Raw genomic sequence first — 57,671 nt, 5'->3', positions numbered from 1 at the left:
ATGATTTAGAGTTGTATTTAGTAAAAAGTGATTTAAACGATATTCAAGATAAACTACTAAATCAAACCGTCGACCTAGCAATTACCTTTGACTCAGAAATCACCGATAAAGACCAATTATCCACGATTAATCTCGCTAAAGGAAATTACGATGTTGTAGTCGGAACCAACCATCCCTGGTATCAAAGAAAGGCCATTAATCCTGAAGAATTGCTCAATGAAAGAGTCATTTACGTCGCCAATCGCCCAAATACTAATTCCTATTTAAAAATGCGCGATCATGCTAAACAAGATAATGTTCCACTTAATATCGTAGCAACTGTTTCTGACATAGATACTGCTTTTTTATTAGTCCAACTGAACAAAGGGATTACTTTCATGCCCGATTATAAAAAAATCTCAAGTGAGTTCAATAATCTTCATCGCATTCAAATAAAAAATACCAAACATACTTATAAAATTTGTTTGGCTTGGCGAAAAAACAATACTAATCCCGATTTACAAAAAGTTATTAGTCTATTTAGAAGATAGAAGCATTCACTTATACCATACTTCAATTCCATGTTGGATATTGTTAATTTATTCACATAAAATGAACTTAACAATTAATCAAAGGTGGTATTGAACTATGGACAAATATATTTTTACTGGTGTAGATGGCAATTTCGGTGGTATAGCTGCAGAAACAGCCATTAAATTGCTCGACAAGTCTCAATTAATTTTCACCGCTCCTACAGAAAAAGGAATCGCAAAATATCGTGATCAAGGCTATGAAACTCGCGTCACTGACTTCAATGACCCTGATGGTTTAGCCAAAGCTTTTCAAGGAGCTAAAAAAGTACTGCTTATTTCCATGCCTTTCGTGGGTGAAAAACGTCGTCAAGCTCACAAAAATGTTGTCGATGCCTGCGTTGCTAGTGGCGTTCAACAAATCGTTTATACTTCTTTAGTTAATTCAACCGACCCAACTAATCCAAGTATCGAAAAATTAGACCATGCTTGGACAGAATCTTACGTTGAAAATACCGAATTGGATTATATTTTCCTACGTAATTCTCAATACGCTGAAGCAATGATTACTAACTACTATACAATGGCAAAAACTGGTGTCCTAGCTAATAACCAAGGTGATGGTAAGATGCTTACATTTCTCGTCAAGACTGTGCTATCGCTGCCGCTTACGCTATGGCCTCAAATTTGGAACACTCAATTTTAAACATCAATGGACCAGAATTAATGACAATTTCTGACTTAGTAAATATCGGAAACAAGGTTACTGGTAACGATGTTAAATACCAAGAAATCACTGATGAACAAGATTATGAAGTCTTCGATAAAATGGGTGTTCCTCGTACTACCGATGGTAAATTCAAAAAAGACAGTTCTGCTCCCTTCTCATCAGATGGTATGGTAACTTTTGGTAAAGCCATTCGTGAAGGTAAAATGGGTACTTTCTCTAAAGACTTCTTCAAGCTAACTGGTCAACAACCACGTACTGTTCTAAACATGTTTGAAAACTCTGATGAATATCAAATCGGTGCACGTCATTCAGTTGATGCATAAAATTTTGTGAGGTAGAAAAATGAATGAATTACAAACAGATATAGTAGTCGTCGGGGCTGGGGCCTCAGGAATTGGAGCTAGTCTTGCCGCATCAGAAAATGGTGGAAAAGTTATTTTACTAGAGAAAGGTGATAAATTCGGTGGTGCCGGCATGTTTGGTGCTCAAGGTTTATTCGCTGCTGGCAGTAAATTGCAAAAGCAAAACGGAATCGACTACTCCCCTAGTGATGCATATAAGGAAATGCTTAATTATACTCATTACCGTTCTAATACCCGTTTGACAAAAGCCATCATCAACAAATCAGCTGATACAATCGACTGGCTAGCAAAAAATGGTCTACAAACAGAATTAGTGAATAATACTCAAGAAGTTCATCAAGAACACCCCCGTGTTTATCATCAATACATTGATAAATTTGACGGTTTCCAAAAACTAATGAATAACTTCACTAATAACGGTGGACAATTACTAACCAAAACTGTTGTTGAATCAATTAATTATTCAGCCGATAATTCAATCAAATTAATCATCAATCAAGATGGCGACAGTAAACAAATAACTTGTTCTAAAGTGATTTTCTCCGATGGTGGTTACGTTGGAAACCAAGAAATGGTCGATAAATATTTAACTATCAACAGTAAAGACCTTTACAGTATGGGCGAACGCAAAGCTACCGGTGATGGTATTAAGATGCTGACGGAATTGGGTGCCGACAACAGTGGCCTAGGTGTTTTTGAAAATCACGCTGCATCAGTCGTTTCTAAAACTGACCCTAAGTGGCACAACAATACTATCTTCTCCTTAACCAATTTACCTTTCTTGTGGTTGAATCGTCGTGGCGAAAGATTCGTCAATGAAGATATTGTCTACGATTTCGCCTTGTGGGGCAATACTACTTACACTAACGGCGGATACTATTATTTCGTACTCGATCAACCAACAATCGACTATTTGAAGAATAACCAATTAAATTGGACTGATTCTTTTGAAAGAACTTTCAAAACCCTTTCACACGATCCGATGACTCATGCCATTGGTCCTTTTGAAAATATTGATTCTGACCTACAAGAAGCTATTGACCAAGGTGCTGCCGTCTGTGGCGAAAGCATTGAAGATCTAGCTGAGAAATTGAATCTTGACCCTACTATTCTTGAAAAGAATTTTGAACAATACAATCATGTCGTATCTGAAAAAACCGATAGTGATTTTGGTAAGGATTCCGAATTTTTGAAATTTAATATTTCGAAAGCTCCATTCTATGCCATAAAAGCTCAATCAACTACTTTAGGTACTATTGGCGGAATATCTGTCGATGATAAACTACACGCTTTAAAGACTGACGGACAAGTTTTGCCTAATTTATTCGTTACTGGAAATAATGCTAGTGGTATGTATGATACTTCTTATCCAACCCTTGAAGGTATCAGTTGTGCCTTTGCTTGGAACTCTGGTCGAATTGCTGGTGAAACAGCCGTTAATGAACTAAAAAAATAAAAATATTCTCTAAGTATCAAAAAAGAGGTTAGTTGCAATCGCAATTAACCTCTTTTATTATGCTTTAAAATCGCCATGGATAACGACTTTCATACCGTATGGTACATTCTCATAGACCCACTTACAATCGGGAACAGACAAGTGAATACAACCGTGTGATGATGGTTCTCTACCCAAAGTCTTGGCAATCGACTCGACATAGTTTCCTTGTTCATCAGTTGGTGTTGTATGGAATAAATACTCGCCGTGATTTAAGAAGGAAACCCAATAATAAGCACCTAATTTCAATGGTTGAGTATAAAAGAATTCCCCACGTTCACCTTGAATGTGATAAGTACCCTTTGGTGTGGCATCCTTTTTACCGGTTGAGGCATACATTTCGTAAAGAACTGTCTTGCCTTCCTTGATGTACATTCTTTGTGTCGCAATATCAACATCGATAAAAGCATCTGGATGTTCTGATAAATTAGGATAGTCCTTCTTTTCTGAAGCTGTATTATAATCAAAATCCTTCAATGGCACCATGTCTTTGTCATCTTTGACGTTTTTAGGTGAAGGAACTTCCTTTTTGGGAGCTTTCTTTACCTTAGCTGAATCTTTAGCTTCAACTTTGACATCTTTAGTCTGACTAGCAACAGCTTGATAGCCCCCGTATCCTAGTGCTGCAATGAAAAGTACGATAATAGCAATTCCTGATATTTTTTTATAATCCATATTTTATCCCCAAACTCGTAATAACATAGTAATCATTATACATGGTATATAAAAGAGTTCAAGGACGTACTAAATTTCACTCAAAAGAAAAAAACATCTACCAGAATATGACTTTAAAATCACATTTTAATAGATGTTTTCGTTAAATTAAGCTTTCTCTTCAATTTGATAATATTTCTCCGGTACGCGTTGCAACAATTGTGACAATTCTCCAATCGAAGTAATCGTCAATCTATGCATAGCACGAGAAGCAATCGTATAAACTAACTGTTGCTCATCTTCATCGAATTTGTCCTTTGAAGCATCCCACATAATGACTGCATCAAATTCCAAACCTTTAGCCAAGAATGATGGCAAGACGATTGTTCCGGTTGCTAAACGTTGGTTTTCAGAACGAATCAAAGTAGATTTAACACCTTGCTCACTTAGCATCTTGTGCAACTGATCGGCATCCGCTAGCGTTTTGGCAATGATAGCTGTTGTATATTTGTGCTCATCATTAGCCTTGATTTGCTTGATAACTTGTTGAACCGATTCTGCTTCCGATTGAGCTTGCAAAAGGTTTGGTAAATCACCATTTCGATTGAACGGTTCAATTTTTTGTCCATTCGTCAACATTGCCTTCGTAAAGTCCGTAATTTGTTTTGTGGAACGATATGAATGAACTAGTTGTACTACTCGAGTCTCATCGGCATCAAATAAACTTTGGGCTTCAGAAAGTAGTGTTTGACTGTTCTTCTTAGTAAAGATTGATTGATTCAAGTCCCCTAGCATTGTGTAACGAGCTCTTGGGAATTTGTATTTCATATAAGCTAGTTGGAATGGAGTGTAATCTTGAATTTCATCAATAAAGACAAACTTCATTTCCAATTCACCGTGCTTACCAGTTACTAAATCATACAAATACAAGTATGGACTGAGGTTATTCATTGAGATCTGTTTATTATTAAAGTTTTGAATAAAGTCTGTGACGTACTTCTTCCACTGTTCATCAGTAATACCATGTTTTTGTAAATCGATAATCTTTGGTACGGCTTTTAAGAAATTCAAATAGTTGGTAGCGACATTCAAGAAGCGCAATTGCTTAATATACTTGTAAACGCCTTGCATCATAGCAGTTACGATCTTGCGAGCTAGGAATTTTCTTTCTTCATCGCCATTTTTGAATTCTTGATCTGCAGTTACATATAGAGCTTGCAGTTGTTCTTTGCTCAAATTTTCGATTCGTTCAGAAACCCACTTCGAGCGCATTTCTGAACCAATTTTACGACGTAGCATTTTAACTAGTCGATCAACTGTCGCATCCAAACGATTTCCCAAGTTGTATTGAGGACCGTAGCTGTAATAAATCTCTTGAATCTTCTCTTTAGGAATGAAGACTTTGTCTTGGAATTTAATATCCTTGAAGGCCATCCCGCTTTGTCCTAATAACTTGCTGTAGTTAGTCATAATCTTGAAAAATTCAAGGTCAGAGACAAATTTACCAACATTCTTGCTCTGTGTATCAACGACAGTTTCAAACTGTTCTGAGAGTGTTTCTACACTTAAATTAGGCAAACGACGAGCTAAGAATTGCTTATAAGTCATTTGAACCATGTTTTGTTCACCCATTTCAGGCAAAACATCTTTGATATAGTCATTAAATAGTGAGTTTGGTGAGAACATAACCACTTGACTAGAAGTTAAAGTTCCACGATATCTATATAGTAAGAATGCGATTCTTTGCAAGATAGCTGAAGTTTTACCAGATCCGGCAGCTCCTTGAACGAACAATAATTTAGACTTAGTATCACGAATGATCTTGTTTTGTTCAGTCTGAATAGTCTTGACGATACCCTTCATGTGAGTCGAAGATTTACCATCCAAAACTTCTAGTAGCATTTGATCCCCAATAGTTTCTTGAGTGTCAAAGTAAGCTTTGATTTTGCCATCTTCAACTAAGAATTGACGTTTTAAGAATAAATCAACCGACTGTTCGCCATCTGGTGTTTGGTAAGTAACTTCGCCCAATTTTCCGTCGTAATAGATTGAAGAAATTGGTGCTCGCCAGTCATAAACTAAGAAATGGTCTTTTTCATCAGTAAAAGAACTCAAACCGATATAAACTGATTCTTTCTTAGGTTCGCCTTTTTCTTGGAAATCTAGTCGTGCGAAGAAAGGTGTCTTTTCCAGTTTCTTTAAAATATCCAAACGTTGACGTGATTGTTGCCAACTGTTATTTCTTTCATCAAGCATTTGTTGTTGTTGATGAATCGAAAGGGCCGCATCCATCGAAATTGAGTCGCCACTGACACCTAAATGAATGTCATCAAAAGCATCATTAATAACTTTTAGATCTTCTTCAGCAACGGTAATGTGTTCTTGAAGTTTAGTTTCAGACTTCTTGATTTTATCAACCACATCATCGAGATGTGCTTGTTCAATTTGTTTTTCATCTAATTCACTAACTTTAGATTTATCTGTCATCATAACAACCTCTTAAATTAAAGTTATATAATGTTACCATTATTGACTAGCGATTTCAAAGAAGAGCTGCTATGACAACAAAAATACCACAATGAATATTCCATCACTGTGGTATTAATTATTACTATTATTTATTTTTTATCAGCATAACTATAGTAATAAAAACCGGCAACAAAAATTAATCCACCGATGATATTACCTAGATATACAGGAATAAAGTTTTGAAGGAACAATCCCCAAGTACTGCCACCCTCAAAAATCGCTGCGGGAATGATAAAGCAATTAGCAATACTATGTTGGAACCCTACTGCCACAAAGATCATGATAGGAAACCAAATTCCCAAAATCTTTCCAGCTGCATCTTTGGCTCCAAAGGACAGCCAAACAGCCAATCCGACTAACCAATTACAGCCAATGCCAGAAATCAAAGCCGACCAAAAACTAGCATCAGTCTTGGCACTCGCGATACTTATCACTGCTTGTTGGAAAGGTCGTGCATGCGTCAATCCCACCACGTGACCAAAGAAGTAGGCGACAAAAATTGCACCGATAAAATTAAACAACGTAATTACCAACAAATTTTTTAAATAATCTAACAAGTGAGCTTTTTTATCGAATAGCGACGTTCCAACTGCCATCATATTTCCAGTCGCCAATTCGCCACCAGCTAACAAAATCACAATCAAACCAATTGGAAAGACTGCCCCACCAACTAAGGCTTTGACACTGGCTAAATCCTTTGGGATCGAAGCCGTCACCCTCACGTAAGCGAGAAATCCTAATGAGATCATCGCCCCACCGATAAAACCTAAAATCATTTTAGCCAACAAAGTTTTTTTCAACTTGTTAGTTCCTGCATTGATACTCTTTTGTAAAATTTCTTCCGGAGTAAACATAATTAATCCCCATATTTAGATTTGGTGAATTAAAAATACAGCATACCACGAACAAGGTCAATGGATTTTTCGTAAATAGTTCGGATAACACGTATACATAAAAATAACGCAAATCGATTATGATTTACGCTATTTTTATTTAATTATTTTTCTTTTTCGATATTTGAATATTCCAAATGCGGCAATAACTACACCAACACCAGCCAAAACATATGGACCTGTGCTACCGCCAACTGCCGTGATAATTTGCATCCCTAATTGCGGCGTCTTCATACTAATATCTTGTCCTGCCATTGATGCAGCATCCAATTCTTCATAAGGAATTCGACATTCCATAACCGCATAGTCATACCCAGGACCAACGAATCGGTGAACGATTGCCGGCGAATTGACTAAATTCCTATCACCATTACTATTGTCCTGCAATAAGACTTTAGTATTTTGATTGGGCTTAATATCCCAAGCATTTTTGATATAAATCACATGTAAACGATTTCCAATTTTTAGTTGGTAGTCAACAGTTTGAAAGCCCAAGTTATCTTTATGACTCTTCGATGTACTGACGTAATAATAAATATATTTATCATCAGCCAATAAAGAGGCCTCTTTCACAGGACCAAAATCATAGTAAACATCATGTTTTGGCTTATCATCCCAATCCGAAAATTTACCATCGATCTTAATATTAAAATCATCCGTTGCGGCTGACACAACTGTTGGTTCTAACGACATCCCCACGCCAAATAAAATCATTAATGTGAAAATTATTTTACGCATATTTACCCCTTTTAGACATGTTTACTAAAATTAATCTATACCAATTACAAGGTACTATATAGGGCGAAAATAAGCAATACAATAAATATATTTATAACAAAAAAAGCCAGCTTTTCAGCTAGCTTCTTTAATCAATCGATCATCATCAACCGATCAGCGTCTAAGATTTTAAATTCATTATTACTAATTTTTTCGATCATACCCTGTTTAGTCAATGATGTGAGTTTACGACTAATCGTCTCAGGGGTCGTTCCTAGATAAGTTGCGATATCTTTTTTCTTGAGAGGCAATTTAAATACCTCTTGATCCAAGCCGGCGCTAGTTTCTAGTAAATAATTAGCTAAGCGGCTTTCAACACTGGCAGTCGTTACTTCAGTTGTTTGTTGTTCCAACTGAGCAATTCTCTTACCTAAAGCGTTGACCATATTAACAGCCATCTCGGGAGTCTTCGTCATCAATCTTTGGAAATCCCCTCGAGAAATTTGGCAAACGTCAGTTTTCATCAAGGCTTGAGCAAAACTATTGTGATCACTATTAGTAAACAACGCTGCCTCACCATCAAAATCACCTGTTTGCAAAATTCTTAGCATCTGTTCTTTGCCACTAGCAGCCATTTGGAAAACTTTTGCCTGACCATGAGCCACGATGATCAATGAATCAGCTTCATCTCCAGCAGAGAATAAATACTCACCAGTCTTATAGTGATGGTGTGTCACCAAAGTTGCTATCGTATTCTTATCATCTTTTGATAAATTGTCAAAAATCGAAACTAATTCAACACAATCCTCAGCTGTGTGGTCATGCGCTAGTTTTGCCATTAATTATCGCTCCTTAGTCAAAGTCCTCATCGTCTTCTTCTTCAAAGCCTTCCTTAGCTGACTTGCCAAGAAGTGCTTGATAGATTCTGATTTGGTGGTTATTGAAACCTAACAATTGAACCAATACTTGTTCCATGAAAGGACGGTCTTCTTTTTGAGCCAACTTGATAGCACGAGTTACGAACATGTTATCAGTTGTGAAGTCGTCAACAACGGTTTGAAGCATATCTTCAGCCTTCAAATACTTGTTCTTACCGTCTTCTTCGATCATAGCGTATTCTGAATATTCTTTCATAGTTGAAGGAGGTAACTCACCCTCGTCCAATAATTCATCGGCTATCTTATCATACCAAGCGTTGTTTTCGTCAATTGTTTGATTCAAAACAGCCTTGTAGTTTTCAGCGTTGGCACCTTTAACGAACCACTTTAGTTGGTGCAATTTGATGTTCAATAGGAAATGGTTAGAAACGATATGTCCTGTCATTGCTCCAGCCGTTGGTTTGTGGTGATCTACGTCGGCTTGTTTTTGTTCTGCCGCAAACTTTTCATCGATTGTTAATTCTGTCATTATGCAAGCTCCTTAGTTTTAACTTTTTTAACTTCGTATCCTAAATCTGTAATTACAGTTGATAGGTCATCCCCTGTAACTTTACTTTGATCAATATCGGCTCTAACTTTACCAGCATTGAAGAGGACCTTAACGTTTGAAACGCCATCTTGATTTTCAACTGCTTTTCTAATCTTTGTCATACATGATGGGCATGTCAATGCGCCTAATTGTAAAATAACTTTTGCCATAATTAAATTCCTCCATATTTACAAAATCTTTGCTAGTGAAGTTCTGAATTACTCACGAGCTGTAAATGTTTCAAATCTTGCAACACTTACAGCTCGCAAGTAACCCGAAGATCACTTGCTCAACTAACTTACAAATACCATTGTAATTAGTTAGCCGGACTAACAACTTGATTTGAATCAAGTTTTGAAGATTTATTTCCAATTAATCTCATTGCGTTGAAGATAACTACCAAAATACTAATTTCGTGAACGAACATTCCACTACCCATATGGATAATACCAACGATCAAACCTAACAATAGTAAGGCAACTGTTCCAACCGCGATGACGATGTTTTCTTTAGTATTAGCAACAGTCTTCTTGGATAAAGTATAGGCATGTGCTAATGCATCAAAACTTGATTTAACCAGGATAATGTCAGATGTTTCAATAGCAACATCAGTACCAGTACCCATTCCAATACCTATATCTGCAGTAGCAAGTGAAGGTGAATCATTGATACCATCACCAACGAAAGCTACGATACTACCTTGTTCTTGGAACTTCTTAACAAATTCAACTTTATCTTCTGGTAATAATTCAGCGTGAACTTCATCGATTGGAAGTCTTTCGGCAACACGTTGTGCAGCAACTTTGTTATCACCTGTCAACATAACTACTCGTCTCAAACCAGCATCCTTAAGAGCTTGAAGTCCTTCTCTAGCATCTGGTCTCAATTGGTCATTAACACCAACGACTAAACGTAATTCTTGATCGATTGCCATCAAAACAACGGAATCTCCATCATTCATACGGCTGTTGATAGCTTTTCTTTGTGCATCAGAAATCTTGACATCGTTGGCTTTCATCAAACGTTCATTACCAACTAAAATCTTGAAATCATCATTTTGACCAACTAATCCTTGGCCTTTAACAGTATCTAATTCAGGCAATTTTGGTGTATCAGTAATTCCTAAATCATTGATATATCTAACAATAGCTTGACCCAATGGGTGATCAGAAGTCTTTTCAACTGCTGAAAGCAAGCCTAAATCTTCGTTCTTATCTTTACCAAAGTTGTCGATATCAGTAACTGACATCTTACCAGTAGTCAAAGTACCAGTCTTATCAAGGACTAGAGTATCAACGTGTGAGAATGTATTAACGGCGTTTCCACCTTTCATCAAAATACCATTCTTAGCACCATTACCAATTCCGGCAACGTTAGAAACTGGAGCACCGATAACTAAAGCACCAGGGCATCCTAGAACTAAAACGGTGATAGCTAGTGGGAAGTTTTGTGTAAAAATCCAAACTAAAATACCAATAACTAAAACTGCAGGTGTGTAATATGTAGCGAACTTATCAATAAAACGAGCGGCAGGTGATTGACTATCTTGAGCTTCTTCGACTAATTCGATGATTTTACCGAAAGTAGTATCTTCACCGACAGAAGTTGTCTCAATAGTGATAGTTCCGTTATCGGCGATTGAACCGGCAAAAACCTTATCGCCATTACTCTTTTGAACGGGTGTTGATTCACCTGTAATTGAAGCTTCATTCATGTAGCCAGTTCCATCAATAATCTTTCCATCAACAGGAATTTGACCACCTGGTTTAACTAAAACGTGGTCTCCTTCGTCCAAATCATCAACGTCAACAGTTTCAGTAGTACCGTCCTCGTTGACCAATTCAGCAGTTGTAGGAGCCATCTTCGTCAAACTCTTAACTGAAGAACGTGTCTTTTCCAAAGTCTTTTGTTCGAGGTAACTACCAAAGAGGAATAAGAATGTAACAACGGCTGATTCTTCATATTCTCCAATGATAAAAGCCCCTATAACAGCAATCGTAACTAGTAATTCAATACTAATAACTTTATTTTGCAAAGCACCGAAGGCATGCAATGCAACTGGGATTGCCCCAATGATACTAGCAACGATCATGAAGACTGTTGCTACAATTTCAAGATGCAACAGATAACTTGAAATCAAACTAAGCGCAATCAATACAGCGATTGATAAGGTCATCTTATTTTGATGTTTTGAAATCCATATATTTAATTTTGTCATTTCGCTTTACCTCTCTCTTAACTTACAAGACATATTCTAAAGGGTAAGCGGGATTAAAAAATTGATGCGGGTCAAGTTTAGGAAAAAGATTCTTAGTTTTAGTTTGGTTTGGTTAAATATTCCGTCGTCCGCAAAAGCCCTGTGATTGGCTGGAACGCTGCCGACGCGATTTTGAGCTTTTGCATGGCCCCAAAGACGCAAAATCTCAAAACTCGGTCTTTTTGTAAGTGCTAAAGCACTAACAAAAATTTGGCGGCTGAGCCATCACAGGGCTTTTGCTCCCGACTAGATTTCAATTTCTACTTGGATAGAATTAGACACATACTTCTTAAATAACAGTTTCATTTCTTTGCAAAAAAAGAAGATACTACTAAAACCACAGCAATATACTGCAATTCCAATAATATCTTCTATTAATTTTTCTGAAGTTACTTATATAAAGATAGAAAGCACCATCTAGTCCGGAATAGCAAAGAAAATTGGCTCAGCTGTGAAATTTCTCTTGGCAATTTATTGCCTAGTGAAAGACCGAGCTTGAAGACTTTGCCCGGTTCTGGGCTTAGCAAAGGCTCCAAGTCGTATCCACAGCGTTCCAGCCAAATTTTCTTTGCTATGGAGGACGGCATCATAAACAATAGCTAAAGTACATTTTTCCGATGCTTAGGCCCCGGATTAAGATTCCACTTCAACAACCGTCTAACTTGTTGAACCGAAGTCTTCCATTCCAAAGTCGCCAAAATTAAGAACACCGGTATGAACTGAATTAAATAACGACTTCTACCACCTTCAAAGATTAGTAAGAAAATAAAACCACCAACTAATGATAATCGTAATATCTGTATGATTTTCCTATCATCTTTCCAAGCAAAGAAAATCAAGCCTAGCCAAATACACCAAAAAATTTGAGTAAGAAAACGGAAATCTCCGACATTGTTACCATACAATAGTACGAAATTCTCCAGTTTTCCCTTGAAACCGTGTTTATCCGGCGTGTATTTACTAGGTGCTGAAATACCTTCACGTAGCCAACCAAAAGTTCCGTCAGAAGTATTGTTCTTTTGCTTTACAATCAAGAATTTGATATAGCCACCAAAACCCATTTTATGGAGTCTCTTTTTGATAGATTTGACTGAATAATTGATTCGATCTTTCTTATTGATCAAAATAACCATCTTATATGAATCTTTGGCATTGTAACCACCAGTTTTTGACAGTCCCATATTGATGAAGTGAATCATCGGCTTAGCTCGGAACGTATTCACATGAATATATGTCTGATTATCGATTGCGTGATTAAATTTGTAGTAGCTGCTACCGGCACCAAGCGCCAAGACACTCGTTACCAAAAGTAGCCAAATCCAATGTTTCTTATTCTTATTAAATAGACTGATTAATTCGATAATTATAATGGCAATCATCGGTACGATTCCGGATGGCTTGATGAAATACGTTGCTCCAACCGTAAAACCACCTAAAACGGCAAAAACTAACTTCAAAGCTTTGCCCATATTCGAACGAGCAACAATAACGTAACAAAGAATATAAAACGCTACGAATGGCAAAACCCAAGTATCAGTATAGGGAACAACTATTGCCGGAAAAAGTGCCATCCACATAGCTTGAAGATACAAAAGAATGGGAATCTTTGATTTATCTATCACGAAGACAGACCCTAAATTGAATAGTGCTGCCAAGTCGACCATAATTATCGTCATAAAATCAAAGAACATCCATGACGTATGGTGAAAAATCAACGCAATCTGATGTTGCAACAACAGCAATCCCAAGTTATTCGGGTTAACACTGAAATAACCAATAATATTGACATCTTTAGTATTCGTCAAAGCAGCATGAACTGCCCCAACATCATCGTGCACACCGTAGTGAATCCGTGAGACGAAAACGATTTGCCATAAAATCGCCAATATGAAACAAACTGTCGCCGTGATCCAACTTCGATCAACAAATAGCCACAGCAAAAAATCTCTCACCGAATGATTTACGTAACAAATAGTGAATAACGCCCCAATGAGTAACAACACTACTGTCGTAAAAGCGGTTGTCCCAATTCTCGTAATAGGATTATCTCCCAAGATCAAATTGGACGATGTCAAAGCAAAAATAAACGTAGCTGTAAAGAAAATATAAAAGATTATCTTTATAGCTCGATTGTTAAATTTAAATAATGTCTCTCTCATATATTCCCTCAATATACTTTTCCTATATATGAATAGAGTACAACGTAAGAATTTTTTTATAAATAGCTGATTCTATTTACTCTCTTTTTCTAACAAATGACGCTTCAAACGTGGATAAATCTTATTAGCAATCGTTTCAGCAATAATGAAACCAATCGCTAAAGACAGTCCTACAGTCAAAGCTTTCACGAAACCGTAGGCTGCCAAGGCATCTTTTCCCAAAGTAAAATTCTTCATGCTATCGTATAAAATAGCCCCCGGAACTAATGAAACCAAGCATGGTACGTAAAAAATATTGACCGGTGCTCGTACTAGAATTGCGCAAAGATTTCCTAATAAACCAATCACGACTGCTCCCAAGAGGTTAGGCATAATTAGACCATGATTGATTGATTCAACAAGAATATAGACTATCCATGCCAAAGCACCAACGATTCCTGAAGGTATCAAAGTCCGTCTAGGATTATTGGTAATGATCCCGAAGCCAACGCTAGACAAAAAGCCGAAAATAAAGCCATAGATCAATTGCATTGTCATATGATTAACCTCCCCAAATTGCTCGCATCAAAATTTGTCCGACGATTACACCACTACCGATAGAAATACCCGACATAATTGCATCAGTCGCACGAACTAATCCAGAGATCGTATTTCGTTCGATGATCTCTCGCAAAGAGTTGGTCATCGGAACTCCGGGAACTAATGGCATCAATGCACTAATAATAATGTAATTAGCATCGTGAGCAATTCCGACATCCCCTAAAACATTAGCGATGAAACTAATTGCTAAGCTTCCTAAGGCTACTGGTATATAAGGAGTCTTATTGTGATGTGCGACGAATTGGGAAATCAAATAGCCAATAATTCCCACAAAAAAAGCCAAAAACAAATCACCCCAAGTAGCCTTGAACAAAAGCATCGGTGGCATGGAAACTAGCCCAGCTCCAATACATTTGACTAACCATGAAAAATCTCTTGATTCGTGATCGACTAATTGAACTTCTTTTTTGAGCTTTTTAAAACTAATTTCATGTCGATAAAATTGTCTCGATAAAGTATTGATGTCATCTACTTTTTGCAAGTTAAAATCCCCTACTCGCACTTTAAAGATTCTCGTGGCAGCGTCTTTTTCTGAGCTAACAAAAATACCAGTCATTGTCGCGTGACAAACAACCGGTAAATTGGCAGCTCTTCCAACATATTCAACTGTATTTTCAACTCGAGCCGTTTCTGCCCCATTCTCTAGTAGAATCGTACCCACTTGACCACAAAGAGTAACAATTTCTGTTGCTGTGATTGTCTCCATGCCGGTTCCCTCCAAATGGTAGATTTTGTCTCAATAAACTATTATTAACATATTCTAATCTAGAAAAACAGTTTTTGGATTAATTTTAATAATAAAAAAAGTAGATTCATTTTCATGAATCTACTCATCTTTACAAATCATTTTAATGTTTCAAAGTTGTTGTCTTTAACAAGACTAGCCACAATAAAACGACTAGACCGGCTACAACTAGGACAATGTTAGTTGGCTCACTACCTGTTTGTGGCAAAGTAGCAGTTTGTGATTTATTATCTTCATCTTTAACCGTCTGAACATCGCCAATGTTACTCAAGTTGCCTAAATCAGAAATCAATCCTGAAGCATCATCAGAGTTGGAACTTGAACTATCCAGCAAGCTAGACAAATCAGCAGGATTCAAACTGCCAAAGTTCAAATCGAAGTTCAAATCTTTGTCCAAGCCAAAATCAGGAATATTCAAAGAAATATCACCAGGAATCAAATCACTCAAATCAGTCAATTTCTTGATTGGGAAGTCAAAAGTAATGTAGTTACTATCGCCTTCACTCTTGAAAGTTAAATTGAATGGTTTTTGTCCATTGATAGCATTGATTTCAAAAGCAGTATTACCAAATTTCTTTGGATACTTGATTGTTGCTTCAACATAATAAGTTCCGTCAGGGTTTTGCATAACCTTGGCAGTATTAGTGAAGTAAGGTGAAATCAAAGAACCATCGCCATTATTTTTGGAAATTTGATACGTCAATTCCTTCAAAATAGTCTTAGGTGTTTGCGTATCGGTCGAATCATTAGTATCAGTGTCACTACTATTATTATCTTGAGTAGTATCCGTATCGTCGTCATCTTCACTTGGAGTAGCGATGATATCATTGTCAGAATCGTTACTTGCTCTAAGGTCATTCAACAACGTTTTAGCATCATTAACTCTACCGGTAATATTATTTTCTGCTCGAGTTATTTTGTTGAGACTATCTGCTAGAGTTTGTGAATTTGGATCATCTAACGAACTCATATCGAATCTAAAAGTAACATTTTGCTTATCAACATTGAGCAACAACAATTTAGTTTGTACTGTTGCTGGAATATCTTTGTCCAAATCATTCAAGCTATCGATTGTAAAGCTAATTTGAAGGTGATGACTATCTTTAGTCGTAACCTTTGGCGTTTGATTATCAATAGTTGAAACGGTCAAACCACTGATATTGCTGACGCGAGCCGTAATAAAGACTTTATAAGTTCCATCATCGTTAGGAACAATCGTCGCACTCTTAGTAAACAAAGTATTCATTGGTGACAAAGCATTGGAATTCTCTTTATAAACTTCATAATTAATTGTTTTATTATCGCTATCGTTTGTATCTGCTTGAACTGTTTCTTCTAATACATTGGGTGAGCCCGTATCATTCAGACCTACCACACCAAATATTCCTAAAAGCATCCCCACAGACAATAGACTAATTAAAAATTTTTTCATCGTATCGCCCCTTTTAACATATACCAATTTTATCATATTAATATCTATCTCTGAAAATAATAAGACAAGTTTCCCAAATTATCGAATTTATTTTCATTAGAAGTATTAAAGCCTCATTATAGAAATATTTGAAATAATCTAATGGATAGATATATACTTATACTTATTACATGCAGGAAGGTGAATTTTTTATGAAACAAGGGACAACAATCCTAACTCTCGACAACGGATATCATTTGTGGACTAACACTCAAGGACACGGTGACATCAAACTACTTTGCCTCCACGGTGGACCCGGTGGTAACCACGAATACTGGGAAAACTTTGGCGAAAAATTAGCTGACCTTGGCGTACAAGTTACAATGTACGATCAACTAGGCTCATGGTACTCAGATCAACCCGACTACTCTGACCCAGAAATTGCTAAAAAATATCTAACTTACGACTATTTCCTAGAAGAAGTTGAAGAAGTTAGACAAAAATTGGGACTAGATAACTTCTACCTTATCGGACAATCATGGGGTGGCGCTTTAGTTCAAATGTACGCTGCTAAATATGGTCAACACTTAAAGGGTGCTATCATCTCAAGTATGGTCGACGAAATTGACGAATACGTTAAGAGCGTTAACCAATGCCGTCTTGATACTTTAGGTCCGGACAAAGTTAAATACATGCAAGATATCGAAGCTAAAAATGACTTATCAGATCCAACATATCAAAGCTACGTTGATATCCTAAACGCTGAATATGTTGATCGTAAGCAACCAACAGCTATCAGACATTTGATCGATACTATGTCTGTTCCTGTTTACAACACATTCCAAGGTGACAACGAATTCGTTATCACTGGTAAATTAAAGGATTGGCACTTCAGAAAACACCTCAAGGAAATCACTGTTCCTACATTATTAACTTTTGGTGAACATGAAACAATGCCTATTTCTACTGCTAAGATTATGCAAAAGGAAATTCCACATGCACGTCTAGTTACAACTCCAAACGGTGGTCACCACCACATGATCGATAACGCTCCGGTTTACTTCGATCACTTGGAACAATTCATCAAAGATGTTGAATCAGGTAACTTCAACGACTAACAAAAAAAGCTCTCCATTTTTGGAGGGCTTTTTGTTTTGATTTAATTAGTTTTGATGTACTTTCTCCACTTGAGACGACTCAACCACGTTTGTTGAGCGGAAGTACCATGATCTTGTGAATGTTTGGCATATTCACCTTCATCATCTAAGACATAAGAATTCTCAGTATCTTTAGCGAAGACTTTGACGATTTTAATTAGTTGTTGTTTAGGCTTTTCTTCAATGATTGGCACTGCAATTTCCACACGACGTTCCAAATTTCTCGTCATCATATCAGCCGAAGAAATCCAGACTTCAGTGTGATCATGACCAAATTGGAATTTGAAAATTCGACTGTGTTCCAACAATTGTCCGACAATACTCTTAACTCGAATATTCTCCTTAGGACCACAGATACCTAGTTTCAAAGAACAAGGCCCTCTGACAATCAGTCTAAATGGCAAGCCAACTTTAGCAGCTGCGTAAATGGTGTCGATAATCTCAATATCAGTCAAACCATTTACTTTCATGAAGACTTCTCCTTGTCCATCACGCAAATATGCTTGAGCAGCCTTCTTGATATTGGCGATAACCATATCGTTGATTCCATTAGGTGAAGCCGTCAACAAATTATAATGTGACTTCTGACCAGTCTTTAAATAATTGAAAAACTTAATGGCATCGTCCACATAAGTTTGATTGCTAGTAAAGTAACTGATATCAGTGAAACCTTTGGCAGTAATAGCGTTGTAGTTACCAGTTCCAATTTGAACGTAACCTGTTTTATCAGCATGCAAGACCATACAAATTTTCGAGTGAACTTTATTGACCTTGTCGCCGAAGATTACATTAACGCCGGCTTTTTTCAACGTTTTGGCTACTTCAATGTTGTGTACTTCATCAAAACGAGCACGCAATTCTACTACTGCTGTGACGTTAATTCCCTTAGCAGCAGCTTCTTCAAGTAATTGCAATAGTCGTGAATTCTTTTCAGTTCGATAAATAGTAATACAAATTTCAGTTGTCTTTGGATCTTTAACGGCCGCATCTAAGTAGTCGATGAAGACGTTGAATGAATCATAAGGATATTGCACCAAAATTGGCGAATGATTCAAGTATTCCAAAATATTATTGGAAGTATTCCAGTTCAAAGCGTCAAATGGTTTATAAACTAATTCTTTATTATCGTCACGGAATTGCTTATAAAAGACATTCAAGAACTTCAAATCAACTGGTCCTGGTATCTTATAAACACTCTTCTTATTGAGTTTCATTAATTTAGAAAAGTACTTACGACCCTTTTCTTCGTCTTCGTCAGAAAATTCAATTCGCATGATTTCTCGTAAGTCTCTAGTATCAACGTAATGAATCATCTTCTCGAGATACTCTTCATTACTCATATCTTTGTCCAAGAAATCGTAAGGCTTATTCTGGTCATAAGTTGCTCGAAAGACCATGATCTTCGAAATTTTATATTTTCTGATTAGATCTTTAAACATAGCCCGCATGACATCTTCGATTAGAATATAGCGACCTTCAACCCCAGTTTCCAACAAACGTCCCAAATCTTCTGGAATAGGACAAGTGTATGTATACTTAGGCGTCTCCATTAAGAAATAAAGATTCTTTCTAAATTTATATTCTTTGGAGAAACGTTGCATATCAAGACGTGGCACAATTTTTTTCGTGTAGAATTTCTTGACTGTCTTTTTCTCTGAATCGGATAAATCCTTATACTTCACTAAATGGAAGATATCTTTTTCTGCTGCCTCTTTCATCAAAGCATCGTAAGCCTTGTATTGTTCAGAAATATTTCGTTTATTGAAATCATATTCCCGATCCAAGACCCCTTTACCTGACAAGCCAGTTCTTTTATCGCATTTGTTTTCATCTACTAAAGTATGAATGTTATGGACCCGCACACGGAAAAATTCATCCAAATTATTTGACGCAATAGCCAAAAATTTTAATTTCTCCAAAAATGGAACGTTGGGGTCATAGGCTTGATCAATAACTCTTCTATCAAATAAAATCCAACTTAAATCCCTATTATAATATCTATCCTTCATATACTATTTACCCTTCATTCCTAAATTTAACTTTCATCCCTCTGCTCTTTTTTAAATGATTCATAGTCGTATTCGACCTGCTTGATATAACTATTGGTAAAAGTCATCAACGAGTTAGCAATATCAGCGTATTCGGCTCCAAATCCAATAATCAATGGATAGTTTGGAGAATGAGAATGAGCTCTGGCCAATAAAATAACGCAAACTTTCACGTAATCCTCAAACGATTCAAAGTCCAATTTGTCCAAGTTGATCGACGATTTCATATCCTTGAATTGACGCATGTAAAAACTATATTTTTTCGTATCAAAAGCACCTAAGAATGGATCAGATGCACTTTGCAAAATCAATTGACTATTGACGATATTTTGTCCCTGACTAACTTCATCATCAGAGTACAACTTGTCGTCATTGTAAATTGGCAAGGCCTGTTTAGCCTGCAATACTAAATAGTTACTATCCAAATCTTGTAGCAAGATCAAATAACATAGTGTCCCCACACTACCAACGCCCACACTGTGACGTACGATATCAACGATGTCAAAATCTTCTAGAAACAGACGAACATCGCTTCTTTGACCTTTCTTATAGTCCTTATAGCCATCGACCACGCTCTTGTAGTCTTTTTCACTGATGTGTTGCGTTACCGGCTTGTTTTCCACAAAACGTCTAGCACCAGTCGCATCTACTTCAGTATATTTTTCAATGACTAGTTTGGAGTTACTCTTTTGAGCTTTCTTGATACTCTTGGCTATCATTTTATTGAATGACTCTTGGAAATATTCCTCATTATCTTTCAATTTACCAAAGATTTCAGTAATGTTTTGCAAAGTATTCGGTAAAATAAATCGCTTCATTTCAGAAATCTTTGTCATATGACGCAAAGTATCGAAGTATGTATCTACTACCGTCAATAAGAATTCTTGAACGTCAGTTTCTGGAAAACCATGTGATCTTGCTACTATCAAAGCACTGACTAATAAACGCTTCACGTCATATTCCCAATGACCCAAATGTGCCTCATCGAAGTCGTTCATATCAAATAGTAACTGCCCCTCGGACGAACCATAAAAACCGAAATTACCTAGGTGAGCATCACCACCGACCAATACCTTTATGCCGCTATTTTCATTTCTCGACAAATCATAGTGCATGACATCAACCGTTCCCCGAAAGAAAGCAAACAATGACTTAGACATTCTTTCCCGTTTGACTGCCAAAAGTTCCGGCACTAGTAGCTTGTTTTTGATGTTTAAAATCTTATGAATATTGCGTTTCTTTGGTTCATATTGGTTGAACTTATCCGACACGGTCGTCGCAAAAAAACGTCCTCTGATGATCAATTGTTCAGTACTCTTGAAGGCATCAGTATCTTGATAAGTGTACGGTGTTCGATGCATAAACTCATCTCCTCAAATTTATTATACAATAGCTTTCCTAGATAACGATTATCTGATGTTACTTTTTTCATTAAAGTTTACTATAGTGAAATATATTTTTTAAGTATGACTAAAATTTACTTATTTTTATGAAAAGGGATAAAAACTTAGGATAATTATACTATTCCGGACTAGATCCTACTGTATTCTTAATAATCAAATAAATAAGCATCTATTTAGACAATAGTTATGGGCTATAAATCTGAATAGATGCCATTTTTATTTATCAGAACCACCGGCCAACAATACCAACATTTGGATCGTAGCTGGATAATAGTCGCCACTAGGAATTGGTGTCGTTAAAACTTTTTTATAGCGATTCTTCAAAACTTGATTATTTAATACTTCTGCTGAATACACTACTGGTGCTGAAAAGGCCGTATTTTCGTAATTCTCGACTCGCTTGCCATTCAGAGTATAGATAGCAGTAATTTTCTTTTGTTTTTCAAAGAAGTGATTCAGCTTAGTTCCAACTGTTTTGCTAACTTGACTGTGATTCAACTGATAATCGTAGGCCACTCGCCAAGGTATCCGACAAGCATTGAAACCGTATTGATTGTCGTGTTTGGAAGCAATTTGATTAGCTTTAGTCGTCGCAACGTCCAAATTAGACCCACTGACTTCAACAAAATCTGCCATCAGACCAGTTTGATGCTGTTCGCTTAATTTTTTCAGCGTCTTTTGACTATTCTGCATTGTCTTCGTCCAACTACCGTCTTTCGTATAGCTGGCAAATTCACGAAAATAAGCTGAAATCAAATCTGATGTCCGAACCACATTTTGATTTTTGCCAGTAGCCCAATCTCCTACTTTCGGCAAACTAGTTTCTGAATTGATCTCATATTTAGAAATCCCTTGAATCAAATCCACAGCTAATTTCTGATAGTCGATTTTGCCTTTACTGCCCCATTTTTTATCAGCCAAAATCAATGAATAAGCAATATCCAAATCACCATCGGTAGCGCTAGTTTTTTCAGCTTTGGTGCTGACCATCTTGTTAGCTGTTTGAGTTTGCCGCCAAGCCATCAAGGGATTATCCGCACTGATTCGATGGGACAAGTAGTAATTGGTCAGCTGATTGAAAGTTTTTTGATTGCCAAACCCTTGTTGAGCTGCCATGACTGTTATCAACATCCCATAGCCTTGAGCCTCTGAAAGTGTCTGTGCCTTTGTTCCATTATTAGTTTTAACGAATTTTTGAGTGTTATTACCTCTTAAATAAGCTTTTTCCCAAATTTTGTACTGTGATTTAACGGTTTCTGAACTAATTCCGGTCGTACTTTCTTTTACTGATGTACTATAAATCGCAAAACCGATAGCAAAAGAAACAAGAATTATCAAACCACCGATCAACCACTGATATTTATGCCGTTTGAACATCATAAAATCCCCTTAGAAACGCTGAGTTTTATACCATTTCGTATTATTCTTCCCTGTAATTTTGTCACGGATAATATCCCACATCGCCACAACTGAAACGACGATGAATAGTTGAGCATAGGTGAAATAAGATACCAACGTGTACATGAAATTTTTGACCGTCTCTTGTCCGTAATCACTTGCCAAAGCAATATTCATCTGTAGCAAATACAAGAAGAACATCAACAACCAGTTGACCATGAACAAAATCGACAATGGTGCTCCCAAGGACACGATTTGATGAACTTGAGGAAAGAACGCATGCGTAATTGCCACGATTAAATTTAATAGAAAAATCCCGTTGGAAACAATAATCGCAAAATTGAACCAGAAAAACGTACATACGTAATAGAAAACTTCCAATTTGATTCGCCAAGCCGTGTTATCAAACAAATGTTTTACATTATCCATGATAACTTCATAGTTACCACGAGCCCAACGCTTTCTTTGATTATAGTAAGCAAACAAAGTCTCCGGCTCTTGTTGAAAGGCTTCCGCCCGATGAGCTAGAGCTATCAATTTACCTTCACGCATCAAACTAAATGAAATCGCCGTATCTTCAGTTAAAGCACCGTCATTCCAACCACCGATCGATTGAACTATCTTCTTATTAATGATGAAATTAGTACCGGGAATTCGACCGATTTTGAACAATTGCCACAACCCAGTGTGTTGAATCCGTTGGGTATTGACGATTTCCAAGTTGATACAACGAGTCAAAAAGTTCTGTTGATAGTTACGGGTCTTATTGCGACCAAAGGCTGCCGCGTAACGTTCTGGATTTTCGAGCACTTTTTCAACTAGAAAATACAACGCATTAGTTTCCGGAGCAGCATCGGCATCATAAACTCCTAAATACTCACCTGTTGAAACTTTCAAAGCATCATTCAAAACTCCAGCTTTACCACCGGTACCAGTCCGCTCGATAACTCGAAAATTACAATCCTTATATTGCTTCAAGGCCATTAATTCACGGACTTTTTGGGCAGTTTGATCATTACAATTATCCGCATAGACTAACAACTCATAGCGATCCTTAGGATAATTCAAATTTAAAATGGCTTTGACGGTATCTTGAATAACGATTTCTTCATTGTGTGCCGGCACGACCAAAGTAACTTTAGGATAACGTTTCAAAGGTGGCAATTTATCAACATTAGTGTGCTGCATGTGTTTAAAAATAAAAATAACGCCACCACTAAGAGTTACGACCATCATGATCAATGACAGCCAAATCGTAATGATGGCAATCACATAAAATGTCTCAATCATCGTCTTTGTCCTCCAAGTTGAAGTGGCGAATTGTTAATTTAAATATTTTCCACCAACAAATCGCTAAAATAATTACCACAATGCCGAAAAATATCGTAATACCTAAACTAAACGAAAATAACCAACCAAATTTATCTAACATTTATTGGCATCTCCTTACATGTACTCTTTGACGATATCAGTTTCCGCACTGCGCTCTAGTTGCAACAAAGTATCTTCAACTGTGTGGTCTTTAGCTCTATCTTGAGTAGAATAAGTTACTTGTCCCATTCTTAAAACTAAAGCATTCCGAGCCAAGCCAAATTCTTCGGCAATATCGTCAATATGATCTTTGATTTTTTTCTTCATGATTGGCGCATTATCGGCTCCTAACATTGGTGACAAAATTACGAAGCGACCAGCACCGATATAGTACAAGTGATCAACGGTAAATAACATTCCGCTCAAATGTTCAGCTGTAGCTCTTAATAAACGATTGAATTTTTGGTTTCCTAAGAAATTGACGATATTTTCTAGAAAATCGATTTTGACCATTGTTAAAGTGAAACGATAATCTTTTTCATGGTAATAGACTAATTTCAGTTCACGAGCAATCGCAACATTCAAAGCTCTTTTATTCAAAGCTCCAGTGATAACTTCAAGGTCAGGTTTTTCTTGTTGCAATTGAGCTAATTCTTGCGCCAAGGCTTTTCTTTTGAGCAACTGATGATCCAATAAATACATCAAATAAGTCGTCAATGGTGTAATCGTCAACAAAGCGATTGCTGACCAAAAATACATCGACCTCGTATAAGGAATCATCAACATCAAGCCACCAGCGCTCATACTAACAAAAGACAAGACACTGCCTAGGATAATGTACGTCGTTCGACCCAACAACAATCCTAAAATGAAAACTAACGAAACGATTAAAAAGTTGATCCATGAACCATCAACCACGCTCAAATACAACAGTGTATATTGATATATGAGGATCAAAAGCATTCCTATAAAAACCATGTTATCTGCTGATTTTAATTTCATTAATTTAACCTCAATGAGCTTTTTAAATATAACTTGATTTATAATTCAAACTACAATAATGTTATTTTTCATCAATGTCAAAGCTTTACACCCAGAGTATACCTTGATTCAAACCTAGTCACACAAATGAGTTCATAAAAGAGACAATCGGTCTATTTCAACGCAAAAAAAAGCTCCCAGAATAATTTCTGAGAACTTTTTTTATTATTTCTTAATTATTATTTTGCTTTTGCAGCAGCTTCGTCAGCATAAATTTTGTTTCTCTTCTTCATTTGCTTTGCGTACCAGATGAAGATCAATAGGTATGCAACAAGTGCTAATGCAGCGTAAAGAACAAATTTAATTTCACCAGTTGAAGCGTTACCTACTAAGTAAGCCAAGAATTTTTCAATAGGACCTTCCATAGTTGAGTGGGAAATCATTGTACCTGATGCTAATCCCTTAGGGAATGCGCCAAGTTTCTTAGCTGTTTCAGTAACCATAGGAGCTGATAATGTACCGGCCCATAGGAACAATGGAAGTTCGATAGCACCGATAACGATCATACGAATAATCTTACCACGTGTAACAACTAGCAAGGCTGGTGTAACACCCATGGCGATGATACCACCTAAAGGCAAGATCTTGTTTCCAGGTAGTACTAAAGCTTCAAGAAGCATGATAGGAGCCAAAACGTTAGCGGCAGCCCAGATTTCAGCACGTCCGGCGATAAATGGCCAGTCAAGTCCAACGTTCATTGTACGACCCTTAAGTTTCTTGTTAGCAAAGTCTGTAATACCTTGTGATAATGGTTCAACAGCGGCGATAAACCAAGCACCGATTTGTGAGAATAACTCCAAACAGAATGCAGCTGTAAATGATAGTGTAAAGATTTCCTTAACACCTTGGTGTGAAAGTAAACCGATAAAGATACCTAAATAAATACCAATGGCGAATTTACTTCCCCAGAATCCAATCTTCTTGTTCAATGCGGCAGCATCGAAGTCATATTTATCAAGCCATGGGAAGATTTTATCAAAAATCTTATCGAAGACCATGATAATTGGGTTCATCATGTAGTTCATGTGTGTTGTAGTCATTGGGTTTGAAGCTGGAGCGTTTAATAGATCATTAAAAGTAGGTTTCATCAAATCTGAATTGATAATCTTCAAAACACCAATGAAGATAACTAGGATTGTAGTGATCAATAGGTTTGCACCAAAGAACATAGCTAGCAATCCAACGAAAGCCAAGTGCCAAACATCGAAAATATCAACATCAAGCGTATTTGTCTTGTTCATAAGAATCATAACGATATTTACGATAACTAAGACAAGTAAGAAGAACAATGTGTATGGAGAACCCCAAGTAATAGTAGCAAGTGGGGCCCAACCTAAGTCAGTAACTGATAGTTGAATACCAGTTGACTTAACGAAGGCGTTCAATGCATCTTGGAAAGCTGTAGTTAGCAAACCAATAACGGCACTGATAGCTGTAAGAGCGATGGCTAATTTAATACCACCCTCCAAAGCTTTAGAGAATTTAACTCTAAATACCAAAGCGATGATTGTCAAAACGATTAACATCATTGGTGCGGCACCAAGGTCAATTAAAGGCTTGAAAATCATATTGGCGAAATCAATTATTCCTGACATATTCCTTTTCCCCCTAGATAAGTCTTAAAAACTATGCTTTACCGCTGTCCTTAATGGCTTGTTCTACTTGGTCATATACAGGTTTTGCCATAGCAGGCATTCTATATAGGATAGGACCGGCATCAACAACTGGACAACTTGGTGTAAAGCCAAGATCTGTAGCAGCGATTGGTGTGAACAAATCGTAATCCTTCATCATATCTTCTGTGATGTCCTTAACCATTACGGCATCAGCTTGAACATCGTAACCACGATTGCTCATTTCTGTTTCCAAAGCGTCTTTGATTTGGTGACTTGAGTTAACTCCGGCACCACAAGCAGCTAAAATTTTAAACATAATAACTATCTCCTTTTCTATTCGTTACTCTTTGCATACTTAGTAAATTTACGATCTAAGAAAGAATAAATCTCTTTTGGATCGTCACTCTTAAAGAATGGTACAAGCTCGTTTTCAGAAGTACGAGCCATAAAGTCCATGATCTGTGCCAAAATGTTTGATTGGCCTTCTGGATCATTATTTAGGATCATGAATAAAAACTTCACTGGGAATTCCTTCGATGGATCAATCATATTATGGAAGGAAATCTCTTTATCCAATTTAATTGGAACAATCATTCTTGCTTTAACAAACTCACTTTCCGTATGTGGGATTGCGATGTTTGGTATCTTTGGAGATACAACTGACATATCAATTCCAGTAGGATAGTTTTGTTCGCGTTCCAATAAATTATTAATGAAGTCCTTAGTTACTAGATCCTTCTTTAATAAAGAATCAGCTATTTCACGAAACACATCCTCTTGTGTTGAAGCTTTTGAAATATAAACTTCGTTTTCGCTAAATAGTTGATCAGTAGCTAATTCACCCATTAACACCATCACCTACCCGTTTTGTTTGTTTTTGTTTACAAGAACAATGGTAAACGCTCTCATAAAATATGTCAATACTTAATATCAAAATATAAACCTTTTATTATGTTTTCCTATATATATCAACAAAGCAACCATAGTTACCGTTCAATTAGCAAAGTAAATGCTTTCAAAATTTTAAGCATTTATGTTCGAAAAGGAATTGACAAGTGAACAACTAGATGCTAAATTATGTTTGTAACGAACAATAGTAAACAAAAAGAGGTGATCTTTTGTTAAAGAAAGAACGCTTTCTAAAGATACTATCGGAATTAGATAAAAACGACATCGTTACTGTCAATGACTTAACTACATTATTGGATTGTTCTGATATGACCATTCGCAGAGATCTTGAAGAGTTGTCGGAATCTGGCAAGTTGATCAGGATTCACGGAGGAGCACAAAAAATCAGTGTTTCCCCATTGGAAGAAGCTTCTCACGTTGAGAAACGAGAAGTTCATATTAAGGAAAAACAAGACATAGCTAAATTAGCGGCAAACGAAATCGATAATTTCGATACTATCTTTATCGGTCCAGGAACAACGCTTGAACTGATTGCTCAAAATATTAAAAACATTAATTCTTTGAGAGTCGTGACAATTAGTATTCCTGTCTTTGAAAGCTTTAAAAATTCAGATCTTAACTGTGAACTGATTTTGGCTGGCGGTATTTATCGGAGTCGCTCAGGAACATTGATTGGAGCTTTAGCAAGTAATGCGGTGAGTGGATTGAAATTCGATAAAGCATTCGTAGGTGTCAATGGTATTCAAAATTCACAAATTATGACTGCCAATACCGAAGAAGGTCGGATTCAAAGCGTTGCTTTAAACAATTCCCAGACAAAATATATCGTCGCCGATAAATACAAACTTAATAGAAATGATTTCTATACCTTCTATAGTTTGGACGACATTGATTATCTGGTTACTAACAAGAGCACTTCCAAAGAAACTATCGATTACTATCAACAGTATGTAAGACTTATAACCAACTAATAACGGAGGGATTATTTTATGAAAATCGCACTAGCTTCAGATAAAGCAGGATTTGAATTAAAGAACTACATCAAGAACTATCTTGAAAATGAAGGCAAAGGTTACGAAATCGTTGACCTAACAGAAAACGAACCAGCTGCAGACTTTGTTGATTCATCAGTTGAACTTTCACACGCCGTACTAGATGGCAAGACAGATCGTGGAATTATGTTTGATGAATATGGTACAGGTTCAGCTATGGCAAGTAACAAGATTCATGGCATGGTTACAGCTAACGTTACTGAAGAAAACACAGCTCACATGACAACACAACACAACGGTGCTAAAGCTATTGCTATCGGTGCTGGAATCGTTGGTAAGAAACGTGCTGAATCAATCGTTGATGAATACTTAGGTGTTGATTACGCTGGTGGACGTCACCAAATCCGTTTGGACATGCTAGAAAAATTATATTAATAGGAGGGAATTAATTTATGATTATTGCATTAGGAAACGACCATATTGTTACAGATACTAAAATTAAAATTTCAGAAATGTTAAAGGCTATGGGCCACAAGGTTATTGATGTTGGTACATACGACCACACAAGAACTCACTACCCTATCTACGGACTACGTGTTGCTAACCTTGTTCGTGATGGCAAAGCTGATTACGGTGTTGTACTTTGTGGTACAGGTGTTGGTATCTCAACTGCTGCCGACAAGAACCAAGGTGTACGTGCTGCTCTAGTTGCTGATACAACAGCTGCTAAGTATGCTAAGGAACACTTGAATGCTAATGTTATCAGTTTCGGTGGTGCCGTTGTTGGTGAACACTTGGCTGAAGAAATCGTTAAGACATTCCTTGCCGCTGACTACTTAGGCGAAGATGACGACCTAGTTAAGAAGATCGATGCTGTTGAAGCAAAAGACAATCCAGAACAACACGACAACCCTCACTTCTACGATCACGAAATGAAGCTATGGGACGAAGGATTCTACCACGACTAAGATTAGAGAGTGGAAAGCAACGTTTAGATTTTGAGCATTTGCCTAGCTATAAGAATTGGCTGCGGAATTTGTACTTGCAGACGATTTTTATAGCGTAGCAAAGCGCAGAAATCTGTTGCTTGTAACTCGTTTTAATAGAGAGTGGAACAAGCCTGGGAACTTTCGAGGATTTGCCTAGCTATGGGAATTGACCGCGGTATTTGCACTTGCGGGCGATTTTCATAGCGTAGCAAACCGGAAAAAGTTGGCTTGTGTAACTCGTTTTGATAGAGAGTGGAAAGCAACGTTTAGATTCAAATAAAACATGAGCTACCATTGTGTAACTCATTACCAGGGCTATATGAAATAAAAGTTAGCCTTGCGTCAAGCACTGAACTGAAATGGTACAGTGCTTGACGCAGGACTAACTTGAGAGGTTTGTTTCATAGAACCCATTTTTAATGGCCGAAACCAGACTAATTAAAAGTAAATAAAGGAGTCCGCACAATGAGTAATTCGGTTTTAACAATCACCATGAACCCTTCAGTCGATATCTCTTATCCACTAGAACATCTTAATATTGATACCGTTAATCGTGTAAAAGATGTTTCCAAGACAGCTGGTGGTAAAGGATTAAACGTTACTAGGGTTTTGAGACAATTAGGCGTTTCCGTAACAGCATCAGGTATCATCGGTGGAACAATTGGTCAGTTTATTACTAATCAATTGGATGAGAATGACATCGATCACGCTTTTATGAAAATCAGTCAGGAATCACGTAACTGTATCGCTATCTTACACGACAATGGCGATCAAACAGAGATTCTTGAAGCCGGTCCTATCCTTTCAAAAGACGATGAAAATGCTTTTCTAGAGCACTTCAACGATCAAGTTGGTAACTTTGGATTGGTAACAATTTCTGGTAGCTTACCACAAGGACTTTCAACAAGTCTTTATTCTAAAATGGTACAAGTTGCTGCTAAACATGATGTCCCTGTCGTCTTAGACAGTTCAAATGAAGCATTGCGTTTGGCTCTAGAAAGTGACAACAAACCATTTATGATCAAACCTAATCAAGATGAAATCGCTCAATTAATTGGCAAAGAAGTCACTGATTTGAACGACTTGAAGGAAAAACTAGCAACCGAAGAAATTTTCCAAGGAATTCCTTGGGTTGTAGTATCACTCGGATCACAGGGCGCATTCGTTAAATACCAAAATAACTTCTTCAAAGTAAACATTCCAAAAATACACGCCGTTAACCCTGTTGGTTCTGGTGACTCTACTGTAGCTGGTTTAGCCGCAGGTTTAGTCAAGAATGAAACACCAGAAGATATCATGAAAAGAGCTATGACAGTCGGAATCCTAAATACTTTGCAGGAAAAGACTGGAAATATTGACATTAGCCAATATAAAGATTATTTTGAAAAGGTAGACATAGTTAAGTACTAATGTTTAATTTATTATTCGGAGGAATGAATGTATATGACAACACCAAGTAAGTACGCAGCACTAGAAAAAATGTCTGACAAGAACGGAGTTATTGCAGCTCTTGCTATTGACCAACGTGGTTCACTAAAGAAAATGTTAGCCGCAGCTGCAAACAAACCAGCTAACGAAGAAGATATCGTTGAATTCAAAAAAGCTATTTCAAGTGAATTGACACCTTATGCTTCTGCTATCCTATTGGACCCAGAATATGGTCTTCCAGCTTCAAAAGTTAGAGCCGACGGTTCAGGTCTATTAGTTTCATACGAAAAGACAGGTTACGATGCAACAGAACCTGGTAGATTACCAGATTTGATTTCTGTATGGTCAGTACGTCGTTTGAAGGAAGCTGGAGCTGACTCAATCAAGTTCTTGCTATACATCGACCCAGACGAAGATAAATCAATCATCGATCAAAAGGAAGCCTTTGTAGAAAGAGTTGGTGACGAATGTGTTGCCGAAGATATTCCTTTCTTCGTTGAATTAGTTACATATGATGACTCAATTGGTGACGTTAAGAGTGCCGAATACGCTAAGGTAAAGCCTCACAAGGTTATCGAAGCTATGAAAGAATTCTCAAAGCCACAATATCACATTGATGTTTTGAAGGTTGAAGTTCCTATTAACCTTGACTACGTTGAAGGATTTAACGGCGACAACCCTGTTGTTTACACAAAGGATGAAGCTATCAAGTACTTCAAGGAACAAAGTGATGCTACTAAATTGCCATACATCTTCTTGAGTGCCGGTGTTTCTGCACAAGCCTTCAGAGATGAACTACACCTAGCTAAAGATGCTGATGCTAAGTTCAATGGTGTTCTATGTGGCCGTGCTACATGGAAAGGCGCTATCGAACCATTCGCTAAAGACGGTGAAGAAGCTGGTAAGAAGTGGATGAACGATCAAGGTAAGAAGAACATCGAAGAACTAAACAAGGTTCTTGCTGAAACTGCAACTTCATGGAAAGAAAAAGTTTCAAAAGACTAATATTTAGTTATTAGAACTAATTGATTCGAATAAACTGGGTTTTCTTAGGCGAAAGTCTGAGATTATCCAGTTTTTCGTTTATTTTGCAATTTTATATATTTATACATATTGGGGGAAAAATTAATGGTACCAGCCAATTTTGAATTAGCTAGAAATGCTATCACATCAATGGTTTTAGTCCTTTTGATAGTCGTTTATATCATTTATATGATTTCTAAAGTTTCACATCGTAATGAAGAAAAGATTTGGACTGGCGATACGGTCGCCCTAACCTTCATTGCCATTTATTGCATCTATTTAACATTCACGAATTTCTTCAAGCTACCAGAGAACTTGAGTTATATCAATACGATCGTCACCTTCATTGTTATGTTGGCAGTTGTATTGTTTATTATCAGTTCTATTATTAAGAAAGTTAAAGTTAAATTCAGTAAGAAATAGAACATTCCGTCCTCCATAGCAAAGCAAATTTGGCTGGAACAATGTGCTTTGCTATTCCGGACTAGATAGTGTTTTTTAATATAAAGATATAAAGATTAATGGCATCTATTCAGAAATCCTCTAAGCAGGACGATTGAACAGATGCTATTTTTTTACAATTACAATACGTATAAACTAGCCGTCTTTATGAAGCAAAAAAAATTCTTGATGCTATTCTAAACTAATAAGAATCGTTAAGGAGTATGACATTATGAGTAAAATTATCGTCATTACTGGTGCTTCTAGTGGTATCGGTGAAAGTAGCGCTAAATTGTTGGCTAAGCAAGGAAATACGGTAGTTTTAGGTGCTCGGCGCGAGAATCGTTTGGAAAAAATCACTCAAGATATCAAGAATGACGGTGGACAGGCAAGTTTTAGAGTTACTGACGTTACGGTTCTGTCTCAAGTCCAAGCTCTTGCTCAATATGCTTTAAATACATATGGACGAATCGACGTTTGGATCAATAATGCTGGGTTGATGCCTCGTTCTGAATTAATCAAAGGTCGCGTTGACGAGTGGGATAAAATGATTGACGTTAACTTAAAAGGTACACTCTATGGAATTGACTCTGCCCTACCAATCATGCGTAAACAAAGTAGTGGTCAAATCATCAATATTGCTTCTGTAGCTGGTCACGCTACTAGCATCGGTTCCAGTGTTTATTCTGCTACCAAATTTGGTGTTAGAGCCATCAGTGAAGCCCTACGCAAAGAAGAAGCTGCTGCTAAAAGCAACATTCGCATAACGGTCATTTCACCGGGGGCTGTCAAAACGGAATTGCTAGATCACGTTAAAGATCTTGAAACCAAACAAAATTTGGACGCCTTTTATCACGCTTACGCCATTAGTTCCGATCGGGTCGCACAAGCAATTGCCTTTGCCATCAACATGCCTGACGACACTACTATGAATGAGATTGTAATGCGCCCTACTTCTCAACAATAATCGTGAAGAAAGTGATTTATGAATGAAAATTTCTGAAGTAAGTAAAGTTGTAGGATTATCGGTAGCCACCATTCGTTACTATTCAGATTTGGGATTGATTCCTTCCGAAAAAAGAGATTTAACCGGCGAACGAATTTTTGATGATGAAGCTGTCGTTTGGCTCCAAGGAATTAAATTTCAACGGGAGCTTGGCATTCCTATTTCCGAAATCAAAAAGTATTTGGAACTTTGCCAAGAAACTGGTCCCGCTGCCGTGAAACGTCGTTATAAAATGCTTCTCAAACAGCGTGAAAAAGCTAAACGAGACTTTCTAGATTCTGTCGAACGAATGGACATCATTGATTCAAAAATTAAACGTGAAGAAGAAATTATGAAGGGAAAAAGGTCTGACAGTTTGAGTGCCGCCAGACGTTTTTCCCAGTAAAAAACCGCAACCTAATTGATTGCGGTTTTTATATTATCCAATTTGACTAGTTCCATCGTTGTAATTCAAAGTAACGCCATCTTGCACGTTAAAAATATAAACATTGAAGTGAACTGAATTATCGCCAACTGATTGAGCTTCCATTTGAACCCCTCTTGGTAGTAATTCATTGCCACGAAAGACTGGCGTGACACGATATCTGATATAGTGCGAACTGCTTTGCTTCAAGTAATAAGCGATGTCCATTTCATGAGCTAACATTTCCGGACTATTCAATGAACGAGTTCCCGTCATCAAATTCTTAGGATTGTTATTTTGACCAGTTAGTTGATAGCCAATCAAATGACTACGATTGTACAACCAGCCACCACTGATACGCTTGTTATGCCACCCAGTTGGATTCCAATGGAGCGGTTCACGTTTAGCAGAAGGCATCAAAGATACGTTCAACAAAGCATTGGCTGCTGTAACTCGATTCAAATTATCCAAGTCGCCATACTTTTGCCAAGCACCATTGACCGTACTTAAATCAGCCTGCGAGAAATTAGGCTCATTATTATTGACGATAATTTCTTGCGTACCATTATAGTCAAGATTAGCCAAGTTTGTATTGTCAGCTTGTTGAGTCTTCTGATTAGAATGTTCATCGACAAATTGTTGATCAGATGCAATCTGCTTTTGAAGTTTAGTGATCGACTTCTTCAACCTTTTATTCTTAGAAACTAATTTTTTAGTACGTTTTTGATAAGTTTGACTGCTGATGACCTCTGACTTACCTTCTACTTCAGTCTGCTGACCGGCATAAGCGACGCTTGGAATCATCAGTAAAACCATCAGTAATTTAACTAATTTTTTCATCATCTCAAGGCCCTCCGATATCCTGCGTTAATGGCATCTTGTTCATTGTCAAAATAAACCGCATTTTTGGAGTTCATTCGATAGCCACTCTGACCTGGGACATGATAAATGTGTGAATTAACGTTGCCGACGATTTTCCCCGAATCAGACGTATTCATATCCGTATTTGATTGTGATTGACTTTGTTCTTCCGATTGTTGGTTGGCAGAACTAGCTGATGCTTCAGATTGTTGTTTTTGTTGCTCTTCTTGTTGCTTCTTTTGAGCTGCAGCCTGTTGTTCTTGAGCCTTTTTCTCATCACTTTGAATTTGTTGCTTTTGTGATGCCAAAGTATCAGCCTGTTGTTGAAGTTTTTTCTTCTTCGCTAACAAGGCAACATTTTCTTTCTTAGCGATGCTGTATTTTGACTTATCAGCCTTAGTAGCTTTTTGAACCGATTCAGTTTTGGTCGTATCAGAAGAATTTGATGTTGATTCATCTTCTGAACAACCAGAAACCACTAATAAACACAGCAAAATACTCAATAAAGCAATGAATTTCTTACTTGCTGTTTTGGATTGAGCCATCCCCTTGTCCCCCTTTTGTTAAAACTTCTTATTTCATGTTACGAGAAATTTTTGGTGGACTCAAGGGGAATTGTATTCGATTACGTAATAATATCTAAAACTAGGATTTAGACTACTTTAATATTCAAATATACTGTATTCTGTAAGTGTTGAATCCGATTACACTACAAGTAAAAGAAATTGGGGGATATTATGACTAAAAAAGAACAACCTTATAATATCGGTTTAGATATTGGGACAAGCTCTGTTGGATGGGCTGTTACCAATGACAATTATGATCTACTTAATATCAAAAAGAAAAATCTCTGGGGAGTCAGATTATTTGAAGAAGCTCAAACAGCTAAGGAAACTCGACTAAACCGTTCAACAAGACGACGCTATAGAAGACGCAAAAATCGTATCAATTGGTTGAATGAAATCTTTAGTGAAGAACTAGCCAAAACTGACCCTTCTTTTTTAATTCGACTACAAAACTCTTGGGTTTCTAAAAAAGATCCTGATAGAAAAAGAGATAAATACAATTTATTCATTGACGGTCCGTACACGGATAAAGAATACTATCGAGAATTTCCAACAATTTTCCATTTAAGAAAAGAATTGATTTTAAATAAAGACAAAGCTGATATTCGTTTAATTTATTTAGCACTTCACAATATTCTTAAGTATCGTGGTAATTTTACTTACGAACATCAAAAATTTAACATATCCAATTTGAATAATAATTTATCAAAAGAACTAATTGAACTTAACCAACAATTAATAAAATACGACATTTCTTTCCCAGACGATTGTGATTGGAATCACATCAGCGATATCTTAATTGGCCGTGGTAATGCTACTCAAAAATCAAGTAATATTTTAAAAGACTTTACATTGGATAAAGAAACTAAAAAGTTGCTTAAAGAAGTCATTAATCTAATCTTAGGAAACGTAGCACATCTAAATACTATCTTTAAAACATCATTAACTAAGGATGAAGAAAAACTCAATTTTTCTGGTAAAGATATAGAATCAAAATTAGATGATTTAGACTCCATACTAGATGATGATCAGTTCACAGTTCTAGATGCAGCCAACAGAATATATAGCACTATCACTTTGAACGAGATTCTTAACGGCGAATCTTATTTTAGTATGGCTAAAGTGAATCAATACGAAAATCACGCTATTGATTTATGTAAACTACGCGATATGTGGCATACTACCAAGAATGAAGAGGCTGTTGAACAATCAAGACAAGCCTATGATGACTATATAAACAAACCAAAATATGGAACTAAAGAATTATATACCAGTTTAAAAAAATTTTTGAAAGTTGCTCTCCCAACTAATTTGGCCAAAGAAGCTGAAGAAAAGATATCCAAAGGAACATATCTAGTAAAACCACGTAATAGTGAAAATGGCGTCGTTCCTTATCAATTGAATAAAATTGAAATGGAAAAGATCATTGATAATCAAAGCCAATACTATCCATTTCTAAAAGAAAATAAGGAAAAACTACTGTCAATACTAAGTTTTCGTATACCTTACTATGTAGGGCCTTTACAATCAGCTGAAAAAAATCCTTTTGCTTGGATGGAACGTAAGTCTAATGGTCATGCCCGTCCTTGGAACTTTGATGAAATAGTAGATAGAGAAAAATCTTCAAATAAATTTATTCGCCGTATGACCGTAACAGATTCATATTTAGTAGGTGAACCTGTCTTACCTAAAAATAGTTTGATATACCAACGATATGAAGTTCTTAACGAATTAAACAATATTCGCATAACAGAAAATCTAAAAACAAATCCCATCGGATCTAGATTAACTGTAGAAACCAAGCAACGTATTTACAACGAACTATTTAAAAAGTATAAAAAAGTTACCGTAAAAAAATTAACAAAATGGTTAATTGCTCAAGGATATTACAAGAACCCTATTTTAATTGGTTTGTCACAAAAAGATGAATTTAATTCCACTTTAACTACCTATTTAGATATGAAAAAAATATTTGGCTCGTCCTTTATGGAAGATAACAAGAATTATGATCAAATTGAAGAACTCATTGAATGGTTAACAATTTTCGAAGATAAACAAATATTAAATGAAAAATTACATTCTTCTAAGTACTCTTACACACCTGACCAGATCAAAAAAATATCTAACATGCGTTATAAAGGATGGGGACGTTTATCTAAGAAAATCCTTATGGACATCACAACTGAAACTAACACTCCACAATTATTACAATTATCAAATTACTCTATATTAGATTTAATGTGGGCAACAAACAATAATTTCATTAGTATCATGTCCAATGATAAATATGACTTTAAGAATTATATAGAAAATCACAATCTAAATAAAAACGAAGATCAAAATATATCTGATTTAGTTAATGATATTCACGTCTCCCCTGCTCTTAAGCGTGGAATCACGCAATCTATTAAGATAGTTCAAGAAATAGTTAAGTTTATGGGACATGCGCCTAAACATATTTTTATTGAAGTTACTCGCGAAACAAAAAAATCCGAAATTACTACTTCACGAGAAAAAAGGATTAAAAGATTACAAAGCAAACTTCTCAATAAAGCTAACGATTTCAAACCACAATTGCGCGAATATTTAGTTCCAAACAAGAAAATTCAAGAAGAACTTAAAAAACATAAAAACGATTTGTCTAGTGAACGGATCATGCTTTATTTCCTACAAAATGGAAAATCACTGTACTCAGAAGAAAGTCTAAATATAAACAAACTATCTGATTACCAAGTTGACCATATTTTACCTAGAACTTATATCCCTGATGATTCTTTGGAAAACAAAGCTTTAGTATTGGCTAAAGAAAATCAACGTAAAGCAGATGATTTATTATTAAATTCCAATGTAATAGATAGAAACTTAGAACGTTGGACCTATATGTTAAATAACAACATGATAGGGCTAAAGAAATTTAAAAATTTAACTAGACGTGTAATTACAGACAAAGATAAATTAGGTTTTATTCATCGTCAATTAGTCCAAACTTCTCAAATGGTAAAAGGTGTAGCCAATATTTTAGATAATATGTATAAAAATCAAGGAACTACCTGTATTCAAGCTAGGGCTAATCTCTCGACCGCCTTCAGAAAAGCTCTAAGTGGTCAAGACGACACCTATCATTTTAAACACCCTGAATTAGTCAAAAACCGTAATGTCAACGACTTTCATCATGCCCAAGATGCTTATTTGGCTAGTTTCTTAGGTACATATCGCTTACGTAGATTCCCTACCAATGAAATGTTACTAATGAATGGCGAATATAATAAATTCTACGGTCAAGTAAAAGAATTATATTCTAAAAAGAAAAAGTTACCTGACAGTAGAAAGAACGGCTTTATTATTTCTCCATTAGTGAATGGAACAACTCAATATGATAGAAATACTGGCGAAATTATTTGGAATGTCGGATTCCGAGATAAGATTTTAAAAATATTCAATTACCACCAATGTAACGTTACCAGAAAGACTGAAATTAAAACTGGTCAATTTTATGATCAAACAATCTATTCTCCTAAAAATCCCAAGTATAAGAAACTCATTGCTCAAAAGAAAGATATGGATCCAAATATATATGGTGGCTTTAGTGGAGACAACAAATCTTCCATCACAATTGTCAAAATTGATAATAATAAAATTAAACCTGTTGCTATTCCAATTCGATTAATTAACGATTTGAAGGATAAAAAAACACTTCAAAATTGGCTGGAGGAAAACGTCAAACATAAGAAATCTATTCAAATCATTAAAAATAATGTTCCCATAGGACAAATAATTTATAGCAAAAAAGTTGGTCTGTTGTCATTAAACTCAGATAGGGAAGTTGCTAACAGGCAACAGTTAATTTTGCCTCCCGAACACTCAGCTTTATTACGACTACTTCAAATACCTGATGAAGATTTGGATCAAATTCTAGCATTCTACGACAAAAATATTCTCGTTGAAATACTCCAAGAATTAATTACAAAAATGAAAAAATTTTATCCTTTCTATAAAGGCGAGCGAGAATTCCTAATAGCCAACATTGAGAACTTCAATCAGGCTACTACCTCTGAAAAAGTAAATTCACTAGAAGAATTGATCACTCTTTTACATGCCAATTCTACTTCAGCACATTTAATTTTTAACAATATAGAAAAAAAGGCTTTTGGAAGAAAAACTCATGGTTTAACACTCAATAATACAGATTTTATTTATCAATCTGTAACTGGCTTATATGAAACAAGAATTCACATCGAATAACAAAAAAGGCAAAAAAAAAGCCCCCACGCGGGAGCAGCCTTACGACCATTTAACATTATTGTTTATTTTAATCTAAGTATGTCTTTCTATTTACTTACGAACCAATTACAGTTTATCGTACTTCTATTTTTATATCAATATTTTTAGGAGAAGAATTATGGGTTGGCGAACTATTTATATTACACAGAAGGCTAAATTATCTTACAAAGCTAATCATCTGCTTATTCAAACTAATATGGACATAAAGCAAATCCCTTTTCACCAGATTAATTGTATTATCATAGCTACTACCCAATCAGTCATTACAGGATATTTGATTTCAAAGCTAGTGACCGAAAACATCAAAGTCATTTTTTGCGCCGAAGATCACAATCCTTGTGCTGAATTAAACGGCTACTATAACAACATCCAACGTAATCAAAATATTGAAAATCAAGTTTCCTGGTCTTTACCTACGAAACAAGATTTATGGACCCGGGTCGTCAAAAATAAATTGCAAAATCAGCGTTCCGTACTCGTAAGAGCTGATTTATCACCATCCTTTTTAGATAACGAATATAGATTCATTCAAGAAAATGACTCTTCAAATCGTGAAGCAGTGATAGCAAGAAAATACTTTTTGGCGCTGTTCAATGAAAATTTCTCACGCGGGAAAGATACCAAAATAAACGCCATGCTTAATTACGGCTACACCATTTTGTTGTCCGCTACTAATCAAGAAATTATTGCTCAAGGATACCTGACACAACTGGGAATTCACCATCACAGTTTAAAAAATTGTTTCAATTTATCCAGTGATTTAATGGAACCTTTCCGTCCCTTTGTTGATGATAAGGTCTTTCAAAAATCAGACTACAATTTTGATGAATATATGAAATTAGAACTAGTTGATATTTTAAATCAAGAAATCTCTTACGGTTCTAAAACTTTTATCTTAAAAAACGCTTTATCTCAATATATTCGTGATTGCATCTCTTATTTAGATTCAAACCAAGAAGTAGAAATCAAAAAAGTAGGTTTTAAAGATGAGGAGTAGAGTGATGCGCTTAATAATAATGTTTGATTTACCTACCCTAACTGCTATGGATAGGAGAAATTATCGACAATTTAGAAAGCGACTTTTAAATGACGGTTTTACGATGATGCAAGAATCAATTTACACGTGTATTTTAATTGATCGTCAATCCGCTAATTTATTGAATAAAAAGATTTCTATGTACGCCCCACAAAAGGGATTGGTTCAATCCTTAATCGTTACTGAAAAACAATTTGCATCAATTTCATTTTTAACTGGTAAAAAAGATGCTTCAGAAGAAAACACTTTTGAGAGGTTGACGGTAATATGACTAATACAATTACAGTATTTCCTTATAAGCCCTTTGAAATAAACGATGGCATAACGCTACTTAATTTTCAAAATATTGATGAATATTCCAATTTAATTTTTAGAATTAACAAATTAAAAAATGGCGAAACTTTTTCTGACGACACCAACCGAATTATTCATTTTTATACTAACGACGATGAGCCTATTGAAGAACATCTAAAAGACATTAGTTTTATTGGTAATCTCAGTTCATTCAATCTCAATGCAAGTAGTCAAATGAGAATTATTTTAAAAAAGATAATCGAGGATTCACAAATAATGCTTAACGAAATTGAAAAAGTTAATGCCGATTTAAATAGCGTCGTTTTTGACTCCATTACTAGATATTCATTGCCCTTAACCCTTGATATGTATGCCAATTACGAGAAACTACTAAAATCAAAGGACATCAAAATAGATTTTAGTAGTTGGGCTAATTACTGTGATAAAATTATGGATGTAATCAGTTTTTATTCTGATTTCACTAATAAAAAAATGCTTATTTTTAACAACATTGGTCGCCTATTGAACGTTAATCAGTTAAATGAGATACATGCTTATCTAAAATCCGTTGATTTAAAGCTAGTTTCTTTAGAATCTTACCCTATGATTTTTAAGGAGGAAAAACTAAATGCTAAAGTCTATTCAATCGATAATGATCATGTTAGGTTTGATTATTAGAAGTTGATTAGAAAACAACGGTTTTAGAAGTATGTCTTTCTATTTACTTAAGAACCGCGAGCAGCCTTTTCGAATTCATAAAGTTAGTTTTAGAAGTATGTCTTTCTATTTACTTAAGAACCTACTGATTGCTTGGCTTTCTCATCGGTTGCGTTTTAGAAGTATGTCTTTCTATTTACTTAAGAACCTGGAATACCATACAAATTGGCGTAATAGCGGTTTTAGAAGTATGTCTTTCTATTTACTTAAGAACCTTGTGTATCATCAACCAAACCAATTGCTAAGTTTTAGAAGTATGTCTTTCTATTTACTTAAGAACCTCGTCAAGGTCAAGTTCCTTCTTGATATCCGTTTTAGAAGTATGCCTTTCTATTTACTTAAGAACCTAGTGGAATCATTTCTTCAATTCCTTCTAAGTTTTAGAAGTATGTCTTTCTTTTTACTTAAGAACCTTATCCTGAATTGCTTTGAAAATACTTATCCGTTTTAGAAGTATGTCTTTCTTTTTACTTAAGAACCTAATAATTACACCGGCATGCGTGAATCCGTGTTTTAGAAGTTTGTCTTCCTTTTTACTTGATAATCTAGCTACAGTAAGGACAAAGATACAGTTAAGTTCTAGAAGTACGCCTTTCTATTTTTCAAGAACTTGCTATACTTATCCTTGTTAAGAGATTCAAATCAATAAATCATTTTTAGTATGCTTACAAGTACGTCATCTCAATTACTTGCCTTAGAAGTAAATCATCTCAAACAAAAAGCTCTAGTACAGAATCCCAAAAGATTCCAATACTAGAGCTTTTCATTTTTTTATTTCAAACTCTTCATAACATAATCACCCAAAGTCCGGACACGTTTCAAATCGTCTTCGTCTGGATCTTGATCAATCTTCACGGAGTCAGCGACTTGTTCGCCGTTACTGGAATTCAGTCGCATCGTGAAATAATCTACCGCACGACCAAAGTGAATGTGTCCTTTGGAGCTTGATCCTAACACGGTAAACTTAGTTCTTTCCAAGTCAACATCGGCCAAATCTTCATAAAAATCTTGAGCTTCTTCTGGTACTTCGCCGTCATTATAAGTGTATGTGTCAACAATTACAGCATCGTATTCAGAAAGTTCATAAGCATCGGTATCGATTATTTGTTCTAAAGCTACGTCCGCATCATTTTTTTCTAAATAATCAGCTAAATATTTAGCAATTTTCTCGTTGCGTCCAGTCATACTAGTATAAGTTATCAATATCTTCATCATTTACCTACCATCTAACGCTAATACGTTCTTTTTGATGTTTAGCATTAACGATTTCGTCAACCATAGCCAAGGCAAAATCAGCGTAACTAATCTCACTATTGCCATTTTTATCAAAGGTCAATTCTTCGCCAGCCAAAACATATTCGTCGGTCTTTGGTCCTTTAGCATCGAAACTAGCGGCTGGGCTAATGAAGGTCCAATTAATATCACTTTCACGCAAGACGTCTAGTGATTTACCCATTTCTTCACTCAAAGGTTTGACACTTTCTGGGAAATCGGCTGCTTGATAAAGTTGCTTCGTATGCTCTTTATCGACATACAAAGAACCAGCTCCACCAACAACTAATAATCTAGTGTTTGTACCTTCCAAGATGTCAATCAAATGTTTAGTTGCAGGAACGTATTGATCCACGTTAGGCCCGAAAAATCCTAAAGCATCTACCAATACATCAAAGTCTTTGACGTCATCTTTTTTTAAACTATAAACGTCGCGTACTAAAAACTTATCCGTCTTAGCCTTCTTTTCATCACGCACAATTGAGGTTACGTCTATTCCACGGTTCAAAGCTTCCTCGACGATCAAAGAACCTTCTTTACCATTAGCTCCAATAACTGCTATTTTCATATTAATTACCTCCAAATTCTTTCGACAAGTTTACTTTACACAACTCTAAGCAAAATCACTAAAGATAAGTCTCTTTTATAGTAAACTTGTTGTGCTAGGAGGCGTATTTAATGGCATATCAAATTTATTTAGTAAGACACGGTAGAACTTGGTACAACGAATATGAAAAAATGCAAGGTTGGTCTGACACACCTTTGACGACTGATGGGGTCGCAGTTGCTCAAAAGGCTGCCGAATCGCTCAAAAATGTCGACTTTGCGGCAGCTTTGACGTCCGATATGAAACGTGCGGTCGATACTACTCGCATCATTACTAGAAGAAATAAAAATCATTTGGTACCACAAGAATTATCCGAATTCAGAGAACAGTTCTATGGCTATTTCGAGGGTCGCAGCATTGATGAATCCTGGTTTGCCATTGGTAAGCCTCATCACGCTAGAGGATTTGCGGATATCGTTAATAAGTATGGCTTCGATGCCACAATGGACTTCGTTAAAGAAGCTGATCCACTTCACGATGCCGAAAATTCACAAGAATATTGGAGCCGAATTGAACGTGGTTTCAAGAAAGTTGACCAAATTGCTAAAGACGGCGACAAAATCCTTTTAGTTACTCACAGTATTACTATTTTAGGTTTTGCTATTCGCTATAAAACTAAAGATATCGTCCTAAATGACATCCCCGCTAACGCCAGTTTAACTTTACTAGAACGTGATCCAGCCACAGATACTAACAAAATCACTAAGTACAACCAGTCTCTAATCAAATAATGTAGTAAGATTAAGTTACACATTACCAGGAGGATACTTTTTAATGGCAAAATACCAAATTTACTTAGTTCGTCACGGACGTACTTGGTTTAATCGTTACAACAAAATGCAAGGTTGGTCAGATACCCCACTTGCACCCGAGGGAATTGAAGTAGCTAAACAAGCTGCTCACGCACTAAAAGATGTCGATTTTGCGGCCGCATTCTCATCCGATGCTAGACGTGCTATCGATACTTGTAAGTTAATCGTTGATGAAAACATCAATCACGACAAAATCACTCCTCAAAAAATGATGGAATTTCGTGAAGAATTTTATGGATATTATGAAGGTATGAATTCACCCGAAGCTTGGTTCATGGTCGGACAACCTCACGGAGCTAGTTCCTTTGCAGAAATCATTGCCAAATATGGCATGGACGCTACTAAGGACTTCATGAAAGAAGCCGACCCCTTCCACGAGGCCGAAAACGCTGAAGAATACTGGAATCGTGTTGACAAAGGTTTTGAAAAATTAGACCAAATCGCCAAAGATGGCGACAAGATTCTTTTAGTTTCCCATGGAACAACGATTCGTTCAATTACCGACCGTTATAACGATGGCTCCTTTGACGTAACGGTTAGTCCTAGAAACTCTAGTTTAACAATGTTAACTCGTGATAACGGTAAAAATCACGTCACTAGCTACAATCAAATGCTCGAGTAAAAAAATATTTGACAAAACAATTTTATTAATATATTCTCAGGTCATCAATTACTAGGAGGTCCCAAACATGATTTTAATCAATGCTCAAAACTTATGTTGTTGCGGTTCGCATTCTATGCGTACCGTCTGTTTGAGTATTTAAAAATCACAACGGACTAGTAATAAAACGCGTAGGGTGCAGATCATTTATTGATTTGCACCCTTTTTTTACGCCCAAAAACAAAGGAGAATTCATTATGAAATTCAATACAAAATTAATTCACGGTGGCATTAATGAAGATCAAGAAACTGGTGCTGTCTCAATTCCAATCTATCGCTCATCTACTTTCCATCAACATCAACTCGGTGCTCAACCTAAATGGGAATATGCCCGTACTGGCAATCCCACTCGTAACGCTTTGGAAGCCTTGATTGCTGACATCGAAAATGGCAAAGCAGGTTTTGCCTTTAGTTCCGGTTCAGCTGCTATTCATGCAGTCTTCTCGCTCTTTTCCAGTGGTGACCATATTATCATTGGTAATGATGTTTACGGTGGTACTTTTAGACTAGTTAACAAAGTTCTCAAACGCTTCGGTTTAGAATTTACCGTTGTTGACACTAGAGACCTTGTAACTGTTGAGAATGCCATTCAAGACAATACCAAAGCAATTTACTTTGAAACACCTACTAACCCACTTTTAAAAATTACCGATATTGAAGCTGTAGCTAAAATTGCTAAAAAACACGATTTATTGACTATCGTTGATAATACCTTTGCTACACCTTACAATCAAAATCCTTTAACTCTCGGTGTCGATATTGTCGTTCACAGTGCTACTAAATATCTTGGCGGTCACAGTGATGTTGTTGCTGGTTTAGCCGTTACAAATGATACTGAAATTGCTGAAGAATTGGCATTCTTACAAAATTCTATCGGTAGCGTCTTAGGTCCTGACGATAGTTGGCTTTTGATGCGTGGAATCAAGACTCTCGGTGTTAGAATGCGTGTTCATCACGAAAATGCCACGGCCGTTTACAACTACTTAACTAACAACGGCAAAGTGTCCAAAGTTTATTATCCTGGCAATCCAGATTCAACTGGCTATGAAATTGCCAAGAAACAAATGAATGGTTTTGGTGCGATGATCTCCTTTGAATTACAACCTGGCTTAGACGCTAAGAAATTTGTCGAAAGCTTAAAACTGATTGATTTAGCTGAAAGTCTCGGTGGTATCGAAAGTTTGATTGAAGTTCCTGCTGTTATGACCCACGCTGCCATCCCTCGAGAAATCCGTCTTCAAAATGGTATCACTGACGAATTGATCCGTTTGTCAGTTGGTTTGGAAGATGAAACTGACTTATTGGACGACTTGAAACAAGCTTTTAATCAAATCTAAAAAACTGCCCATCCCTTTGACAGGATGAACAGTCTTAATGGCTCAATGGACCAACTAGTAGCATGATGGCAAAACATAGCAATCCAATTGCCGTTATATAATTATTCCAGAGCATTCCAGCTCCAAAGGATACTGGTTGACCAGTACCATGCTTCATAATTGTCTTTTTATAATTACGAGCATTTCTAAATTGATACAAAGACAATAAGATAAATATAACTGAAAAAACATGTTGAGCTGTAAAAATTCCAGACATTTGACTCACCTCATCGTATTTATTTACTAACTATATTTTATCTAAATATCTTCGCCTAAAAGAAAAAACATCCTCAAGGAGGGTGTTTTTCTTCTTTAATGATTATTTTTTATCGTCATCAGCTTTATTCAAGTTATCCATAACGAAATTCAAAGCTTTCTTAGAATCACGTGTTAAGGCAATGTATTGTTGACCTTTTGTAGCAACTAATTGAATACCTAAACGATCAGTATCAGCTTTTAGATCATCGTAATAAGTTCTAACTTGTGGAGCTAAAACAACTAAATCGTAATTTGGAAGAATATCGTGGTGAGAACCATAAGCTCCGGCACTGGCTACGATAGGAACATTATATTCTTTAGCACCATCCATTAAAGCATTAGCTAATTGTTCACTAGTACCACCACCGGCACAGAGAACCAAAACTTTAACTTGATGATCTAATTTAATATCACTTGAAGAATCTGAATCTGTTGAAACTGTTTCATTACTTTGTGTTTCATTTGAAGATGTAGCAACTGTAGCAGCACCAGCACTGGCACCGGCAAGTTCAACACCGTCTGTAGCAGCTTCTTGTGCATCAACTTCAGCTTCTTGTTTAACAAGAGAAGCATCATAAGCTTTACAGAATGGTAGGTAAATCAAAGTATCTAATGCCAATAGTACAACGATCAATAATAGTGAAACCATTTGCATATTAGTATTTAGGAATATACCAATAGGCCCTGGCAAAGCCCATGACAATACGTACATAAATCCACGCATACCCAATAGATCGATAAACATTTTACCAACAACAACGTTAACAATTGGTGATAGAACAAATGGAATGAAGAAGTAAGGGTTCAAAATGATTGGAGCACCGAACAATAGAGGTTCGTTAACGGCAAACATTACTGGAACAACTGAAGCCTTACCAATAGCCTTTAATTGTTTTGATTTCATTAAAAGAATAAAGATAAATGGAACAACGAATGTAGCACCAGTACCACCAAGTTCACCAACGAAGTTACCAAAGTTTTCTGTTAGTGAGTGATATGGGAAGTGACCAGCTTTAAACAAAGCTAAGTTAGCAGTTGTATTACCATACAAAGCAGCTTCAAGAGCAGGTTTTACAACTGAAGGTCCGTGGATACCCATGAACCAGAATAGAGGAATAAGGAACCAAATGATTGCCATTCCCCAATAACTTTCAGCACCTTTGAATAATGGTGAGATCAAAGTAGTAAGCATTTCTCCGAAAGGAACGTTTAACCAGAAACGAATTAGTGCATCAATAAGACCCATAGCAATAACTGAGAATGAGAATGGGAAAATATCACGGAAGTTTTGTGCAATAGCACCAGGAACTTCTTTAGGCATCTTAATAGTGATATCTCTTTCAACACAGAACTTATAAATAGCTACAGTAGAGAATGCAGCAACAAAGGCTGACAATAGTCCTTTAGTACCAAAGTAGTCGCCAATATAAGCCCCGCTCTTAGTAGTGCCGATAGCTAAAAGCATGAATCCACACATTGAAGCCATCATTGTAGAAGTAGAGTTGATGAAACGTCCACCTTTAATACGTTGGTTTTTAGAACCTGTCAAAGCCTTAGCAGTAGTACCTGCAACATACAAACCAACAAACCCCATTGTGTAATTGTAAATCTTATTACACCAATCGTTTATGCCAGCAGGAATATGAATCCCGACCAATGGCAAAACGGAAGTAATCAAAATAAAAATACTTGAGAACAAGATAATTGGCATAGCTGCCAAGAACCCATCCTTGATAGCCATCAAATAAATATTCTTCGAAATTTTATCAAAGAATTTTTGATGAGCCTCCAATTTATCAATAATAAATTGCATTATTACACCCCTTTTTTATTCCTATAACCAAAAATTTCATAAAAAAATGACCGCAATTGGCCAGGGTACGACAAAGTACCAAGCACCAACTGCGGTCATGCCTAATTTAATAGTAACAATCCACAACTAGAAGCTATTTCATTGTGTCAGCGAGTGCCTTGTACCACAAAGCACTCTTCTTGATATAACGTTTTTGTGTTGCGAAATCTATAAAGAACAAACCATAACGCTTGTTGTATCCATTAGCCCATGAGAATTGATCTTGAAGAGACCAGATGAAGTAACCGTTTACATTGACCCCTTCACTACGAGCCTTCAAAATTGCTTCCATGTGTTGATCAACGAAATCGATACGTTTGTCGTCATTGATAATCGTGTCATCAGTCACATTTTCTGGCAATTCCTCTTTTAGTCCTAAACCATTTTCAGTAATGAAGATTTCTTTACTGTTTGGATATTCAGAACTTACTCGTTTCAAAATGTCATACAAGCCTTCTGGATAGATGTTCCAATCCCAATCAGTTGTTGGGATATTAGGATTTTTAACTGCTTGACCAACTCCTTTGAATTTGAATGATGAGGTACCCTTCTCGCCAGTACCATTGAAATGATTAGTACTTTCACCGTCATATGCGGCGAAGAATGATGGTTGATAATAGTTCAAACCAAAGTAATCATTTCGTGTTGAGGCTTTCTTCAAGATATCCATATCGCCATCTTGAATGTCTAATTTGGCATCGTTAGCATCAAGGATCTCATTGATAAGTTTCATTGTCTTATCAGTGTATTCGCCTTTGAATGTACCATCGAGTAAGAAGGCATTCATGAAGGCATCGCTAAGATCTGCCGCGTGTTGATTTTCTGGCGTATTTGGATATGGGTAAACCGGTTGAAGTACGTGAATCAAACCAATCTTGCCTTTGTAACCACCATCTTTGAACAAGTTGACTACTTTAGCATGAGCTAGTAGTTCGTTGTGTTCAGCTTGAATAGCACTAGTTACATCGAACTTGTGGCTTGGTGGGAAGTTCCCTTGAATATATTGTGAATATGCTAGAGAAATCAATTCATTGATCGTGAACCAATGAGTAACTTCTGGGAATTCATCGAAACAGAATTTTGCATAATCAACGAAATGATCAATATTCTTGCGGTTCAACCAGTCGCCGTCATCAAATAATGTCTTTGGAGAATCAAAATGATGTAGCGATACATATGGTTCAATGCCGTTATCCAAGCATTCCTTAAACAATCTGTGGTAGTAATCGACTCCGGCTTGAACTGGTTCTCCATAGCCCTTAGGGAAGATTCTTGTCCAAGCAATTGAAACACGGATAGCATTCAAACCGTATTTCTTAGATAGGCGAATATCTTCAGGATATAAATGATAAAAGTCACTGGCTGGATCTGGAGCGAAACGACCTTGAGCTTTCAAATAGTCATCCCACATCGTTTTACCTTTGCCATCGACCTTTGTAGCACCTTCTACTTGATATGCGGCAGTAGCGCCACCCCAAATGAAGTCTTTGGGCAATTTTTTCACACGATTTAATTCAATACTCAAACCCTTACCTCCTCTATTTCATGTTCAAATTACGTTCGATCTTGTCGATACGCTTGTACTCATCAATGAAGAACTTGACCTCATCCATCAACATCATCGTTGTCATCAAAGTATCTTGTCCGTGAACCATGATGAAGGTAACGTCCATATCTTCACCACCAGCTTCTTTACTCAAAAGCTTAGTTTGTTCATTGTGGGCATCAACGATTGATTGATTAGCTTCATCGACACAAGCTTCAGCCTTGTCAAATTCACCTTTCTGAGCGTGTTGCAATGCTTCGATCAAACTAGTTTTAGCATCGCCAGCGTAAGCAACAATGGAAAAACCAGTCATTGATATTTCTTCTTTAGTAGCCATAAGAGAAACCTCCCTGAATTTATTTATTTTTCTTGTATAATTCTTTGGATATGAATTAAAAAGTAGAGCAGTTCATTATCATTCAAATTGATATCCAGTCTTCTTTGAATCTTGTCGCAAATTTCACTGGCAATCTGATAAGATTTTGGATATAACTTTTGAAAGTCCGATTCGATATCACGATTCAAAATTCTCTTATCTTGTTCGTGCGTCTGAATTCTTGCAACTAAATATTGTAGATGAATCATCAGACGGTCAAAATAGTTCTGATTAGTGATATTTCTGGTAATTCCGTATTCTTTAAAAACTGACTTAACAATTTTATTAACGTTATCACCGAAATCGGCTTGTTCTACTTTCTCCTTTTCCTCAGAGTTTTCACTCCCATGAGCATTGATAAAATGTAACGCAATCGCTTGTGCCGCATCTTTTGGAAAACGAACATTCAAATCATGATTGATCATCTCGATAGCTTTGTCCGCAATCTCATACTCAGTAGGATATTTGTCACGTATGTCAGGTGCGGTACTCTTTTGATACTTTCCTGCCATGATGTGCTTGTAAGTTTGTGCAATGTGGTCTGTTAACGTTACGTAGATGTAATCCATGACTGGGTAGTGGTAGGTTTGCTTAGCCATTTCAATGATTGAAAAGCTTGTCATCGTGATATCGATCGGTACGTCCTTGAGCAAGGTACCAAAACGATGCTTTGCTTCTTTTGTGTTTAGATAAAAGATCCGTTCAACTCTAGTTGGCGAAATATCATCTCCGTGACGCTTTTGAAAGCCAACGCCTTTACCTTGAACAATTGCCTGATCAGAATTATCCACGTCTACAAGAACCGTATTATTGTTATAAACTCGATTCACTACTAACAAAGCCATCCATTCATCCCCCTTCTTTTCGAAAAAAAAGACCATGACCCCCACCCAAATAAAGTGAGGTTCATGGTCATGCCTAATTTAATAGTAACAATCCACGTGTTATTTAACTTACGACGTAAGTATAACTTCTATTTTTAAATTTGTAAACGCTTTAATCAGAAAAATTGTTCTAAAATTTCATAATTAAATTATTACCGGTCTACTTTTCAATCAAAAAAGTCATTGCTCTAGTCCATTGATTCTATGTAAGAAAATGATTTTTTTCAGAAACCTAGATTAAAATACAATTAATTTAATAAAAAAAATTTTTTCGTCGAGAATAAAGCGCTTAACTTATTGTTAGACAACCAGTTTAAACATTTGAGATTTTAGGAATATTAAATTTATTCTAATTATTACTACCAGTTTTATGAAAAATGCTTTAAACTATTACTAAGCTCGTATTTGAAAGGAGTTCTTTAACGTATGTCGAAATCTACACAAGCTATCGAATCTAAAGCATTTTATATTAACCCTAATCGATCAGTTGCCGTTGTTAATTACAATGAGGAGTATATCCAAGATATTGTTCAATTAGTCAACAGCCAAGGTTTCCACAACTTAGTTGACCTATATTTAAAGGAAAGCCAACTAGCTGTGACAAATAAAGTCGAAGGCCTAGCCGCTGATACTTACATCAATATTCTCAAGGCAATTTTGGTCGACGATAAACCCGCATATGAAAAGTATGGCAATGAACAGATCTTAAAGAGTATTGAAGATTTCTATTCATATTACCGTTCATATTTTAGAGTTTCTCTAATCAACAAACATGACAGTGCCATCGTCAAAAGTAATTTCATGAATATCGATAACCGTTTCAATGAAGTTGTTATCAGCTTATACCGTGCTATCGAGGAAAAACTTCAAGGATTTGCCAACCGTACTTACCGTCAAATCAATGCGGGTACTAATGCCTGTGTACTAACCCAATCAATCAAATGGGACACTCCTAAAAAGTACCAACCACTTGAAAGCATTCGTTTCTTGGACACAATTATGTTACGTCCACCAATGATGATGCACACTAAGAGTAACAAACGTGAAGGTGTCTTCAGTGCCGTTCCAACTAACCCTATCGAAAAATTCGATGGTACTCAAAACGACTGGTACTGCTTCCCTGCTAAAATTGGTGAAAGCTTAGCCTTCATTTACTTCCACCGTGACTACTTTGTCAGTGGTATTGCTTTGGCCAACTTGTTTGAAGTTGCTGATAAGGAAAGTATCGAAGGTAAGAAACCTGACGAAATCATCCTCTTTGGTCTCAAAGAAACAGAAGGCGACGTCAGCCACTACTATCACGACGAAGAAAATGATATCTGGGTCGGTGAAGTTCCTTACAACGATAAGACAACTTACTTCGGTTACATGAAGAAAATGTGCCTAACAGTTCACAATTTACACATGATTTATGAAAACCGTCTTCCAATCCATGGTTCAATGGTCAACATCAGCTTCTCAAATGGTAAGACTAAATCAGTTGTCTTCTTCGGTGATTCTGGTGCCGGAAAGTCAGAATCAATCGAAGCCTTGCAAGAAGTTGCGGATGACAAGATCATTAATATTGAAACCATCTTCGATGATATGGGTAGTTTTGCTTTCGATGATGAAGGAAATATTTACGCTCAAGGTACAGAAACTGGTGCCTTCGTTCGTTTGGATGATTTGAGTAGTTCTGTTGCCTTCAACAATATGGACCGTGGTATCTACTTGAACCCAGAATTGAAGAATGCTCGTGTTATCTTGCCTGCTAATACTTACAAGCGTGTCATCGAACATCATTCAATCGATATGTGGGTTTATGCTAACAACTACGATTCAGAGATTGGTTTGCATCAATTCCCTAACGAAGAAGAAGCCAAAGCAACATTCATCGCCGGTAAGCGTAAAGCTCTAGGTACAACTGATGAAGTTGGTATGACTACTACTTTCTTCGCTAACCCATTTGGACCCGTTCAAGAAGAAGAAAAAACTCGTCCAGTTATCGATAAAGTCTTCAACAAATTATATAAAGACAATGTTTACGTTGGTGAAATTTATACTCACTTGGGCTATGACAAGTCTAAAGATAGTTTGAATGAATCAGCTAAAGAATTATTGTCAGAATTAATGAATAATTAGTAATAAAAAAAACGTTACTCCTAATCGAGTAGCGTTTTTATTTGTATTTACGATTAATTTCATTAGTTAATTTAGTTAATTCTTGTGCCAATTGTGTATCCGACTTTTTCACAGTAGGATTATTCAATTGGTACTTTTTAGTATCTGGCTTTTTAACCCAGAAATTATACTTGGCACCATCCATCGCAAAGGAATTCTTAATAGTAAAACCACTTTGCTTCAAAGCTGAATTGTATTCTAACGGTTCATCCAAATGTATTGGCATCAACCCAGTTATAATTTCTGAGCCGATACTAGGCAACGGAAATTCATCGTGTTTGATCAACATCTTATGATCGAAATCTTTTGGCTTGCTCATATTGGCATACCAACGGTCAAACGATACTACTCCACCATTTAGAGCTACAAAGTAGTCCTTATTTTGAAGGGCTTTATCACCGCTAAGAACTTTGTCAATGTGAATGGTTGCCTTCGTATAAGCCATATTCTTAGGACTTTGCATCTTTTCTAAATTGACAACAGTTCCTTTAATTAAGGCTTGATTGTGATTTTTCAACTGATTCAAAGTCGTCCCTACATAAGTCGATTCGCCTTTTAGTCCGTCACTTTCAATCACATCAGCGTCCGCAATTTCTTTTTTCCAAGCTTGTTTATTCTTTTCTAATAATTGAACTTGTTTCGATTGTCTAGATTGGTCCTTTTGCATTGACTTCACACTACACGCGGATAACGGTAGTATAACGCCTAATGCTACCAAAATAAGTAGTATTTTTTTCATCGGTCATCCCCTCGTCTCAATTATCGCATGTCTGAGATAACCGTTGTACCTCAATTATTTCATATTAATCATTAGCTTTTTCATGAAAAAAGTATCAAATACTAACTACGTGATAACTAAAACCTAAACTATTTAAAAATTTCTTCAAATCATCCATTCCAATAAACATCGTTTTGGTATTGTCATTTGGATGAAAGGTCAACGGAATATCGCTAACAATGTCTTTTTCAAAATAAACTTGAACATCCTTTTGAGTATTATTCAATAAACCAAAAATGGATACGAATCCAGGTTTCAAGCCTAATTTTTCCATCAAAAGATTTTCAGATGCAAACTTCAAATGCTTCTCACCAATAATCTCCCCAAATTGCTTCATATCTAATCTTTTATCGTCATCCATAAAGACTAAATAATAACGCCGTTTCTTATTGTCCGTCAAAAAAAGCGACTTAGTCCTAATTCCAACTTTGCCCTCGATATATTTATCAGCTTCTTCCATCGTATAAACTGGTGGATGCTCAACCATATCATAGGAAATATTTAACTCATCTAATTTTGATTTCACTTGTTCATAAGGTGTCATGTTTTGCCTTCTTGTAGTCATTTACTTTTATTCTAACAAAGGTCATTGCTAGACAGTGCTATTTATTATTAATTACATGTAAACAAAAAACATCTATTCAGATTTCTGGTCATAGAAAACAGACTCATTATATCTGAATAGATGCTATTAATCTTTATGTTAAAAAACACTATCTAGTCCGGAATAGCAAAGCAAATTGGCTCAAATGTGAAATTTCTCTTGGCAATTTATTGCCTAGTGAAAGGTCGAGCTTGAAGACTTTGCCCGAACTTGGGCTTAGCAAAGGCTCCAAGTCGTGCCCACATTGTTCCAGCCAAATTTGCTTTGCTATGGAGGACGGCATCTTAGAACAAGGCTAGGACAAACCAAATTCCTGTCAAAACACTGACTTTGATCTTATCTGATTGAGGTACTTCTAAGAACTTCCAATTCAATAATGCCAAAGTTCCAAAACCAAGTACTCCGGCGATTCCGTTGACCCAAACATTAGTCTTTTTAGCAATCAAGTAGATGATAGTGATCAACACAGCCTCGATGGCTAAACCAATTGCCAAATTGATTACTAATTTCACTTTGTAATTGTCGTTGTTTCTCAATAAGAGAGTAAACAACCAGTAACCAATTGCAAAACTAACAACTGCACCAATTACATATAGCAATAACTTCAACCACTTACCCATTTGTGGCATTTGTGAAACGTTTGGATCTGAAACAATCATTTCAATAACTGTCATTAGGATACTGATTAAAATAATCCCTAGTACTGACAATTTATCTAACTTGTATAATTTTTTCATATTTTCCCCTATTCTTCTTTCAACAATCCAACTAATTCTGACTTAGCTGCCTTATTAGAAGGAATAAATCCGAATATTAAACCAACTGCTGTCGATACCGCTAACGACAAGATAATTGCATAAGGCGTTATAACGGCTTTAAATGGTAAGAAGGTGTTAATGATACTTACAAAAATATAACCGAAGATAATTCCAATAATTCCACCAATTATACAAAGAACGACACTTTCAATTAGGAATTGGTTACGGATATCGCCTGATGTAGCACCGAAAGCACGTCTGATTCCAATTTCTTTTCGGCGTTCTGAAACCGTTATGTACATTACGTTCATAACCCCAATACCAGCAATCAACAATGAAATTCCAGCAATAAAGGCGATGAAGTAAGTAATATCATTGAGAATCTTAGTAAATTGCTTACTGATTTGATCAGGATTTGAAACTGAATACGTACCAGTCTTCTTCTGTTCACCAATCTTCTTCATTAATTTAGTAGCTCTTTTACCGACTTGTTTTTTATTAGCATCAGAAGTGACGTACAATTTTGCCTGATCCTTAGAGATTTGGTTCGCAAATAATTGTTTGAAAGTCGTTTTAGAAACATAGGCATCTGGTCGATAATCCATCGTTCCCACACGATAAATCCCTTGGACTACAAAGACTGTTCCATCGATAGTAATTAAACGATTAAGAGCATTCTTCTTAAACAATTTATGAGCTAAATATTCAGAAATATAAACGCCACTGGAATCACCGTCTAGTGGCAAATACGTTCCTTTGACTAATTTCAAATGTTTAGGCTGTTTGTTCAAGCCGATACTGACATTCTTAGTCTTGTACTGAACTTTGGCACCAGCTTCAACAACGCTACTGGCTAGTTTGACGTGATCAATGCCTTTAACGCTACTTAGAGCTGAAGCATCGTTCTTAGTAAAACCACCGTCAGTATCGTAGACAGACTTAGATTCCCACTGCAAAGTAACCTTATTTTTTACGTTGTGGCTACCCATCCCTTTAGTAACCGTATGCGTGAAACCATCACCGATCGCCAAGATACAAATAACACTAGCGATACCAATGATAATTCCAAGCATTGTCAAAAAGTTACGGTTTTTATTTTTAGTAATCGATTTGAGTGCGATTGAAATTTTATCAGTCATGATTCTTCACACTCTTTTCATCGTTATATAGTCGACCATCACGAATATAAACAGTACGCATGGCATGTTCAGCTACTTCGCTATCGTGAGTAACCATGATGATTGTCGTTCCATCTTGGTTCAATTTTTCAAAGATATCCATAATCTCTTTACTAGTCTTTGAATCCAAGGCCCCAGTTGGTTCGTCAGCGATAACTAATTTGGGCTGGTTAACAATGGCTCGAGCAATTGCGACTCTTTGTTGCTGTCCACCAGAGAGCTCCGTTGGTAAATTCTTTTCTTTACCTTTTAGGCCAACTTTTTCAATCACTGATTCAATCAACTGGTGCTTGTTGTTTTGAACTTTTTTACTATAAATTAATGGCACTTCGATATTTTCATAAACTGTATACGTTGAAAGCAACTTGAAATTTTGAAAGACAAATCCCAATTGATCACCACGAATTTGTGATAATTCATTGTCGTTTACAGTTTGATAGTTCTTATTTCCTAGCAAATATTCACCAGTATAACTTTGGTCAAGCAATCCTAAGATATTGATCAAAGTTGACTTACCAGATCCAGAAGGGCCCATGATAGCCAAAAATTCACCATCTTTAACTTCCAGATTGATATTTTGCAAAGCAGTGAATTCGCCGTAAGTCTTACCTATATCAGTAACTTTTAGCATTTTTTCACCGCCTTATTTCAAAACTATCTTGTCGCCAGCTTTTAGGCCGTCGATTATGTAGTAATCTTGGTCTTTCTTCTTAATAGTGACGTGTTTTTTGTGCTTCTTGCCGTTCTTTAGGACTTTAACAGTATTTCTTTCCCAAAGTGCATTCTTAGGAATCTTGTAGCCGTCAGCTTCAGTTTTGATTTGGACGTGCATTCCATAAGATAATTTAGAATCGGTCGCAACTCTAAAGTGGTAGTAAGAAACATTGCGAGTGCTATAAGGAATAGCATCTTTTTGTTGGAAGTTACCTGAAATCTTTTTGCCATCATTCTTAATTACAGTGACATTTTGACCTAGTTTGATCTTACTCAAGCTGTATTCATTTACATTCCCTTGAATCACAGGTGAACCGTAAATATAAGCTCTGCCAGAATCATCCTTATAGTAAGTTCCACTAATAGGCGCTATAACGGTTCTGTTTT

General features: G+C 36.3%; 57 protein-coding genes and 1 CRISPR repeat array (2 of these 58 only partly in view). Of the genes, 21 read left to right on the top strand and 36 right to left on the bottom strand.

What is annotated here, in order from left to right; translation table 11 throughout:
• The 4 genes from LF20184_RS01090 to LF20184_RS01080 form a co-directional block, all read left to right on the top strand.
• Positions 1 to 530, top strand: the 3' portion of a protein-coding gene (locus LF20184_RS01090; protein ID WP_010018901.1) for a LysR family transcriptional regulator. Its footprint begins 346 nt before the window's first position; only the last 530 of its 876 coding nucleotides appear in the window; the start codon falls outside the window, past its left edge; the stop codon is at positions 528 to 530.
• Between the two features lie 97 nt (positions 531 to 627).
• Positions 628 to 1,215, top strand: a complete 588-nt coding sequence (locus LF20184_RS12910; protein WP_029606460.1) for an NAD(P)H-binding protein — start codon at positions 628 to 630, stop codon at positions 1,213 to 1,215.
• Positions 1,197 to 1,562, top strand: coding sequence for a Rossmann-fold NAD(P)-binding domain-containing protein (locus LF20184_RS12905; RefSeq protein ID WP_236906330.1), 366 nt, complete (start codon positions 1,197 to 1,199; stop codon positions 1,560 to 1,562). The genes LF20184_RS12910 and LF20184_RS12905 overlap by 19 nt, the downstream gene beginning before the upstream one ends.
• Positions 1,563 to 1,581: 19 nt before the next feature.
• Positions 1,582 to 3,057, top strand: a complete 1,476-nt coding sequence (locus LF20184_RS01080) for an FAD-dependent oxidoreductase (RefSeq protein ID WP_010018902.1) — start codon at positions 1,582 to 1,584, stop codon at positions 3,055 to 3,057.
• Positions 3,058 to 3,114: 57 nt separating this feature from the next.
• Here LF20184_RS01080 and LF20184_RS01075 read toward each other — a convergent pair whose 3' ends face one another.
• The 12 genes from LF20184_RS01075 to LF20184_RS01020 all read right to left on the bottom strand — a co-directional run bounded on the left by LF20184_RS01075 (position 3,115) and on the right by LF20184_RS01020 (position 16,549).
• Complete coding sequence (locus tag LF20184_RS01075) at positions 3,115 to 3,771, bottom strand: L,D-transpeptidase (RefSeq protein WP_010018903.1); 657 nt, start codon at positions 3,769 to 3,771, stop codon at positions 3,115 to 3,117.
• Positions 3,772 to 3,918: 147 nt separating this feature from the next.
• A complete protein-coding gene (gene helD / locus LF20184_RS01070) occupies positions 3,919 to 6,237 on the bottom strand; it encodes an RNA polymerase recycling motor HelD (protein ID WP_010018904.1) in 2,319 nt (772 codons plus the stop codon).
• A gap of 131 nt (positions 6,238 to 6,368) precedes the next feature.
• Positions 6,369 to 7,133 (bottom strand): formate/nitrite transporter family protein, encoded by a 765-nt coding sequence (locus tag LF20184_RS01065; protein WP_010018905.1) that lies wholly within the window; start codon positions 7,131 to 7,133, stop codon positions 6,369 to 6,371.
• Between the two features lie 135 nt (positions 7,134 to 7,268).
• On the bottom strand, positions 7,269 to 7,910 hold the full coding sequence (locus tag LF20184_RS01060; RefSeq protein WP_010018908.1) for a Firmicu-CTERM sorting domain-containing protein: 642 nt from the start codon (positions 7,908 to 7,910) through the stop codon (positions 7,269 to 7,271).
• A gap of 131 nt (positions 7,911 to 8,041) precedes the next feature.
• Positions 8,042 to 8,728 (bottom strand): Crp/Fnr family transcriptional regulator, encoded by a 687-nt coding sequence (locus LF20184_RS01055; RefSeq protein ID WP_010018910.1) that lies wholly within the window; start codon positions 8,726 to 8,728, stop codon positions 8,042 to 8,044.
• Positions 8,729 to 8,741: 13 nt separating this feature from the next.
• Entirely contained in the window at positions 8,742 to 9,296 is a 555-nt protein-coding gene (locus LF20184_RS01050; protein ID WP_010018911.1) for a ferritin-like domain-containing protein, read from the bottom strand.
• On the bottom strand, positions 9,296 to 9,526 hold the full coding sequence (locus LF20184_RS01045; protein ID WP_010018913.1) for a heavy-metal-associated domain-containing protein: 231 nt from the start codon (positions 9,524 to 9,526) through the stop codon (positions 9,296 to 9,298). The genes LF20184_RS01050 and LF20184_RS01045 overlap by 1 nt, the downstream gene beginning before the upstream one ends.
• A 146-nt stretch (positions 9,527 to 9,672) precedes the next feature.
• Positions 9,673 to 11,574: a heavy metal translocating P-type ATPase gene (locus tag LF20184_RS01040; RefSeq protein WP_010018914.1), complete on the bottom strand. Its 1,902-nt coding sequence runs from the start codon at positions 11,572 to 11,574 to the stop codon at positions 9,673 to 9,675.
• A gap of 638 nt (positions 11,575 to 12,212) precedes the next feature.
• Positions 12,213 to 13,772 carry a TIGR03766 family XrtG-associated glycosyltransferase gene (locus LF20184_RS01035; protein WP_056945202.1) on the bottom strand — a complete coding sequence of 520 codons (1,560 nt, stop codon included), beginning with the start codon at positions 13,770 to 13,772 and terminating at the stop codon, positions 12,213 to 12,215.
• A gap of 72 nt (positions 13,773 to 13,844) precedes the next feature.
• Positions 13,845 to 14,309, bottom strand: a complete 465-nt coding sequence (locus tag LF20184_RS01030; protein WP_010018916.1) for a threonine/serine exporter family protein — start codon at positions 14,307 to 14,309, stop codon at positions 13,845 to 13,847.
• 4 nt (positions 14,310 to 14,313) lie between these two features.
• On the bottom strand, positions 14,314 to 15,078 hold the full coding sequence (locus LF20184_RS01025; RefSeq protein WP_010018917.1) for a threonine/serine exporter family protein: 765 nt from the start codon (positions 15,076 to 15,078) through the stop codon (positions 14,314 to 14,316).
• 142 nt (positions 15,079 to 15,220) lie between these two features.
• Complete coding sequence (locus tag LF20184_RS01020; RefSeq protein ID WP_010018918.1) at positions 15,221 to 16,549, bottom strand: hypothetical protein; 1,329 nt, start codon at positions 16,547 to 16,549, stop codon at positions 15,221 to 15,223.
• A gap of 191 nt (positions 16,550 to 16,740) precedes the next feature.
• Between LF20184_RS01020 and LF20184_RS01015 the strand changes: the two genes are divergently transcribed.
• Positions 16,741 to 17,646, top strand: a complete 906-nt coding sequence (locus tag LF20184_RS01015) for a proline-specific peptidase family protein (protein ID WP_010018920.1) — start codon at positions 16,741 to 16,743, stop codon at positions 17,644 to 17,646.
• 41 nt (positions 17,647 to 17,687) lie between these two features.
• Here LF20184_RS01015 and ppk1 read toward each other — a convergent pair whose 3' ends face one another.
• The 9 genes from ppk1 to LF20184_RS00975 form a co-directional block, all read right to left on the bottom strand.
• On the bottom strand, positions 17,688 to 19,694 hold the full coding sequence (gene ppk1, locus LF20184_RS01010) for a polyphosphate kinase 1 (RefSeq protein WP_010018921.1): 2,007 nt from the start codon (positions 19,692 to 19,694) through the stop codon (positions 17,688 to 17,690).
• Positions 19,695 to 19,720: 26 nt separating this feature from the next.
• Positions 19,721 to 21,094 (bottom strand): DUF2252 domain-containing protein, encoded by a 1,374-nt coding sequence (locus LF20184_RS01005; RefSeq protein WP_010018923.1) that lies wholly within the window; start codon positions 21,092 to 21,094, stop codon positions 19,721 to 19,723.
• 258 nt (positions 21,095 to 21,352) lie between these two features.
• Positions 21,353 to 22,513, bottom strand: a complete 1,161-nt coding sequence (locus LF20184_RS01000) for a family 8 glycosyl hydrolase (RefSeq protein ID WP_010018924.1) — start codon at positions 22,511 to 22,513, stop codon at positions 21,353 to 21,355.
• 12 nt (positions 22,514 to 22,525) lie between these two features.
• On the bottom strand, positions 22,526 to 23,824 hold the full coding sequence (locus LF20184_RS00995; protein ID WP_010018925.1) for a glycosyltransferase family 2 protein: 1,299 nt from the start codon (positions 23,822 to 23,824) through the stop codon (positions 22,526 to 22,528).
• The gene (locus LF20184_RS12635; protein WP_010018926.1) at positions 23,817 to 23,966 is read right to left on the bottom strand and encodes a hypothetical protein; all 150 of its coding nucleotides are present in this window, start codon (positions 23,964 to 23,966) and stop codon (positions 23,817 to 23,819) included. The genes LF20184_RS00995 and LF20184_RS12635 overlap by 8 nt, the downstream gene beginning before the upstream one ends.
• 14 nt (positions 23,967 to 23,980) lie before the next feature.
• Positions 23,981 to 24,847, bottom strand: a complete 867-nt coding sequence (locus tag LF20184_RS00990) for a diguanylate cyclase domain-containing protein (RefSeq protein WP_010018927.1) — start codon at positions 24,845 to 24,847, stop codon at positions 23,981 to 23,983.
• Positions 24,848 to 25,065: 218 nt separating this feature from the next.
• Entirely contained in the window at positions 25,066 to 26,481 is a 1,416-nt protein-coding gene (locus tag LF20184_RS00985; RefSeq protein ID WP_010018928.1) for a PTS galactitol transporter subunit IIC, read from the bottom strand.
• Between the two features lie 31 nt (positions 26,482 to 26,512).
• Positions 26,513 to 26,818 (bottom strand): PTS sugar transporter subunit IIB, encoded by a 306-nt coding sequence (locus LF20184_RS00980; RefSeq protein WP_010018929.1) that lies wholly within the window; start codon positions 26,816 to 26,818, stop codon positions 26,513 to 26,515.
• 17 nt (positions 26,819 to 26,835) lie between these two features.
• On the bottom strand, positions 26,836 to 27,348 hold the full coding sequence (locus tag LF20184_RS00975) for a PTS sugar transporter subunit IIA (RefSeq protein ID WP_010018931.1): 513 nt from the start codon (positions 27,346 to 27,348) through the stop codon (positions 26,836 to 26,838).
• 272 nt (positions 27,349 to 27,620) lie between these two features.
• Between LF20184_RS00975 and LF20184_RS00970 the strand changes: the two genes are divergently transcribed.
• From LF20184_RS00970 to LF20184_RS00935, 8 genes are all read left to right on the top strand, one after another.
• Positions 27,621 to 28,382 (top strand): DeoR/GlpR family DNA-binding transcription regulator, encoded by a 762-nt coding sequence (locus LF20184_RS00970; protein ID WP_010018933.1) that lies wholly within the window; start codon positions 27,621 to 27,623, stop codon positions 28,380 to 28,382.
• A gap of 18 nt (positions 28,383 to 28,400) precedes the next feature.
• A complete protein-coding gene (gene lacA / locus LF20184_RS00965; RefSeq protein WP_010018935.1) occupies positions 28,401 to 28,838 on the top strand; it encodes a galactose-6-phosphate isomerase subunit LacA in 438 nt (145 codons plus the stop codon).
• 17 nt (positions 28,839 to 28,855) lie between these two features.
• Positions 28,856 to 29,371, top strand: a complete 516-nt coding sequence (gene lacB, locus LF20184_RS00960) for a galactose-6-phosphate isomerase subunit LacB (protein ID WP_010018936.1) — start codon at positions 28,856 to 28,858, stop codon at positions 29,369 to 29,371.
• 486 nt (positions 29,372 to 29,857) lie between these two features.
• On the top strand, positions 29,858 to 30,802 hold the full coding sequence (locus tag LF20184_RS00955; RefSeq protein WP_010018937.1) for a hexose kinase: 945 nt from the start codon (positions 29,858 to 29,860) through the stop codon (positions 30,800 to 30,802).
• A 27-nt stretch (positions 30,803 to 30,829) separates the two neighbouring features.
• Positions 30,830 to 31,825 carry a tagatose-bisphosphate aldolase gene (gene lacD / locus LF20184_RS00950; protein ID WP_010018938.1) on the top strand — a complete coding sequence of 332 codons (996 nt, stop codon included), beginning with the start codon at positions 30,830 to 30,832 and terminating at the stop codon, positions 31,823 to 31,825.
• A gap of 123 nt (positions 31,826 to 31,948) precedes the next feature.
• Complete coding sequence (locus LF20184_RS00945) at positions 31,949 to 32,266, top strand: hypothetical protein (RefSeq protein ID WP_010018940.1); 318 nt, start codon at positions 31,949 to 31,951, stop codon at positions 32,264 to 32,266.
• A gap of 250 nt (positions 32,267 to 32,516) precedes the next feature.
• A complete protein-coding gene (locus LF20184_RS00940) occupies positions 32,517 to 33,251 on the top strand; it encodes an SDR family oxidoreductase (protein WP_010018944.1) in 735 nt (244 codons plus the stop codon).
• Between the two features lie 22 nt (positions 33,252 to 33,273).
• Positions 33,274 to 33,675 (top strand): MerR family transcriptional regulator, encoded by a 402-nt coding sequence (locus LF20184_RS00935; RefSeq protein WP_010018945.1) that lies wholly within the window; start codon positions 33,274 to 33,276, stop codon positions 33,673 to 33,675.
• Between the two features lie 33 nt (positions 33,676 to 33,708).
• On the opposite strand, the gene LF20184_RS00930 is transcribed toward LF20184_RS00935, so the two are convergent.
• Together LF20184_RS00930 and LF20184_RS00925 are read right to left on the bottom strand one after the other, a co-directional pair.
• Entirely contained in the window at positions 33,709 to 34,536 is an 828-nt protein-coding gene (locus tag LF20184_RS00930) for a DNA/RNA non-specific endonuclease (RefSeq protein WP_010018946.1), read from the bottom strand.
• Positions 34,533 to 35,099: a sunset domain-containing protein gene (locus LF20184_RS00925; protein ID WP_010018947.1), complete on the bottom strand. Its 567-nt coding sequence runs from the start codon at positions 35,097 to 35,099 to the stop codon at positions 34,533 to 34,535. The genes LF20184_RS00930 and LF20184_RS00925 overlap by 4 nt, the downstream gene beginning before the upstream one ends.
• 192 nt (positions 35,100 to 35,291) lie before the next feature.
• Between LF20184_RS00925 and cas9 the strand changes: the two genes are divergently transcribed.
• The 4 genes from cas9 to csn2 all read left to right on the top strand — a co-directional run bounded on the left by cas9 (position 35,292) and on the right by csn2 (position 41,409).
• Positions 35,292 to 39,362 (top strand): type II CRISPR RNA-guided endonuclease Cas9, encoded by a 4,071-nt coding sequence (cas9, locus tag LF20184_RS00920; protein WP_010018949.1) that lies wholly within the window; start codon positions 35,292 to 35,294, stop codon positions 39,360 to 39,362.
• A gap of 157 nt (positions 39,363 to 39,519) precedes the next feature.
• A complete protein-coding gene (gene cas1 / locus LF20184_RS00915; RefSeq protein ID WP_010018950.1) occupies positions 39,520 to 40,398 on the top strand; it encodes a type II CRISPR-associated endonuclease Cas1 in 879 nt (292 codons plus the stop codon).
• A gap of 4 nt (positions 40,399 to 40,402) precedes the next feature.
• Positions 40,403 to 40,708: a CRISPR-associated endonuclease Cas2 gene (cas2, locus tag LF20184_RS00910; RefSeq protein ID WP_050783074.1), complete on the top strand. Its 306-nt coding sequence runs from the start codon at positions 40,403 to 40,405 to the stop codon at positions 40,706 to 40,708.
• Positions 40,705 to 41,409, top strand: a complete 705-nt coding sequence (csn2, locus tag LF20184_RS00905; RefSeq protein ID WP_010018952.1) for a type II-A CRISPR-associated protein Csn2 — start codon at positions 40,705 to 40,707, stop codon at positions 41,407 to 41,409. The genes cas2 and csn2 overlap by 4 nt, the downstream gene beginning before the upstream one ends.
• Before the next feature lie 20 nt (positions 41,410 to 41,429).
• Positions 41,430 to 41,995: a CRISPR direct-repeat array (repeat unit 37 nt; unit sequence GTTTTAGAAGTATGTCTTTCTATTTACTTAAGAACCT).
• A gap of 224 nt (positions 41,996 to 42,219) precedes the next feature.
• Here csn2 and LF20184_RS00900 read toward each other — a convergent pair.
• On the bottom strand, positions 42,220 to 42,663 hold the full coding sequence (locus tag LF20184_RS00900; protein ID WP_010018954.1) for a flavodoxin domain-containing protein: 444 nt from the start codon (positions 42,661 to 42,663) through the stop codon (positions 42,220 to 42,222).
• Between the two features lie 4 nt (positions 42,664 to 42,667).
• Positions 42,668 to 43,288: an NAD(P)-dependent oxidoreductase gene (locus LF20184_RS00895; RefSeq protein WP_010018956.1), complete on the bottom strand. Its 621-nt coding sequence runs from the start codon at positions 43,286 to 43,288 to the stop codon at positions 42,668 to 42,670.
• Between the two features lie 110 nt (positions 43,289 to 43,398).
• Between LF20184_RS00895 and LF20184_RS00890 the strand changes: the two genes are divergently transcribed.
• The 3 genes from LF20184_RS00890 (at position 43,399) to LF20184_RS00880 (ending at position 46,137) form a co-directional block, all read left to right on the top strand.
• Positions 43,399 to 44,058 carry a histidine phosphatase family protein gene (locus LF20184_RS00890; RefSeq protein WP_010018957.1) on the top strand — a complete coding sequence of 220 codons (660 nt, stop codon included), beginning with the start codon at positions 43,399 to 43,401 and terminating at the stop codon, positions 44,056 to 44,058.
• 43 nt (positions 44,059 to 44,101) lie between these two features.
• Positions 44,102 to 44,761: a histidine phosphatase family protein gene (locus tag LF20184_RS00885; protein WP_010018958.1), complete on the top strand. Its 660-nt coding sequence runs from the start codon at positions 44,102 to 44,104 to the stop codon at positions 44,759 to 44,761.
• Between the two features lie 236 nt (positions 44,762 to 44,997).
• Positions 44,998 to 46,137: a trans-sulfuration enzyme family protein gene (locus LF20184_RS00880; RefSeq protein ID WP_010018960.1), complete on the top strand. Its 1,140-nt coding sequence runs from the start codon at positions 44,998 to 45,000 to the stop codon at positions 46,135 to 46,137.
• Positions 46,138 to 46,171: 34 nt separating this feature from the next.
• Here the strand turns inward: LF20184_RS00880 and LF20184_RS00875 are convergent, their stop codons facing one another.
• The 5 genes from LF20184_RS00875 to LF20184_RS00855 form a co-directional block, all read right to left on the bottom strand.
• Complete coding sequence (locus LF20184_RS00875; RefSeq protein ID WP_010018962.1) at positions 46,172 to 46,393, bottom strand: hypothetical protein; 222 nt, start codon at positions 46,391 to 46,393, stop codon at positions 46,172 to 46,174.
• Between the two features lie 102 nt (positions 46,394 to 46,495).
• Positions 46,496 to 48,247, bottom strand: a complete 1,752-nt coding sequence (locus LF20184_RS00870; protein WP_010018963.1) for a PTS lactose transporter subunit IIBC — start codon at positions 48,245 to 48,247, stop codon at positions 46,496 to 46,498.
• A 133-nt stretch (positions 48,248 to 48,380) separates the two neighbouring features.
• The gene (gene lacG, locus LF20184_RS00865) at positions 48,381 to 49,811 is read right to left on the bottom strand and encodes a 6-phospho-beta-galactosidase (protein ID WP_010018964.1); all 1,431 of its coding nucleotides are present in this window, start codon (positions 49,809 to 49,811) and stop codon (positions 48,381 to 48,383) included.
• 13 nt (positions 49,812 to 49,824) lie between these two features.
• Positions 49,825 to 50,169, bottom strand: a complete 345-nt coding sequence (locus LF20184_RS00860; RefSeq protein WP_010018965.1) for a PTS lactose/cellobiose transporter subunit IIA — start codon at positions 50,167 to 50,169, stop codon at positions 49,825 to 49,827.
• Positions 50,170 to 50,192: 23 nt separating this feature from the next.
• On the bottom strand, positions 50,193 to 51,089 hold the full coding sequence (locus tag LF20184_RS00855; protein WP_010018967.1) for a PRD domain-containing protein: 897 nt from the start codon (positions 51,087 to 51,089) through the stop codon (positions 50,193 to 50,195).
• A gap of 429 nt (positions 51,090 to 51,518) precedes the next feature.
• Here LF20184_RS00855 and LF20184_RS00850 point away from each other — a divergent pair, with 429 nt between their 5' ends.
• On the top strand, positions 51,519 to 53,213 hold the full coding sequence (locus LF20184_RS00850) for a phosphoenolpyruvate carboxykinase (ATP) (protein WP_010018968.1): 1,695 nt from the start codon (positions 51,519 to 51,521) through the stop codon (positions 53,211 to 53,213).
• A gap of 37 nt (positions 53,214 to 53,250) precedes the next feature.
• Here the strand turns inward: LF20184_RS00850 and LF20184_RS00845 are convergent, their stop codons facing one another.
• The 6 genes from LF20184_RS00845 to LF20184_RS00820 all read right to left on the bottom strand — a co-directional run.
• Positions 53,251 to 53,991 (bottom strand): hypothetical protein, encoded by a 741-nt coding sequence (locus tag LF20184_RS00845; protein WP_133278268.1) that lies wholly within the window; start codon positions 53,989 to 53,991, stop codon positions 53,251 to 53,253.
• A 94-nt stretch (positions 53,992 to 54,085) separates the two neighbouring features.
• A complete protein-coding gene (locus LF20184_RS00840) occupies positions 54,086 to 54,574 on the bottom strand; it encodes a prolyl-tRNA synthetase associated domain-containing protein (protein WP_010018970.1) in 489 nt (162 codons plus the stop codon).
• A gap of 344 nt (positions 54,575 to 54,918) precedes the next feature.
• The gene (locus LF20184_RS00835) at positions 54,919 to 55,371 is read right to left on the bottom strand and encodes a hypothetical protein (RefSeq protein WP_010018972.1); all 453 of its coding nucleotides are present in this window, start codon (positions 55,369 to 55,371) and stop codon (positions 54,919 to 54,921) included.
• Between the two features lie 8 nt (positions 55,372 to 55,379).
• Complete coding sequence (locus LF20184_RS00830; protein ID WP_010018973.1) at positions 55,380 to 56,531, bottom strand: ABC transporter permease; 1,152 nt, start codon at positions 56,529 to 56,531, stop codon at positions 55,380 to 55,382.
• Positions 56,524 to 57,201: an ABC transporter ATP-binding protein gene (locus tag LF20184_RS00825; RefSeq protein WP_010018975.1), complete on the bottom strand. Its 678-nt coding sequence runs from the start codon at positions 57,199 to 57,201 to the stop codon at positions 56,524 to 56,526. The genes LF20184_RS00830 and LF20184_RS00825 overlap by 8 nt, the downstream gene beginning before the upstream one ends.
• A 12-nt stretch (positions 57,202 to 57,213) precedes the next feature.
• Positions 57,214 to 57,671: the 3' portion of an efflux RND transporter periplasmic adaptor subunit gene (locus LF20184_RS00820; RefSeq protein ID WP_010018976.1), read on the bottom strand. The gene runs 457 nt beyond the window's last position; only the last 458 of its 915 coding nucleotides appear in the window; its start codon lies off the right edge, out of view; its stop codon occupies positions 57,214 to 57,216.

The organism is Companilactobacillus farciminis KCTC 3681 = DSM 20184, from assembly GCF_002706745.1.
Lineage (GTDB): Bacteria > Bacillota > Bacilli > Lactobacillales > Lactobacillaceae > Companilactobacillus > Companilactobacillus farciminis.
This window is presented reverse-complemented; position numbering and strand designations above follow the sequence as displayed.

What these genes read in the sequence shown, in the direction of transcription:
- LF20184_RS01025 (WP_010018917.1), bottom strand. Translation starts at nt 15,078, where the DNA reads ATGGAGACAATCACAGCAACAGAAATTGTTACTCTTTGTGGTCAAGTG.
- cas2 (WP_050783074.1), top strand. Translation starts at nt 40,403, where the DNA reads ATGCGCTTAATAATAATGTTTGATTTACCTACCCTAACTGCTATGGAT.
- LF20184_RS00875 (WP_010018962.1), bottom strand. Translation starts at nt 46,393, where the DNA reads ATGTCTGGAATTTTTACAGCTCAACATGTTTTTTCAGTTATATTTATC.
- LF20184_RS00990 (WP_010018927.1), bottom strand. Translation starts at nt 24,847, where the DNA reads ATGAAATTAAAATCAGCAGATAACATGGTTTTTATAGGAATGCTTTTG.
- LF20184_RS01060 (WP_010018908.1), bottom strand. Translation starts at nt 7,910, where the DNA reads ATGCGTAAAATAATTTTCACATTAATGATTTTATTTGGCGTGGGGATG.
- LF20184_RS00980 (WP_010018929.1), bottom strand. Translation starts at nt 26,818, where the DNA reads ATGTTTAAAATTTTAGCTGCTTGTGGTGCCGGAGTTAACTCAAGTCAC.
- LF20184_RS00955 (WP_010018937.1), top strand. Translation starts at nt 29,858, where the DNA reads ATGAGTAATTCGGTTTTAACAATCACCATGAACCCTTCAGTCGATATC.
- LF20184_RS00930 (WP_010018946.1), bottom strand. Translation starts at nt 34,536, where the DNA reads ATGATGAAAAAATTAGTTAAATTACTGATGGTTTTACTGATGATTCCA.
- LF20184_RS00925 (WP_010018947.1), bottom strand. Translation starts at nt 35,099, where the DNA reads ATGGCTCAATCCAAAACAGCAAGTAAGAAATTCATTGCTTTATTGAGT.
- LF20184_RS00935 (WP_010018945.1), top strand. Translation starts at nt 33,274, where the DNA reads ATGAAAATTTCTGAAGTAAGTAAAGTTGTAGGATTATCGGTAGCCACC.
- LF20184_RS00890 (WP_010018957.1), top strand. Translation starts at nt 43,399, where the DNA reads ATGGCATATCAAATTTATTTAGTAAGACACGGTAGAACTTGGTACAAC.
- LF20184_RS00975 (WP_010018931.1), bottom strand. Translation starts at nt 27,348, where the DNA reads ATGGGTGAATTAGCTACTGATCAACTATTTAGCGAAAACGAAGTTTAT.
- LF20184_RS00845 (WP_133278268.1), bottom strand. Translation starts at nt 53,991, where the DNA reads ATGAAAAAAATACTACTTATTTTGGTAGCATTAGGCGTTATACTACCG.
- lacA (WP_010018935.1), top strand. Translation starts at nt 28,401, where the DNA reads ATGAAAATCGCACTAGCTTCAGATAAAGCAGGATTTGAATTAAAGAAC.
- csn2 (WP_010018952.1), top strand. Translation starts at nt 40,705, where the DNA reads ATGACTAATACAATTACAGTATTTCCTTATAAGCCCTTTGAAATAAAC.
- LF20184_RS01080 (WP_010018902.1), top strand. Translation starts at nt 1,582, where the DNA reads ATGAATGAATTACAAACAGATATAGTAGTCGTCGGGGCTGGGGCCTCA.
- LF20184_RS00870 (WP_010018963.1), bottom strand. Translation starts at nt 48,247, where the DNA reads ATGCAATTTATTATTGATAAATTGGAGGCTCATCAAAAATTCTTTGAT.
- LF20184_RS01035 (WP_056945202.1), bottom strand. Translation starts at nt 13,772, where the DNA reads ATGAGAGAGACATTATTTAAATTTAACAATCGAGCTATAAAGATAATC.
- LF20184_RS00945 (WP_010018940.1), top strand. Translation starts at nt 31,949, where the DNA reads ATGGTACCAGCCAATTTTGAATTAGCTAGAAATGCTATCACATCAATG.
- LF20184_RS00880 (WP_010018960.1), top strand. Translation starts at nt 44,998, where the DNA reads ATGAAATTCAATACAAAATTAATTCACGGTGGCATTAATGAAGATCAA.
- LF20184_RS01005 (WP_010018923.1), bottom strand. Translation starts at nt 21,094, where the DNA reads ATGCATCGAACACCGTACACTTATCAAGATACTGATGCCTTCAAGAGT.
- LF20184_RS01030 (WP_010018916.1), bottom strand. Translation starts at nt 14,309, where the DNA reads ATGACAATGCAATTGATCTATGGCTTTATTTTCGGCTTTTTGTCTAGC.
- LF20184_RS12635 (WP_010018926.1), bottom strand. Translation starts at nt 23,966, where the DNA reads ATGTTAGATAAATTTGGTTGGTTATTTTCGTTTAGTTTAGGTATTACG.
- LF20184_RS00855 (WP_010018967.1), bottom strand. Translation starts at nt 51,089, where the DNA reads ATGGTCTTTTTTTTCGAAAAGAAGGGGGATGAATGGATGGCTTTGTTA.
- LF20184_RS00840 (WP_010018970.1), bottom strand. Translation starts at nt 54,574, where the DNA reads ATGACACCTTATGAACAAGTGAAATCAAAATTAGATGAGTTAAATATT.
- LF20184_RS01020 (WP_010018918.1), bottom strand. Translation starts at nt 16,549, where the DNA reads ATGAAAAAATTTTTAATTAGTCTATTGTCTGTGGGGATGCTTTTAGGA.
- LF20184_RS01000 (WP_010018924.1), bottom strand. Translation starts at nt 22,513, where the DNA reads ATGTTCAAACGGCATAAATATCAGTGGTTGATCGGTGGTTTGATAATT.
- LF20184_RS01045 (WP_010018913.1), bottom strand. Translation starts at nt 9,526, where the DNA reads ATGGCAAAAGTTATTTTACAATTAGGCGCATTGACATGCCCATCATGT.
- LF20184_RS01040 (WP_010018914.1), bottom strand. Translation starts at nt 11,574, where the DNA reads ATGACAAAATTAAATATATGGATTTCAAAACATCAAAATAAGATGACC.
- lacD (WP_010018938.1), top strand. Translation starts at nt 30,830, where the DNA reads ATGTATATGACAACACCAAGTAAGTACGCAGCACTAGAAAAAATGTCT.
- LF20184_RS00940 (WP_010018944.1), top strand. Translation starts at nt 32,517, where the DNA reads ATGAGTAAAATTATCGTCATTACTGGTGCTTCTAGTGGTATCGGTGAA.
- ppk1 (WP_010018921.1), bottom strand. Translation starts at nt 19,694, where the DNA reads ATGAAGGATAGATATTATAATAGGGATTTAAGTTGGATTTTATTTGAT.
- LF20184_RS01015 (WP_010018920.1), top strand. Translation starts at nt 16,741, where the DNA reads ATGAAACAAGGGACAACAATCCTAACTCTCGACAACGGATATCATTTG.
- LF20184_RS00885 (WP_010018958.1), top strand. Translation starts at nt 44,102, where the DNA reads ATGGCAAAATACCAAATTTACTTAGTTCGTCACGGACGTACTTGGTTT.
- LF20184_RS00860 (WP_010018965.1), bottom strand. Translation starts at nt 50,169, where the DNA reads ATGGCTACTAAAGAAGAAATATCAATGACTGGTTTTTCCATTGTTGCT.
- LF20184_RS00900 (WP_010018954.1), bottom strand. Translation starts at nt 42,663, where the DNA reads ATGATGAAGATATTGATAACTTATACTAGTATGACTGGACGCAACGAG.
- cas1 (WP_010018950.1), top strand. Translation starts at nt 39,520, where the DNA reads ATGGGTTGGCGAACTATTTATATTACACAGAAGGCTAAATTATCTTAC.
- LF20184_RS01055 (WP_010018910.1), bottom strand. Translation starts at nt 8,728, where the DNA reads ATGGCAAAACTAGCGCATGACCACACAGCTGAGGATTGTGTTGAATTA.
- lacB (WP_010018936.1), top strand. Translation starts at nt 28,856, where the DNA reads ATGATTATTGCATTAGGAAACGACCATATTGTTACAGATACTAAAATT.
- LF20184_RS00850 (WP_010018968.1), top strand. Translation starts at nt 51,519, where the DNA reads ATGTCGAAATCTACACAAGCTATCGAATCTAAAGCATTTTATATTAAC.
- LF20184_RS01065 (WP_010018905.1), bottom strand. Translation starts at nt 7,133, where the DNA reads ATGTTTACTCCGGAAGAAATTTTACAAAAGAGTATCAATGCAGGAACT.
- LF20184_RS00995 (WP_010018925.1), bottom strand. Translation starts at nt 23,824, where the DNA reads ATGATTGAGACATTTTATGTGATTGCCATCATTACGATTTGGCTGTCA.
- LF20184_RS01050 (WP_010018911.1), bottom strand. Translation starts at nt 9,296, where the DNA reads ATGACAGAATTAACAATCGATGAAAAGTTTGCGGCAGAACAAAAACAA.
- cas9 (WP_010018949.1), top strand. Translation starts at nt 35,292, where the DNA reads ATGACTAAAAAAGAACAACCTTATAATATCGGTTTAGATATTGGGACA.
- LF20184_RS12910 (WP_029606460.1), top strand. Translation starts at nt 628, where the DNA reads ATGGACAAATATATTTTTACTGGTGTAGATGGCAATTTCGGTGGTATA.
- LF20184_RS00835 (WP_010018972.1), bottom strand. Translation starts at nt 55,371, where the DNA reads ATGAAAAAATTATACAAGTTAGATAAATTGTCAGTACTAGGGATTATT.
- LF20184_RS01075 (WP_010018903.1), bottom strand. Translation starts at nt 3,771, where the DNA reads ATGGATTATAAAAAAATATCAGGAATTGCTATTATCGTACTTTTCATT.
- LF20184_RS00985 (WP_010018928.1), bottom strand. Translation starts at nt 26,481, where the DNA reads ATGTCAGGAATAATTGATTTCGCCAATATGATTTTCAAGCCTTTAATT.
- LF20184_RS00825 (WP_010018975.1), bottom strand. Translation starts at nt 57,201, where the DNA reads ATGCTAAAAGTTACTGATATAGGTAAGACTTACGGCGAATTCACTGCT.
- helD (WP_010018904.1), bottom strand. Translation starts at nt 6,237, where the DNA reads ATGACAGATAAATCTAAAGTTAGTGAATTAGATGAAAAACAAATTGAA.
- LF20184_RS00830 (WP_010018973.1), bottom strand. Translation starts at nt 56,531, where the DNA reads ATGACTGATAAAATTTCAATCGCACTCAAATCGATTACTAAAAATAAA.
- LF20184_RS00895 (WP_010018956.1), bottom strand. Translation starts at nt 43,288, where the DNA reads ATGAAAATAGCAGTTATTGGAGCTAATGGTAAAGAAGGTTCTTTGATC.